Source organism: Sphaerisporangium dianthi, from assembly GCF_042654065.1.
GTDB lineage: Bacteria > Actinomycetota > Actinomycetes > Streptosporangiales > Streptosporangiaceae > Sphaerisporangium > Sphaerisporangium dianthi.
In genome coordinates this window covers 1-57013 of sequence record NZ_JBHSFP010000022.1, presented here as the reverse complement: position 1 = coordinate 57013, position 57013 = coordinate 1, and the positions used below count along the sequence as shown (strand labels likewise).

The 57013-nt window shown below is 71.8% G+C and carries 52 protein-coding genes and 1 tRNA gene (1 of these 53 cut by a window edge); 29 read left to right on the top strand and 24 right to left on the bottom strand.

All coding sequences use genetic code 11. From position 1 onward, the window contains the following. Positions 1–544, bottom strand: partial view of a S8 family serine peptidase gene (locus tag ACFO60_RS26775; RefSeq protein ID WP_380844927.1) — the 5' portion only. It extends 1175 nt beyond the left edge of the window; only the first 544 of its 1719 coding nucleotides appear in the window; its start codon is at positions 542–544; its stop codon lies beyond the left edge, outside the window. A gap of 170 nt (positions 545–714) precedes the next feature. Between ACFO60_RS26775 and ACFO60_RS26770 the strand changes: the two genes are divergently transcribed. Together ACFO60_RS26770 and ACFO60_RS26765 are read left to right on the top strand one after the other, a co-directional pair. Then, positions 715–1680 (top strand): tetratricopeptide repeat protein, encoded by a 966-nt coding sequence (locus ACFO60_RS26770; RefSeq protein ID WP_380844924.1) that lies wholly within the window; start codon positions 715–717, stop codon positions 1678–1680. Between the two features lie 474 nt (positions 1681–2154). Beyond that, entirely contained in the window at positions 2155–3564 is a 1410-nt protein-coding gene (locus ACFO60_RS26765) for an NAD-dependent malic enzyme (RefSeq protein WP_380844921.1), read from the top strand. Here the strand turns inward: ACFO60_RS26765 and ACFO60_RS26760 are convergent. Then, positions 3551–4285: a hypothetical protein gene (locus ACFO60_RS26760; protein ID WP_380844918.1), complete on the bottom strand. Its 735-nt coding sequence runs from the start codon at positions 4283–4285 to the stop codon at positions 3551–3553. The genes ACFO60_RS26765 and ACFO60_RS26760 overlap by 14 nt on opposite strands. Before the next feature lie 181 nt (positions 4286–4466). On the opposite strand from ACFO60_RS26760, the gene ACFO60_RS26755 reads away from it, so the two are divergent. Next, positions 4467–5045: a YqgE/AlgH family protein gene (locus ACFO60_RS26755; RefSeq protein WP_380844915.1), complete on the top strand. Its 579-nt coding sequence runs from the start codon at positions 4467–4469 to the stop codon at positions 5043–5045. On the opposite strand, the gene ACFO60_RS26750 is transcribed toward ACFO60_RS26755, so the two are convergent. After that, positions 5038–5679 (bottom strand): TetR/AcrR family transcriptional regulator, encoded by a 642-nt coding sequence (locus ACFO60_RS26750; RefSeq protein ID WP_380844912.1) that lies wholly within the window; start codon positions 5677–5679, stop codon positions 5038–5040. The two genes, ACFO60_RS26755 and ACFO60_RS26750, sit on opposite strands and share 8 nt — an antisense overlap. 136 nt (positions 5680–5815) lie before the next feature. Here ACFO60_RS26750 and ACFO60_RS26745 point away from each other — a divergent pair, with 136 nt between their 5' ends. The 5 genes from ACFO60_RS26745 to ACFO60_RS26725 all read left to right on the top strand — a co-directional run bounded on the left by ACFO60_RS26745 (position 5816) and on the right by ACFO60_RS26725 (position 11502). Further along, positions 5816–7387 (top strand): MFS transporter, encoded by a 1572-nt coding sequence (locus ACFO60_RS26745; RefSeq protein ID WP_380844909.1) that lies wholly within the window; start codon positions 5816–5818, stop codon positions 7385–7387. Positions 7388–7480: 93 nt separating this feature from the next. Further along, positions 7481–7729 (top strand): DUF3039 domain-containing protein, encoded by a 249-nt coding sequence (locus ACFO60_RS26740; protein WP_380844906.1) that lies wholly within the window; start codon positions 7481–7483, stop codon positions 7727–7729. 173 nt (positions 7730–7902) lie between these two features. After that, positions 7903–8784, top strand: a complete 882-nt coding sequence (locus ACFO60_RS26735; RefSeq protein ID WP_380844903.1) for a zinc metalloprotease — start codon at positions 7903–7905, stop codon at positions 8782–8784. An 87-nt stretch (positions 8785–8871) separates the two neighbouring features. Beyond that, positions 8872–9555, top strand: coding sequence for a hypothetical protein (locus tag ACFO60_RS26730; protein WP_380844900.1), 684 nt, complete (start codon positions 8872–8874; stop codon positions 9553–9555). A gap of 189 nt (positions 9556–9744) precedes the next feature. After that, complete coding sequence (locus ACFO60_RS26725; RefSeq protein WP_380844897.1) at positions 9745–11502, top strand: DEAD/DEAH box helicase; 1758 nt, start codon at positions 9745–9747, stop codon at positions 11500–11502. 139 nt (positions 11503–11641) lie between these two features. Here the strand turns inward: ACFO60_RS26725 and ACFO60_RS26720 are convergent, their stop codons facing one another. Further along, positions 11642–12217, bottom strand: a complete 576-nt coding sequence (locus ACFO60_RS26720; protein WP_380844894.1) for an isochorismatase family protein — start codon at positions 12215–12217, stop codon at positions 11642–11644. A gap of 128 nt (positions 12218–12345) precedes the next feature. Then, positions 12346–13632, bottom strand: a complete 1287-nt coding sequence (locus ACFO60_RS26715; protein ID WP_380844891.1) for a nicotinate phosphoribosyltransferase — start codon at positions 13630–13632, stop codon at positions 12346–12348. Between the two features lie 45 nt (positions 13633–13677). Here ACFO60_RS26715 and clpS point away from each other — a divergent pair, with 45 nt between their 5' ends. The 5 genes from clpS to ACFO60_RS26690 all read left to right on the top strand — a co-directional run bounded on the left by clpS (position 13678) and on the right by ACFO60_RS26690 (position 16367). Continuing rightward, the gene (clpS, locus tag ACFO60_RS26710) at positions 13678–13968 is read left to right on the top strand and encodes an ATP-dependent Clp protease adapter ClpS (protein ID WP_380844889.1); all 291 of its coding nucleotides are present in this window, start codon (positions 13678–13680) and stop codon (positions 13966–13968) included. Then, positions 13965–14492: a DUF2017 domain-containing protein gene (locus tag ACFO60_RS26705; protein ID WP_380844886.1), complete on the top strand. Its 528-nt coding sequence runs from the start codon at positions 13965–13967 to the stop codon at positions 14490–14492. The genes clpS and ACFO60_RS26705 overlap by 4 nt, the downstream gene beginning before the upstream one ends. Before the next feature lie 9 nt (positions 14493–14501). Beyond that, on the top strand, positions 14502–14912 hold the full coding sequence (locus ACFO60_RS26700) for a M67 family metallopeptidase (protein WP_380844883.1): 411 nt from the start codon (positions 14502–14504) through the stop codon (positions 14910–14912). A 226-nt stretch (positions 14913–15138) separates the two neighbouring features. Then, positions 15139–15417, top strand: coding sequence for a MoaD/ThiS family protein (locus ACFO60_RS26695; protein ID WP_380844880.1), 279 nt, complete (start codon positions 15139–15141; stop codon positions 15415–15417). A 2-nt stretch (positions 15418–15419) separates the two neighbouring features. Then, entirely contained in the window at positions 15420–16367 is a 948-nt protein-coding gene (locus ACFO60_RS26690; protein WP_380844878.1) for a PLP-dependent cysteine synthase family protein, read from the top strand. Between the two features lie 250 nt (positions 16368–16617). Here the strand turns inward: ACFO60_RS26690 and ACFO60_RS26685 are convergent, their stop codons facing one another. Beyond that, the gene (locus ACFO60_RS26685; protein WP_380844875.1) at positions 16618–18327 is read right to left on the bottom strand and encodes a DUF3352 domain-containing protein; all 1710 of its coding nucleotides are present in this window, start codon (positions 18325–18327) and stop codon (positions 16618–16620) included. A gap of 207 nt (positions 18328–18534) precedes the next feature. Here ACFO60_RS26685 and ACFO60_RS26680 point away from each other — a divergent pair, with 207 nt between their 5' ends. The 8 genes from ACFO60_RS26680 to ACFO60_RS26645 all read left to right on the top strand — a co-directional run bounded on the left by ACFO60_RS26680 (position 18535) and on the right by ACFO60_RS26645 (position 26988). After that, positions 18535–19326, top strand: a complete 792-nt coding sequence (locus ACFO60_RS26680) for a thioesterase family protein (protein WP_380844872.1) — start codon at positions 18535–18537, stop codon at positions 19324–19326. Between the two features lie 161 nt (positions 19327–19487). Continuing rightward, complete coding sequence (gene murI, locus ACFO60_RS26675; protein ID WP_380845165.1) at positions 19488–20336, top strand: glutamate racemase; 849 nt, start codon at positions 19488–19490, stop codon at positions 20334–20336. A 153-nt stretch (positions 20337–20489) separates the two neighbouring features. Continuing rightward, positions 20490–21242, top strand: a complete 753-nt coding sequence (locus tag ACFO60_RS26670; RefSeq protein WP_380844869.1) for an MBL fold metallo-hydrolase — start codon at positions 20490–20492, stop codon at positions 21240–21242. 4 nt (positions 21243–21246) lie between these two features. Next, a complete protein-coding gene (rph, locus tag ACFO60_RS26665) occupies positions 21247–21963 on the top strand; it encodes a ribonuclease PH (protein ID WP_380844866.1) in 717 nt (238 codons plus the stop codon). Positions 21964–22030: 67 nt separating this feature from the next. Beyond that, positions 22031–22654 (top strand): RdgB/HAM1 family non-canonical purine NTP pyrophosphatase, encoded by a 624-nt coding sequence (rdgB, locus tag ACFO60_RS26660; protein WP_380844863.1) that lies wholly within the window; start codon positions 22031–22033, stop codon positions 22652–22654. 143 nt (positions 22655–22797) lie between these two features. After that, a complete protein-coding gene (locus tag ACFO60_RS26655) occupies positions 22798–24537 on the top strand; it encodes a molybdopterin-dependent oxidoreductase (protein WP_380844860.1) in 1740 nt (579 codons plus the stop codon). 1450 nt (positions 24538–25987) lie between these two features. Then, positions 25988–26707, top strand: a complete 720-nt coding sequence (locus ACFO60_RS26650; RefSeq protein ID WP_380844857.1) for a toxin glutamine deamidase domain-containing protein — start codon at positions 25988–25990, stop codon at positions 26705–26707. Beyond that, complete coding sequence (locus ACFO60_RS26645) at positions 26704–26988, top strand: hypothetical protein (protein ID WP_380844854.1); 285 nt, start codon at positions 26704–26706, stop codon at positions 26986–26988. The genes ACFO60_RS26650 and ACFO60_RS26645 overlap by 4 nt, the downstream gene beginning before the upstream one ends. Before the next feature lie 48 nt (positions 26989–27036). Here the strand turns inward: ACFO60_RS26645 and ACFO60_RS26640 are convergent, their stop codons facing one another. The 7 genes from ACFO60_RS26640 to bcp all read right to left on the bottom strand — a co-directional run bounded on the left by ACFO60_RS26640 (position 27037) and on the right by bcp (position 34486). After that, a complete protein-coding gene (locus tag ACFO60_RS26640; RefSeq protein ID WP_380844851.1) occupies positions 27037–29553 on the bottom strand; it encodes an ABC transporter permease in 2517 nt (838 codons plus the stop codon). 1 nt (position 29554) lies between these two features. Then, positions 29555–30316 (bottom strand): ABC transporter ATP-binding protein, encoded by a 762-nt coding sequence (locus ACFO60_RS26635; RefSeq protein WP_380844848.1) that lies wholly within the window; start codon positions 30314–30316, stop codon positions 29555–29557. A gap of 220 nt (positions 30317–30536) precedes the next feature. Then, on the bottom strand, positions 30537–31226 hold the full coding sequence (locus ACFO60_RS26630) for a response regulator transcription factor (RefSeq protein ID WP_380844845.1): 690 nt from the start codon (positions 31224–31226) through the stop codon (positions 30537–30539). Further along, positions 31223–32404, bottom strand: a complete 1182-nt coding sequence (locus ACFO60_RS26625) for a sensor histidine kinase (protein WP_380844842.1) — start codon at positions 32402–32404, stop codon at positions 31223–31225. The genes ACFO60_RS26630 and ACFO60_RS26625 overlap by 4 nt, the downstream gene beginning before the upstream one ends. A 349-nt stretch (positions 32405–32753) precedes the next feature. Further along, positions 32754–33848: a hypothetical protein gene (locus tag ACFO60_RS26620; protein WP_380844839.1), complete on the bottom strand. Its 1095-nt coding sequence runs from the start codon at positions 33846–33848 to the stop codon at positions 32754–32756. Between the two features lie 37 nt (positions 33849–33885). Beyond that, positions 33886–33958: transfer RNA gene (locus tag ACFO60_RS26615), tRNA-Leu, on the bottom strand. Positions 33959–34012: 54 nt separating this feature from the next. Continuing rightward, on the bottom strand, positions 34013–34486 hold the full coding sequence (bcp, locus tag ACFO60_RS26610; protein WP_380844836.1) for a thioredoxin-dependent thiol peroxidase: 474 nt from the start codon (positions 34484–34486) through the stop codon (positions 34013–34015). Positions 34487–34609: 123 nt separating this feature from the next. Between bcp and ACFO60_RS26605 the strand changes: the two genes are divergently transcribed. Then, positions 34610–34954, top strand: a complete 345-nt coding sequence (locus tag ACFO60_RS26605; protein ID WP_380844833.1) for a DUF3618 domain-containing protein — start codon at positions 34610–34612, stop codon at positions 34952–34954. A gap of 148 nt (positions 34955–35102) precedes the next feature. Here the strand turns inward: ACFO60_RS26605 and ACFO60_RS26600 are convergent, their stop codons facing one another. From ACFO60_RS26600 to ACFO60_RS26585, 4 genes are all read right to left on the bottom strand, one after another. After that, positions 35103–36290 (bottom strand): amino acid deaminase/aldolase, encoded by a 1188-nt coding sequence (locus ACFO60_RS26600; protein WP_380844830.1) that lies wholly within the window; start codon positions 36288–36290, stop codon positions 35103–35105. 42 nt (positions 36291–36332) lie between these two features. Next, complete coding sequence (locus ACFO60_RS26595) at positions 36333–37838, bottom strand: hypothetical protein (RefSeq protein ID WP_380844827.1); 1506 nt, start codon at positions 37836–37838, stop codon at positions 36333–36335. A gap of 104 nt (positions 37839–37942) precedes the next feature. Further along, positions 37943–38710 carry an SDR family NAD(P)-dependent oxidoreductase gene (locus ACFO60_RS26590; RefSeq protein ID WP_380844824.1) on the bottom strand — a complete coding sequence of 256 codons (768 nt, stop codon included), beginning with the start codon at positions 38708–38710 and terminating at the stop codon, positions 37943–37945. Between the two features lie 143 nt (positions 38711–38853). Then, entirely contained in the window at positions 38854–40278 is a 1425-nt protein-coding gene (locus tag ACFO60_RS26585) for an RNA polymerase subunit sigma-70 (protein ID WP_380844821.1), read from the bottom strand. 383 nt (positions 40279–40661) lie between these two features. On the opposite strand from ACFO60_RS26585, the gene ACFO60_RS26580 reads away from it, so the two are divergent. Next, positions 40662–42212 (top strand): alpha/beta fold hydrolase, encoded by a 1551-nt coding sequence (locus ACFO60_RS26580; protein WP_380844818.1) that lies wholly within the window; start codon positions 40662–40664, stop codon positions 42210–42212. A gap of 292 nt (positions 42213–42504) precedes the next feature. Here the strand turns inward: ACFO60_RS26580 and ACFO60_RS26575 are convergent, their stop codons facing one another. The 3 genes from ACFO60_RS26575 to ACFO60_RS26565 form a co-directional block, all read right to left on the bottom strand. After that, entirely contained in the window at positions 42505–43233 is a 729-nt protein-coding gene (locus ACFO60_RS26575; RefSeq protein ID WP_380844815.1) for a VOC family protein, read from the bottom strand. 77 nt (positions 43234–43310) lie between these two features. Then, positions 43311–45911, bottom strand: a complete 2601-nt coding sequence (locus tag ACFO60_RS26570) for a M48 family metallopeptidase (RefSeq protein ID WP_380844812.1) — start codon at positions 45909–45911, stop codon at positions 43311–43313. Beyond that, positions 45908–46366: a hypothetical protein gene (locus ACFO60_RS26565; protein WP_380844809.1), complete on the bottom strand. Its 459-nt coding sequence runs from the start codon at positions 46364–46366 to the stop codon at positions 45908–45910. The genes ACFO60_RS26570 and ACFO60_RS26565 overlap by 4 nt, the downstream gene beginning before the upstream one ends. 294 nt (positions 46367–46660) lie before the next feature. Between ACFO60_RS26565 and ACFO60_RS26560 the strand changes: the two genes are divergently transcribed. Continuing rightward, positions 46661–49738, top strand: coding sequence for an ATP-binding protein (locus ACFO60_RS26560; RefSeq protein ID WP_380844806.1), 3078 nt, complete (start codon positions 46661–46663; stop codon positions 49736–49738). Between the two features lie 226 nt (positions 49739–49964). Beyond that, complete coding sequence (locus ACFO60_RS26555; RefSeq protein WP_380844803.1) at positions 49965–51206, top strand: S1 family peptidase; 1242 nt, start codon at positions 49965–49967, stop codon at positions 51204–51206. A gap of 217 nt (positions 51207–51423) precedes the next feature. Here the strand turns inward: ACFO60_RS26555 and ACFO60_RS26550 are convergent, their stop codons facing one another. After that, on the bottom strand, positions 51424–51630 hold the full coding sequence (locus ACFO60_RS26550; RefSeq protein WP_380844800.1) for a hypothetical protein: 207 nt from the start codon (positions 51628–51630) through the stop codon (positions 51424–51426). 186 nt (positions 51631–51816) lie between these two features. Here ACFO60_RS26550 and ACFO60_RS26545 point away from each other — a divergent pair, with 186 nt between their 5' ends. Then, a complete protein-coding gene (locus tag ACFO60_RS26545) occupies positions 51817–52335 on the top strand; it encodes an RNA polymerase sigma factor (protein ID WP_380844797.1) in 519 nt (172 codons plus the stop codon). Next, complete coding sequence (locus tag ACFO60_RS26540; RefSeq protein ID WP_380844794.1) at positions 52332–52814, top strand: hypothetical protein; 483 nt, start codon at positions 52332–52334, stop codon at positions 52812–52814. Before ACFO60_RS26545 ends, ACFO60_RS26540 begins: the two co-directional genes overlap by 4 nt. 105 nt (positions 52815–52919) lie before the next feature. On the opposite strand, the gene ACFO60_RS26535 is transcribed toward ACFO60_RS26540, so the two are convergent. Next, positions 52920–53750 carry an alpha/beta fold hydrolase gene (locus ACFO60_RS26535; RefSeq protein WP_380844791.1) on the bottom strand — a complete coding sequence of 277 codons (831 nt, stop codon included), beginning with the start codon at positions 53748–53750 and terminating at the stop codon, positions 52920–52922. Positions 53751–53845: 95 nt separating this feature from the next. Here ACFO60_RS26535 and ACFO60_RS26530 point away from each other — a divergent pair, with 95 nt between their 5' ends. Continuing rightward, complete coding sequence (locus ACFO60_RS26530; protein WP_380844788.1) at positions 53846–54577, top strand: TetR/AcrR family transcriptional regulator C-terminal domain-containing protein; 732 nt, start codon at positions 53846–53848, stop codon at positions 54575–54577. Here ACFO60_RS26530 and ACFO60_RS26525 read toward each other — a convergent pair. Further along, on the bottom strand, positions 54528–55457 hold the full coding sequence (locus ACFO60_RS26525; protein ID WP_380844785.1) for a LysR family transcriptional regulator: 930 nt from the start codon (positions 55455–55457) through the stop codon (positions 54528–54530). The two genes, ACFO60_RS26530 and ACFO60_RS26525, sit on opposite strands and share 50 nt — an antisense overlap. 70 nt (positions 55458–55527) lie before the next feature. Here ACFO60_RS26525 and ACFO60_RS26520 point away from each other — a divergent pair, with 70 nt between their 5' ends. Continuing rightward, positions 55528–56322: an SDR family oxidoreductase gene (locus ACFO60_RS26520; protein ID WP_380844783.1), complete on the top strand. Its 795-nt coding sequence runs from the start codon at positions 55528–55530 to the stop codon at positions 56320–56322. Between the two features lie 118 nt (positions 56323–56440). Here ACFO60_RS26520 and ACFO60_RS26515 read toward each other — a convergent pair. Further along, on the bottom strand, positions 56441–57013 hold a 573-nt coding region (locus ACFO60_RS26515), incomplete at its 5' end, for a cellulose binding domain-containing protein (protein WP_380844780.1).

Sequence of the window (57013 nt, the reverse complement as noted above, 5' to 3'; positions counted from 1 at the left end):
GGTGGGAGCCGTCGATCCCGGTGTCCAGCACGCCGACCAGGACCTTGGGGTCGCCCTGCTCGTATTTGTGCGCTTCCGCGGCGTGGATCTGCTTCATGTCCCACTGAAGGTCCGAGAGCGGCTCGGCCTTCACCGTGCGGCCGCGGTGGACGCCGCCGCGCTCACGGCCCTCCCTCTCGACGGCCTTGGTGTCCTTGGCCACCCCTCCGGTCCGGGCCGTCCTCGCCGTGCTCTTGGGGACGCTGCCGATCACCCGGTCGCGGGCCACGCCCTCGATGGCGGCGGATCCCTTCACCGCGGAGATGAAATCGGCGTTGGTGGTCGTGACGGTGGCCACTCCGACGGCCGCGTTCACCTTGACCACGCTGCCGCCCGCGGCCTCGATGGCCGTCTGGGCCGCCGCCGGTGCGACGCCTTCCTTGTACAGGACGACGTACTGGGTCGCCGTCGCGGGTTCGGCCGTCGTGCGGACGGCCTGAGCCGGGAGCGCCACAGTCGCGGCGATCACGGCGGCTGCGGCGGAAACGACGATGACGCGTCTCACACCCACCTCCAAGTGAGCTGACTTCATGCCGAGAGCCATCGTTCGTGATATCCGCGCTATATGACAGATCCGTGGGAATTTGCGATGAAGGCGTGACATAAGGGAGTCGCGCGTTGACGGAGCATGCCCGGCGACCATGAGCACGCCCCGGATGCGGCAGGATTGGACGTATGAGCCCAGCGGACTTCACTCGACCGGCATCCTTGCAGGGGGCCGTGGATCTCGGCGCGCGCAAGCAGGCGCTCGAAGCCCAGGCCCGTCGCGAGGCGGCGGCGCAGCAGGCCGCCGCGGGAGGCGCCCCCGCGGCGCCCGCGGCCGGCACGGTCATCGACGTCACCGACGAGACCTTCGCCACCGAGGTGATCGAGCGCTCCATGCGCGTCCCGGTCATCCTCGACCTGTGGGCCACCTGGTGCGAGCCGTGCAAGCAGCTCAGCCCCATCCTTGAGAAGCTGGCGGCCGAGGCCGCCGGCCGGTGGGTGCTCGCCAAGGTCGACGTCGACGCGAGCCCTCAGATCAGCGGCGCGCTGCAGGTGCAGAGCATCCCGACCGTGCTGGCCGTCTTCCAGGGCCAGGCGGTGACCGGGTTCCAGGGCGCGCTGCCCGAGGCGCAGGTGCGTCAGTGGCTCGACCAGCTCATGCAGGCGCTCGCCCAGTACCTCCCGCCCGCGCCGGAGGGTCCGCAGGACGAGCCGGAGGAGGCGGCGGCGCCCCAGCCGCAGGCCGACCCCGACCTGCTCGCGGCCGAGAACGCCATCGAAGAGGGTGATCTCGACGCCGCGGCGGCGGCCTACGAGCGGCTGCTCGCCCGCTCCCCGGCCGACCCCGACGCCAAGATCGGCCTCGCGGGGGTGGGCCTGGTCCGCCGCACGCAGGACCTCGACGCCGGCGCGGTCCTGCGCCGGGCCGCCGAGAGCCCGGCCGACGCCGACCTCCAGACCCAGGCGGCCGACATCGAGATGCTCGGCGGCAGGGTGGACGAGGCGTTCGAGCGGCTCGTCCAGGCCGTGCGCCGCACCTCCGGAGACGACCGCGACCGCGTCCGCCGCCACCTGCTCAGCCTGTTCGACGCCCTCCCCGCCGGCGACCCCTCCGTAGCCAAGGCCCGCCGCAACCTCGCCAGCGCCCTCTTCTGACCCACCCGTCACTCCCCCCACCGCTGCCCCCGCCTCAAGGGCGCCCTGAGCCCGCCGAGCGGAGCGAGGCCAAGCCAACGCCGCTCGGGGCGCGGCGGTGTCCTGAGGAGCAGGAGGATGGCTCGGGGCGCGGCGGTGTCCTGAGGAGGAGAGAGCGAGTGCGAGGAACGAGCGCTCGTGAACGACGACGAAGGGCGCCGCCTCAAAGGCGCCCCGAGCCCGCCGAGCGGAGCGAGGCAAAGCAAACACAGAACGAGCGCTCGTGAACGACGACGAAGGGCGCCCGCCTCAAAGGCGCCCCGAGCCGCCGAGCGAAGCGAGGCAAAGAAGCACAGCAATACGTGAGGCTTGAGCAGGCGGTGCCGTCTGGCACGATGGATGTCCCGGAAGGGAAGCAGCGAGCCGGGATGCGCGACAGCGAGACGACGCACCCGAGCGAGCGCGACCACCACACCCGCAAAGGAGCGGATCGACGTGGCCACCGTGCCGAGCGTGTCGTACTCCATCACCGTCCGTCTTGAGGTGCCGGCGGGCGGCAAGGCCGTCAGCCAGCTCACTCACGCCGTAGAGAACGCCGGCGGCGTGGTGACCGCCCTGGACGTGACCAACGCCGGTCACGAGAAGCTGCGCATCGACGTCACCTGTGCCGCGAAGGACACCGACCACGCGCAGGCCATCGTCGACAGCCTCGACGCCCTCGAGAGCGTCGTCATCCACAAGGTGAGCGACCGCACGTTCCTCATGCACCTCGGCGGCAAGATCGAGATGCAGTCGAAGGTGCCGCTGCGCAACCGTGACGAGCTGTCGATGGCCTACACGCCCGGGGTGGCCCGGGTGTCGCTGGCCATCGCCCGCAACCCTGAGGACGCCCGCCGTCTGACCATCAAGCGCAACACCGTCGCGGTGGTCACCGACGGGTCCGCGGTGCTCGGCCTGGGCAACATCGGCCCCGCGGCGGCGCTGCCGGTCATGGAGGGCAAGGCGGCCCTGTTCAAGCGGTTCGCGGGCATCGACGCCTGGCCCATCTGCCTGGACACCCAGGACGTCGACACGATCGTCGAGGTCGTCCGGGCCATCGCGCCCGGCTTCGGCGGCATCAATCTGGAGGACATCTCCGCGCCGCGCTGCTTCGAGATCGAGCGGAGGCTGCGCGACCTGCTGGACATCCCGGTCTTCCACGACGACCAGCACGGCACCGCCATCTGCGTGCTCGCCGCGCTCACCAACGCGCTGCGCGTCGTCGGCAAGTCGCTGCCCGAGGTGAAGATCGCGATGGCGGGGGCGGGGGCGGCGGGCACCGCGGTGCTGCGCCTGCTGCTCGCGGCCGGTGCGCGCAACGTCGTCGTCTGCGACTATCTCGGCGCCGTGCACAACGGCCGTGACGACCTCGACACGTCGCTGAAGTGGATCGCCGACAACACCAACGCCGAGGGCTACAGCGGCGACCTGCGCGGTGCGGTCAAGGGCGCCGACGTCTTCATCGGCGTCTCGGCCCCCGGCATCCTGAACGGCGACGACATCGCCGCCATGGCCGACCGCGCCGTGGTGTTCGCGCTGGCCAACCCCGAGCCCGAGGTCTCACCCGACGACGCCCGCGAGCACGCGGCGGTCGTGGCCACCGGCCGCTCGGACTACCCCAACCAGATCAACAACGTGCTCGCCTTCCCCGGGGTCTTCCGCGGCCTGCTGGACGCGCAGTCGCGCATGGTCACCCAAACCATGCTGCTGGCGGCGGCCAACGCGCTGGCGAACGTGGTGGCGGTCGAGGAGCTCGGCCCGAACTACATCATCCCGAGCGTCTTCCACCCTGACGTCGCCACCGCGGTGGCGGCGGCGGTCCGTGAGTCCGCCGGCGGCCGCGCGCGCGGCTTCACCGAGGCGTGACGGGGCGGCGGCCGGGGGCGTAGGCGGGGCGGGGGCGCATCATGGGCCCCGCGGGGGTGCGGCGGGGCCAGATCATGGCGATCCACCACAGCATGCCGCCGAAGATCACCATGCCGGCGGCGGTGGCCATCTTGCCGTACAGGTCGGGGGGCGGCCCGGTGTAGGGCAGGCGGTCGGCGCCCTGCCTGCGCAGCAGCGGGTTGTAGCGGTGCTCCCGCAGGCTGTTGACGTGCCGCACGCGGTGCCCGCCGCCGGAGGCGGCGTGGTGGTCGCTCTCGCTGTCGCTGTAGACGCTCTCGCGGTATTCGCCGTAGGACTCCTGCGAGTCGCGCGCGGCCGGTGAGGCGTCGCCCTCGCACCCGGAGTAGACCCGGAAGGTCGTGGTGCTCTGCCCCTGGATGGTGACGGAGACGCGTTCGGTCGTGCGCGGCTCGATGTAGACGGGGACGCTGCGCTGGACGCCCGGCCACAGCACGCCGTTGCGCACGAGCGAGCGGCCTTGGTGGACGGAATACTCGACGATGTCGCGGTCGCGGGGCGCGGTCATGACGACATCGGCTCGCCCCGCCGGGCACTCGACCTCGGAGACGGTCACCTCGACGCGCCCGTCGCCGGGGACGCGCGCCTCGCGCCCTGTCACCCCGGCGTAGGAGGACCCTGCGGCCGGGACCCCGACGGACACGCCCGCCGCTACGAGGGCCACCATGATGAGGCGGTTCATCGGGCTCCTTCCTTGCCTTCGCCGCGCGGTGTCCGCGAACCGGTCGCCAGTTCCTCCAGAAGATCGATCCTACATACCGACAGTGCCCACAAGAACGCGTTGAGTAACATATGGCGAGGTGACGGCCCTCTGTGGCCGGGGGCGGGCGCGCGTTCGTCAAATCACGCGTCATGATGGATGCATGGCGGAGGCGATCTACGTCGGCGGGCTGCTCGTGGCGACGCCACTGCTGGACGACCCGAACTTCCGGCGCGGCGTCGTGTTGATCCTCGAGCACGATGAGGACGGCGGCACTCTCGGCGTCATGCTGAACCGGCCGAGCGAGGTCACCGTGACGCAGGTGCTCCCTTCCTGGGACGCTTTGGTGTCCGGCCCCCCGGTGCTCTTCGAGGGGGGCCCGGTCCAGACCGACAGCGCGCTGGCCCTGGCCTCGGTGCCGAGTGGTCAGGAGCCGCTGGGCTGGCGCAGGCTGCACGCCGGTTCGTCGGCGGTGTCCAAGCTCGGCACGGTCGACCTGGACGCGCCTCCGGAGATCCTCGCCGGTGAGATCACGCAGATGCGCATCTTCGCCGGGTACGCCGGCTGGACGGCGGGCCAGCTCGAGAGCGAGATCCGCGAGGGCTCGTGGTACGTCGTGGAGGCCGAGCCGGGCGACACGTTCGACTCGCGGCCGACGAACCTGTGGCGGTCGGTGCTGCGGCGTCAGCCGGGGGAGCTGGCGTTCGTGGCGACCTGCCCGGACGACCCCAAGCTCAACTGAGCGCCTCCGGTGACGGCGTGCCCGGCCGATCCCACCCTGGGCGCAGTGCCTCCTCGGCGAGGTTCAGCGCGTTCTCCACGTTGGCGACCAGGCTGTCGAGGTAGCTGTCGCCGTCCACCGAGCACTCCATCCCGACGCGGACCGCGGAGGTGACGAAGGCGACGAGGAGTTTCGGGCGCGGGTCGGTGGCCGGGTCGGTGCCCTGGCGTCTGGCGATCTCGACGGTGAGCTTCTTCTCGATGTCGGCCATGCGCGCGAAACTGGTGCAGAACAGGGCGGGGTTGGCGTCGATGACGCGGCGGTGCCGCAGGAAGCGCTCGGCGTCCTCGGCGGCGTCGTTCTCCATCCCGTGGATGAACTCGCGGAAGGCGTGGGCGAGGGCGGTGAACGGCGGCTCGTCCTGTGGGCGGGCGGCCAGCGCGGTCATGATGCGCTCGTCGTACTCGACGGTGAAGTCGAGGGCGAGATCTTCCTTGCTGCCGAAGTAGCGGAAGAAGGTGCGCGGCGAGACCTCCACCGCGGCGGCGATCTGGTCGACGGTCGTGGCCTCGTACCCCCGGGCGAGGAACAGCTTGAAGCCGGCGTCGACCAGCGCCAGGCGGGTCTGGCGCTTCTTGCGCTCTCGTAGACCCATGCCGGTCACCTCCTTGAAACCCTCACTTCACATTGTGCCACAAGTCATGATCTGTCGTATAAAATCGTTTGTCATGTGTCATGGTCTGCCATAAATTACTTAGGTCGACCAGTCTTTCGAAACGGGGGATCTTTCCATGGCACAAGCGCTGACCGCGCCGGCGGACACGCCGGTCCGACGCGGTCACGGGCATCCGTGGCTCACATTGCTCGCGGTCGCGCTCGGCGTGATCATGGTCATGCTGGACGGCACGGTGGTGTCCATCGCCAACCCGGTGATCGGCAAAGATCTCGGAGCATCCCTCTCGGACCTCCAGTGGATCACCAGCGGCTACCTGCTCGCCCTGGCCGTCTTCCTCATCACCGCCGGCAAGCTGGGCGACCTGTTCGGCCACAAGCGGGTCTTCCTGGTCGGCATCGCCGGCTTCGCCCTCACCTCGCTCGCCATCGGCCTGTCCTCCTCCATCGGCGTCCTGATCGCCTTCCGGGTGCTGCAGGGCCTGTTCGGGGCGCTGCTGCAGCCCGCCGCCCTCGCACTGCTGCGCGCGGCCTTCCCCGCCGAGCGGCTCAACATGGCGATCGGCATCTGGGGCGCGGCGATCGGCGTCTCCAGCGCCGCGGGCCCGATCATCGGCGGCCTGCTGGTGGAGAACGTGAGCTGGCAGTCGGTCTTCTTCATCAACGTGCCGGTCGGCGTGGTCGCGCTGCTGGTCGGGCTGTGGGTCGTCAAGGAGAGCAGGTCGGAATCGCTGTCCAAGGTCGACATTCCGGGCGTGGTGCTGCTGTCCGGTGCGATGTTCTGCCTGGTGTGGGCCATCATCAAGGCCCCGGGGTACGGCTGGGGCGACGCAAGGACGATCGGGTTCTTCGCCGGGGCGGTCGTGCTGGGCGCCGCCTTCGTCTTCTGGCAGGCCAGGGCGGCCGAGCCGTTGCTGCCGCTCACCCTGTTCCGCAACGCCTCGGTCTCCATCGGCACCGTCCTGATGGTGCTCATGGCCTTCTCGATGTTCGGCGCCATGTTCTTCCTGACCTTCTACTTCCAGGGCGTGCACGGGCTCTCCCCGCTGGAGTCGGGCATGCGCATGCTCCCGATGAGCGCCGGCATGATCGTCGCCTCGCCGCTGGCAGGCGCGGCGCTGAGCAGGTTCGGGCCCAAGGTGCCGATCGCCGTGGGCATGCTCATCACCGCGATCTCGATGTTCCTGCTGTCCCGCCTGGGGCTCTCGGCCGGCTACCTCGACACCGCGATCCCGTTCGCGTTGCTCGCGTTCGGCCTGTCGCCCGTCATGGTCGGAGCGACCGAGGTCATCGTCGGCAACTCGCCCGAGGAGCACAGCGGCGTCGCCGGAGGCATGCAGCAGTCCGCCATGCAGGTGGGCGGCTCGCTGGGCACCGCGGTACTCGGCGCGCTGATCACCGCGCGGGTGGGCGACGTCCTGCCCGGGCACCTCGCCGCCGCGCACATCCCGGCGACGCCCGCGCAGGTCGAGGCGATGAAGAACCTCGTCGCCATCGGCGTCGCGCCCGTGCAGCCCGGCACGCCCAAGCCGATCGCCGACGCGCTGACGCAGGCCGCGCACTCGTCGTTCCTGGAAGGCATGCACTTCGGCTTCACCGTCAGCGTCGCGGTCGCCGTCCTGGCCGCGATCCTCGCCCTGTTCGTCCGGGCAGGCCGCAAGACCTACGACGCCGCCGTCCACGTGGGCTGACACGATGGCGGCGGCGCCGCGACGACCGGATGTGCCGCCCGGGGCCGGGTTCGCCCGCCGGACCGCCCCCGGGCGCACGTAGACTCGGATGTCGTGAGCACGAAGATCCTTCCCGAGAGCGAAGTACGGCCGAACCTCTCGCACGGCGACGAGGGGGACCACGAGCGCTTCTCGCATTACGCGGACAAGAACAAGATCACCGAGAGCCTGGTGACGGGCACCCCGATCCGCGCGCTTTGCGGCAAGGTGTGGGTCCCCAGCCGGGATCCGAAGAAATACCCGGTGTGCCCCGAGTGCAAGGAGATCTACGAGGGTCTGCCGAAGGGCGCGTCCGGCGAGTGACGCCGCCGCGGGCCGCACCGTCCGCGCCCGTGCTGGGCAAGGTGTGGTGCGAGCCCGTGACCTGCGAGGTCACGGCGGGCGACCGTGTGTTGCTCCCGGCCGTTCGACGCCGCGGCGGCTAGCGTCAGCACTCTGACCTGACACAACCGGGGGAGTGCATGGTGCGGCGGACGATGGCCGTCTCTCTGGCGTGCCTGTTCACGATCGCCGGTGTGCCCGGTGTGCCCGCCCGTGCCGCGTCCGCGGGTCCGTGCGGGCACGCCGGGCCGCTGCGCACGCAGACCCGCGGCCCCGAGCCGTACACGCCGAGCCGCCGCGACGCCGCGCGCATGCTGTCGGAGATGCGGCGCCGGCTGGTCGCTTCGGGCCCCGGGCCCCGCGCCGGCACGGTCACCGTGCCCCTGTGGGTCCATGTGATCACCGACGGCCAGTCGGGCGCTCCGGAGGCCGCGGTCGCCGCCCAGGTCGAGACGCTGAACGCCGCCTACGGCGGGCGGCCGAAGGGCGCCGACACCGGAGTCCGGTTCGTCCTTCGCGGCGTCACGCGCACCGACAACAAGCTGTGGTTCCACCAGCCGCTGGCCAACGAGGCGGCGATGAAGCAGCGGCTGCGCAAGGGCGGAGCCGAGACGCTGAACCTCTACGTCGCGCAGTTCGGCGAGCTGGTGCTGGGCTACGCCACCTACCCGCACTGGTACCAGAACCACCCGAGCCTCGACGGCGTCGTGGTCGACTGGCGCAGCCTGCCCGGAGGGGCCCTGCGCGATTTCGGCAAGGGGTACACCGCCGTGCACGAGATCGGTCACTGGCTCGGGCTGCTGCACACCTTCGAGAACGGCTGCGGCGCGCCGGGCGACTCGGTCGACGACACCCCGCCGGAGGCGTCCGCCACGCAAGGCTGCCCGGACCGCAAGGACACCTGCCCCGATCTCGGCGACGACCCCGTGCACAACTTCATGGACTACGGCCACGACCGCTGCATGTCGGAGTTCACCGCCGGTCAGGCCGCCCGCATGCGCGACATGTGGACCGCCTACCGCACTCCCGCCACCTGAACCTGCGGCCTCCTGCGGACTATTCATCGCCATTCCGTTGACGCGGAGGCCGTTCCGGTGCGGATACTCGGTCACGGAGGAGGTGGCGTGGACGAGCACCGCACCGGGCGGCGGCCGTACGGTGAGCCCGTGTGGCCTCCGCCCGAGAAGGAAGGGCTGCCACCGTCGGCGCGGCTGTACGGCGCTCCGGCCGCCCCCTCGCGGGTCAGGGTGCCCTCCTGGGTCAGGCGGGCGGCCCTGTTCGCCGTGGTGCTGGCCGCGGGCACGGCGCTGGTGGCCGGGGTGGCCGCCTTCGTCGCGAGCCGCCTGAACGCCGGTCCCGGTCCCGTCGCGGTGGAGGACGGCGTCGCCGGGGTCGGTTACACGGTGCCGCCGGGATGGGCGGCCGGAACGGTCCCGCCGGTCACCGGGTTCACCTCCGTCGCCACCGCGGACGGCTCCGCGCTCGTCATGGCCCGGCCCGCGGGTCCGGTCTCCGCCTCGGCGCCGAGGGCCGCGACGCTCGACCTCGCCGACCTGTACGGGCGGCTGCTGCTGCACGGCGACACCGTCGAGGTGGTCGACGACCGCCCGGTCACGGTGAACGGGTCGACCGGCCATTCCCGCGCCCTCCGCGCGACCTACAGCGACGTGGTGAACCAGCCGGCCTACCTGCGTGTGATGCTTCTCACCAAGGACGGAGAGAGCGTCGTCCTGCTCGCTCTCGCCCAGCCCGACACCCCACGGCGCCGCGCCGAGATCGACGCCGTCTTCCGCGGCGTCACCTGGTGAACGGGCCGCGCGGCGGGCGGAGGCACGGCGGCGGTGTGATGGCGGACATCCTCGAGGGTCGGCACGTCTTGTCGGTGTCCCCCGCTATCGTGGCTTCACTGTGAGGGAGCGAAACGAGCGCGACGACAAGATCATCAGTGTTGGCCACGGAGACGAGGTCCGCGAAGGCCCTCTGACAAGGAGGTCCGCGTGAGCTCGTTCGCCGCGTCCCATCTGTCACCTTCCTATCCCGACAGGGCCGCGTGGGGCACCGCGCCCAAGTTGCGCGCCTGGCAGCACGAGGCGTTCGATCTCTACTTCCGGCGCGAGCCGCGCGACTTCCTGACCGTCGCGACCCCCGGCGCGGGCAAGACGACGTACGCGCTGCGCATCGCCAGCGAGCTGCTGAGCCGCGGCGTCGTGCGGGCGGTGACCATCGTCTGCCCCACCGAGCACCTCAAGCGCCAGTGGGCCGACGCGGCGGGCCGCGTCGGCATCGCGATCGACCCCGAGTTCAAGAACAGCCAGGGCGCCACCTCGCGCGACTACACCGGTGTCGCGGTGACCTACGCCCAGGTGTCGATGCACCCCGCGCTCCACCGGGCGCGCACCGAGGCCCGCAAGACCTTGGTGATCTTCGATGAGATCCACCACGCCGGTGACGCCAAATCCTGGGGCGACGGCGTGCGCGAGGCGTTCGAGCCGGCCGCGCGGCGGCTCGCCCTCACCGGCACCCCGTTCCGTTCCGACACCAACCCCATCCCGTTCGTCACCTACGCCGAGGACGGCGAAGGCGTGCGGCGCAGCGTCTCCGACTACTCCTACGGCTACGGTCCCGCGCTCGCCGACGGCGTCGTCCGTCCAGTGATCTTCCTGGCGTACGCCGGCGAGATGCGCTGGCGCACCCGCGCGGGCGACGAGATCACCGCCACGCTCGGCACGCCGCTCACCAAGGACCAGCTCGGTCAGGCGTGGCGGGCCGCGCTCGACCCGAAGGGCGACTGGATCCGCCAGGTCCTGCTGGCCGCCGACAAGCGGCTCACCGAGGTGCGCCGGCACGTGCCCGACGCCGGCGCGATGGTGATCGCCACCGACCACGAGACGGCCCGCGCCTACTCCCGCCACCTGCGCGCGATCACCGGCGAGGGCGCCACGGTCGTGCTGTCGGACGACCCCGGCGCCTCAGACAAGATCAAGCAGTTCAGCGCCTCCGAAGGGCGCTGGCTGGTCGCCGTCCGCATGGTCTCCGAGGGCGTCGACATCCCGCGCCTCGCCGTCGGCGTGTACGCCACCAGCGTCTCGACGCCGCTGTTCTTCGCCCAGGCGGTGGGGCGCTTCGTCCGCGCGCGCAGGCGCGGAGAGACCGCCTCGGTGTTCCTGCCCTCGGTGCCCACCCTCATGGGCCTGGCGGGCGAGATGGAGGCCGAGCGCGACCACGTCCTCGACCGCAAGCTCCCTGAGGAGGGGCTGGACGACTTCCTCGTCGATGAGGCCCGCCAGCGGAAGGACTCTCCGGACGTCGTCGGCGACGAGCTGCCGTTCGAGACCGTCGAGGCCTCGGCGACGTTCGACCGGGTGCTGTTCGACGGCGGCGAGTTCGGCACGCCCGCCGAGACGGGCTCCGCCGAGGAGGAGGACTTCCTGGGCCTGCCGGGGCTGCTCGAACCCGACCAGGTGGCGGTGCTGCTGCGCAAGCACCAGGCCGATCAGCAGGCGGCGCGGCGGCGCAAGGCCACCGAGCCCCCGGCTCCGGTGGCGCTCGCCCCGCACGAAGAGATGGCGGCCCTGCGCAAAGAGCTGAACGGCCTGGTGGGCGCGTGGAACCACCGCACGGGCCAGCCGCACGGCGTCATCCACGCCGAGCTGCGCCGGGCCTGCGGCGGCCCCGCCATCGCCCAGGCGTCCGCCGATCAGATCCGCTCGCGCATCGACACCATCCGCAAGTGGGCCACCCAGCGCTCCCGCTGACCCCGCGAGACGCCGGCCGCCTCCGGCCCGCAAGGCGGGCGCGGCCGGCGGCGGGTGGTGCGGGCGTCAGGGGCCTTCATGACGGGGGCGCCGGTGAGCGCCACGGACCGGGATCTCGTCGGCCCGTACCACCGGGGCGTCAGGGTGCCCGCAAGATGGGGGCGCCGGTGAGCTCGACGCCGGCGGAGGCGAGCTCGGCCAGGGCGGCCTCGGTGGTGGCGGGGGCCACGCCGGCGGTCAGCCCGAGCGGCACGCGCACCGCGAAGCCGTTCGCGGCGGCGTCGAGCGCCGTGGCGCGCACGCAGTGATCGGTGGCGATGCCGACCACGTCCACCCGCTCGACGCCGCGCGCGGCCAGCCACTCGGCCAGGCCCGTGCCCTCGCCGCTCGCTCCCTCGAACCCGCTGTAGGCCGCGCTGTTCCGGCCCTTGCTGAACACCTCCTCCACGGCGGAGGTGTCGAGCGCCGGGTGGAAGTCGGCGCCGGTGGTGCCCACCACGCAGTGGGCGGGCCAGGTGCGCACGTAGTCGGGGTGGTCGGCGAAGTGGTCGCCCGGGTCCACGTGGAAGTCGCGGGTCGCCACGATGTGGTCGTAGCCGCCCGCGGCGGCGTGCGGTCCGACGGCCGCGGCGACCTCGGCGCCGCCGCCCACCGCGAGGCTGCCGCCCTCGCAGAAGTCGTTCTGCACATCGACGATGACGAGCGCGGTCTTCATGGCCGGTCTCCTTTGCTGCGCTGAGGCCGATCGTCACCGAGCGGACACCGGTGACGATCACTCAGGGGGGCGGATGGGGCGCGGGCCGCGCGGGGGTGGAGTGCGGTTCGCGCGGGGCGGGGATGGAGTCAGGAGAAGAGGGTCGGGATGACGGGGTCGCCCTGGGAGAGCTGGTGGGCCGGGACGGGCAGTTCGGCGACGGAGGCGCGGTGACGGTCGCGGGCGGCGGCGAGCGGCTCGCGTCCGACGATCTCGCCGCCGCGCACCAGCGCGTGCAGCAGCGGCCGCGCGCCCGGCCGGGCAGGGCCGCCTGGCGTGGTGGTGACCAGCTCGGCGGCCGCCACGCCGTCCTCCACCGCGCGGAAGGCGTCCTTCCTGCCGCCCCTGCTCGGCTTGCCGACCGACTTCTTGGCCACCGGCCGCAGGACGCCTTCGCCGTCCTGCCGGGCGACGAGCTTGTAGACCATGGCCGCGGTGGGGGCGCCCGACCCGGTGACGACCGAGGTGCCGACGCCGTACCCGTCGACGGGGGCGGCGGCGAGCGCGGCGATGGCGTACTCGTCCAGGTCGCTGGTGACGACGATGCGGGTCTTGGTGGCGCCGAGCCCGTCGAGCAGCCGGCGCACCTCGGAGGCGGCCACCGCGAGGTCGCCGGAGTCGATGCGCACCGCGCCGAGTTCGGGCCCGGCGAGCTCCACCGCCGTGCGCACGGCCTTGGCGACGTCGTAGGTGTCGACGAGCAGCGTGGTGCCGTGCCCGAGGGAGTCGATCTGGGCCTGGAAGGCGTCGTACTCGCTGCCGTGCAGCAGGGTGAAGGCGTGCGCGCTGGTGCCGGCCGTCGGCACGCCGTACATGCTGCCGGCCATCAGGTTGGAGGTGGAGGAGAAGCCCGCGACGTAGGCCGCCCGCGCGGCGGCGACCGCCGCGAGCTCGTGCGTGCGGCGCGAGCCCATCTCGATGATCGGGCGCGTGCCGGCCGCGTGCACCATGCGGGACGCCGCCGAGGCGACGGCCGAGTCGTGGTTGAGTATCGAAAGGATCACCGTCTCCAGCAGGACCGCCTCGGCGAACGTGCCGTCCACCACCATGATCGGCGAGCCGGGGAAGTAGCACTCGCCCTCGCGGTAGCCGTGCACGTCGCCGGAGAACCGGTAGGAGGCGAGGAAGTCCAGCGTCCGCCGGTTCACCACGCGGTGCTCGCGCAGGAACGCCAGCTCGGCGTCGCCGAAGCGGAACTCCGCGAGGGCGTCCAGCACCCGCCCCGTGCCCGCGACCACGCCGTACCGGCGGCCGTGGGGCAGGTGGCGTGCGAAGACCTCGAACACTGCTCGGTGATGCGCTGCCCCGCTGTCCAATGCCGCCTGGAGCATCGTCAGCTCATAGTGATCGGTGAGCAACGCGCTGCTCATGGCCATCTTCACAAGTCGAAGACTACGACCGGGGTAGGGCAGGATGGGAACGTGGGTAGTACCGCTCCAGCCGAGGTCGAGCGTCCGTCGACGGACGTCCGCCCTGATCTCCCGTGGCTGACGATCGTGTGGAATGACCCGGTCAACCTCATGTCCTATGTGACTTATGTCCTGCAAACGGTCTTCGGTTACCCAAAGGCCAAGGCCGAGAAGCTGATGCTCGACGTGCACCACAAGGGCAGGGCCGTCGTCGCCAGTGGCACCCGTGAGGAGATGGAACGCGACGTGCAGATCCTGCACTCCTACGGCTTGTGGGCCACCGTCCAGAGAGATTCGGCGTGAGCACCGGTTTCAGCGCCACGCGCGGCGGCGGGGTCACGATCCAGCTCGACGCGGGAGAGGCCTCGATCCTGCGCTCGCTGGTGTCGCAGGTGCTCGGGCTGGTGGAGCCCGGGGCGACCGGGGACGACCCGCTCGAGCGCGCGCTCGGCATCGGCGCGGCGGAGGTCCCCTCCGACCCGGTGCTGGCCAGGCTGTTCCCCTCGGCGTACGCCGACGACGACGAGGCGGCGGCCGACTTCCGCCGCTACACCGAGGCCACCTTGCGCGAGGGCAAGCGGGCCGACGCCGAGACCCTGCTGGAGACCGCCGGGCAGGGCAAGGTCCACCTGACCGCCGAGCAGGCGCAGGCGTGGCTGCGCGCGCTCAACGACGTGCGGCTCGCGCTCGGGGTGCGCCTCGAGGTCACGGAGGAAGTGCACGACGAACTGGCCGAGATGGCCGAGGACGACCCGCGCTACCCCGCCTACGTGACCTACGACTGGCTCACCTACCTCCAGGACACGCTGGTCCGCGCCCTTTGGTAACTTCCAGGCATGCTGACGATCTCACGGGAACTGGTCGACAAGATCATCGCCCACGCCTGGGCCGATCACCCGGACGAGGCTTGCGGGGTGATCGCCGGTCCCGCGGGCTCCGACCGGCCTGAGCGCTTCATCCCCATGGAGAACGCCGAGCGGTCGCCGACGTTCTACCGGTTCGACTCGATGGAGCAGTTCCGGGTGTGGCGCGAGATGGACGACAGGGACGAGGAGCCGGTGGTCGTCTACCACTCCCACACCTCGACCGAGGCCTATCCGTCGCGCACGGACATCAGCTACGCCTCAGAGCCGAACGCCCACTATGTGCTGGTCTCCACGGCCGACGCGGACGACGTGCAGTTCCGCTCGTTCCGGGTGCTGGACGGGGTCGTGACCGAGGAGCAGGTCGAGATCCTCCCCTCGTGACGCCCGCCGCGGAAGCTGTAGAGTTGGACGCATGGTGACGATCGACCCGGTATCACAGTGCGCCCGTGTGCGCCCTGGGCACTCGTCGCCTGTGCAGAACCACCTTTTCGCGCACACTCCCTTCACCGTCGTCTACGACTGTTCCTGACCACAGGAATCCCCGCCCCGCCCCACGTGTTCGGACGTTGGGCGCCACGTGACGACCACTGACCAAGGAGACAACGCGATGGCCATCGAGGTCCGCATCCCGACCATCCTCCGCACCTACACCGACGGAGCCAAGTCGGTGAGCGCCGCGGGTACGACCCTGTCCGACCTGCTCGGCGATCTTGAGTCCCGCCACCCGGGCCTCAAAGAGCGCATCGTCGACGACGCCGGCCTGCGCCGGTTCGTCAACGTCTACCTCAACGACGAGGACGTCCGCTTCCTCGGCGGCCTGGACACCCCCGTCGCCGACGGCGACACCGTGACCGTGCTGCCCGCGGTCGCCGGGGGCATGCGCTAGTCATGCGCTTCGACTCGCTGATCGATTCGGTGGGGAACACCCCTCTGGTGGGCCTGCCGCGCCTGTCCCCGTCCGAGGACGTCCGCGTCTGGGCCAAGCTGGAGGACCGCAACCCGACCGGCTCGGTCAAGGACCGCCCGGCGCTGTGGATGATCGAGCAGGCCGAGAAAGAGGGCCTGCTCACCCCCGGCTGCACGATCCTCGAGCCCACCTCCGGCAACACCGGCATCTCGCTGGCGATGTCGGCCAGGCTCAAGGGCTACAAGCTGATCTGCGTGATGCCCGAGAACACCTCCGAGGAGCGCCGCCAGCTCCTGCGCATGTGGGGCGCCCAGATCATCTCGTCGCCGGCGGCCGGCGGCTCCAACGAGGCCGTGCGGGTGGCCAAGCGGCTCGCCGCCGAGAACCCGTCCTGGGTCATGCTCTACCAGTACGGCAACCCGGCGAACTGGCGATCCCACTACGAGTCGACGGGCCCCGAGATCCTGCGGGACCTTCCCTCGATCACCCACTTCGTCGCCGGCCTCGGCACCACGGGCACCCTCATGGGCATCGGGCGCTACCTGCGCGAGCACGTGCCCGACGTGCAGATCGTGGCCGCCGAGCCGCGTTACGGCGAGCTGGTGTACGGCCTGCGCAACGTGGACGAGGGGTTCATCCCCGAGATCTACGACGCCGACGTGCTCACCACGCGCTTCTCGGTGACGTCGGCGGACGCGCTGCGACGCACGCGCGAACTGCTGGGCGCCGAGGGCATCTTCGCCGGCATCTCCACCGGTTGCGCCCTGCACGCGGCGCTCGGCATGGCCGCCAAGGCGGTCAAGGCCGGGCAGCATGCCGACATCGCGTTCATCGTGGCCGACGGCGGCTGGAAGTACCTTTCCACCGGGGCCTACGAGGGCACGGTCGACGAGGCGGAAGAACGCCTCGAAGGCCAGCTCTGGGCCTGATCCGGCATCCGCCGGGGGTGTGGCTCTCCATCCAGTGGGGCGCCGCAGGTGGTCGGCTCCAGGTCGGCGGGTCGTGGTCACGGCGCCGCCGTACGGCGCCCGGCCCTCGCGAACGGTCGTTCGGCGCGCGCCTAGGCGTACGGATGCGGGCCTCCTCTCCGTGGAGAGGAGGCCCGCATGTCCATCCCGTTCTGCCGGTTCGTCCCGCCTGTGCCGTCCAGGCTTGCTCGGTTGAGCCGTCCAGGCTTGTTCAGTTGAACAGCACGCGCAGGCTGAATGACGTGACATCGCCGGAGCGCCTGGCGCTCAGGCCGATCGCGCGCAGCGCCTGGGCGTTCGCCCGCTCCTCACCCCGCAGGCCGTTCAGGTAGTACTTCTCGATCTTGTCGAGGTCGACGTACAGCGCGGCCGTCGCGGAGTCCGCGTCCGGGATCGCGGTGGTGAAGGTCTCGCTGCCGCCGAGGGTGCCGTCGGCGGCCAGTTCGTCCGCGTACTGCTGTGAGGCGGCGATGATCAGCCGCCCGTCGGCCGCCACCTTGGTGAGCTGCGGGGCGCCCGCCCCGGAGTCCGCGACGAACTTCTCGATCTTGGTGACGATCTCCTGCGCCTTCGCGGGGTCGGTGCTGAGGACGGCGCCGGCGTTCGGCACGGCGCCGTCGAGGCCCCGCTCGTCCACCGCCAGCGTGATGTTGCCGCCCAGCAGGGTCACCAGGTCCTCGGGCAGGGACAGGCCGTAGGACTGCCGCGCCAGGTCGACGAAGTCGGAGAACGACCGGCCGCCCATCGTGCCGTCGGCCGCCGCGGTGATCTGCGGCCACTGGTCGGCCAGCAGCCCGCCCAGGCCCGACACCGACAGGGCGCCCACGGTCGTGGCCGGCAGCCGCGACAGCCGCGCGCCCTCGGCGCCGGCGGCCGCCTGCACGGCCCCGCCGCGGGAGATGCCGGTCAGCTCGGCGTACTCGCCGTCGAAGCGCAGGGCCCCGGCGAACCGCACACCCTTCACCATGTCGAGCGTGCCCGCCTCGGCGGCCGAGGTCGCGCCGGCGGCCTGCGCGGCCTTGGCGATCTTCCCGGCGTCGCCCCAGAACGACAGCACACCCGGCTCGCCCACGGCCTTCAGGTCGGCGGCGAAGTCGGCGTCACGCGACAGCGGCTCGGCCTTGGCGTACGCGTCGGCCTCGGCCTGGGTCTCGGCGAGGATCGCGTAGTCCTCGCGGAACGCCAGGCCCTTCAGCTCGCCGTCCGCGTCGAGTTTGCGCACCCCGGCGCGCGCCTGCTCCTGGTCGGTGACCTGGACGGCCGCGACCACCCGGGGAGTGCTCGACCCGGCCTTCGGCGCCAGCACGCCGAGCCCGACGCGGTCGCCGAGCCACGGCGCCACGTCGCGGGCGTAGTCGATCTTGGCCAGGTCGCCGTCCCCCTGGCGCAGCAGCTCGAACAGCGCCTTGCGCGGGTCGTCGCCGGTGAACGCGCCGCGGGTGGCGGAGAACTTGCGCGCGAGCTGGAACAGCGCCACCTTCTGGTTCGCGGCGGGGTCGAGGTCGAGCCGTACGTACGCCATGGTGCCGGAGGGCAGGACGTCCTCCGGCTGGGCGCCGCCGCCGCTGAGCATGGTCATCGCGTACACGCCGCCGCCGCCGATCAGGGCGACGATCACGGCCGCGACGATCGCGGTCAGCCAGCCCCGACCCCGCTTGCGGGCCGGCGGCTGAGGGGCGCCTATCTGCACCTGCTGCCAGGAGGGCTGCCCGGTGTAGGGCTGCTGGGCGTACTGCTGCTCGGCGTAGGGCTGCTGGGCGTAGGGCTGCGCCGCGGGGGATTGCGCCACGGGGGGTTGCGCGGCGTAGGTGTAGGGCTGGGTTCCGGGACCGGGGACGGAACCGGGCGAGGGCTGCCGGTAGGACACGGTCCGGTCGGGGTCCTGATTGAACGGATACGGGGGGAGGGGTTGGCCTGCCATGGCTCCGCTTTCGATGGCTAGAGGGGGAACGACCCGGCTGGGAAGGGATCCGCCGCGAGGTTAGATCGCTCCGGTAGAGAGGCGCTTGCAGGCCGCTTTCCTGCCCGCTTGCAATCCGCCCCGCTGAGCGCGGGCAGGCTGGCGTCGGTAGGGTGTGGGGGCTAGAACGAAATTCCGTTCGTTTCGCGGAGCGAGGCAAAGGCGCAGATGACCAAGTTCGACGAGGCGACGCAGGCGATCAGGGTCGACGAGACCACCTACGACGTCTGTCTCGATCCCGGTTACTCGATCGCCGGGATGCTCAACGGCGGATACCTCATGGCCGTGATGCTGCGGGCCGTCGTGGACGCCTCGCCCTACGACCACCCGGTGTCCACCGCCGCGCAGTTCCTGCGCTCACCTCGCCCCGGGCCGGCCCGCGTCCGGCTGGAGCGGCTCAAGACCGGCAGGACCGTCGCCATGACCCGGGCGACCCTGATGCAGGACGACACCGCCTACATCGAGACGCTGGTGACCACCGCCACGCTCGCGGGCGGCCCGAGCGAGTGGACCGGAGAGCCGGCCGTCGCCATGCCTCCCGTCGAAGAGTGCGTCGCGCTGCCGGAGCCCAAGCCCGAGTCGGGCATGACGTTCAACGCCCAGGTGGAGAACCTCTTCGACCCGCCCACCATCGGCTGGTTCACCGGGTCGCCGAGCGGCCGGATGGAGTCGCGGGCGTACTTCCGCATGGTGGAGCCGCAGGACCCCGACCCCTTCATCCTGGCGATGGCCGTGGACGCGCTGCCACCCGTCGTGTTCTCGGCGGGCGCCAGAGGGTGGTCTCCGACGGTCGAGCTGACCTGGCACCTGAGGGCGCTGCCCGCCCCCGGCCGGCTCAAGGTCTACGGCCACGGGCGCCTGATGAGGGACGGGTGGTTCGACGAGGACGTGGAGGTCTGGGACTCTGAGGGCAACCTGGTCGCGCAGTCGCGCCAGCTCGCCCGGCTGGGCCGCGGCTGAGCGGCGGGGGCGCGACGGGGCCTCCCGAGAGCTGCCTGCCCAGGGATTACTTCGATGTGAGCATTCTTACCGAGAGCGATTGTGTACGGTCCCCTAATGTTGAGATCATGGTGGATATCGGGAGCGTCGCCCACGCGCCATGGGTCAGCATGATCGACGCCATGGAAGAGCAGAGCGGCCGGCACGGCCCCGCGATCGGCATCTTCGACAGCGGCGTCGGGGGTCTCACGGTCGCCCGGGCGATCATCGACCAGCTCCCGAACGAGTCGATCCTGTACGTCGCCGACACCGCGCGCCAGCCGTACGGGCCCAAGCGCATCGCCGAGGTGCGCGCCTACGCCCTCGAGGTCATGGACCACCTCGTCGAGCACGACGTCAAGATGCTGGTGATCGCCTGCAACAGCGCCAGCGCCGCCGTGCTGCGCGACGCCCGCGAGCGGTACGACGTCCCGGTGGTGGAGGTCATCCAGCCCGCGGCGCGGCGGGCCGTCCGCGCCACCAGGAACGGCCGGGTCGGCGTGATCGCGACCCGCGCGACGATCGAGTCCATGGCCTACCACGACGCCTTCGCGGCGGCCCCCGACGTCCGGCTGACCGGCGTCGCGGCCCCGAGGTTCGTGGAGTTCGTCGAGCGGGGCGAGACGATGAGCGACGAGCTGATCGAGGTCGCCCGCGAGTACCTCCAGCCGGTGATCGACGACGGCTGCGACACGCTGATCCTCGGCTGCACCCACTACCCGCTGCTGACCGGCGCGATCTCCTACGTCGTCGGCAACGGCGTCACGCTGGTGTCCAGCGCCGACGAGACGGCCAAGGACGTCTACCGCGTCCTGCACGACCGCGGCCTGGCCGTCCAGAGCGGGACGGTCCGCCACAGGTTCCGCGCGACGGGCGACGGCGACCTGTTCGCGCACCTCGGGCGGCGGTTCCTCGGACCCGAGATCGGCGCGGTCGAACGGGCGCCGATGGGCGGCATCTCAGGCGAAGAGGCGCTCGCCGCGCCGAATTAGAAGGACACGCGCCTCGATGGGACGGAGACGCGTATGAACGGGTGGGGGGGAGGAAGCCCTCACCCGGTGCTCGCCGTGCCGGGCGCGGAACGAGGTGCTGACCGGGTCGGGTCAGTGTGAGAGGGCGCTGTCGCGCCGGGTAGGGAGGCCGCCGTGAAATTGACGATCGTGGGCTGCTCAGGGAGTTTTCCCGGGCCTGACAGTCCCGCGTCCTGTTATCTGCTGGAGGCCGAGGGGTTCCGCCTTCTCCTGGACTTCGGCAACGGCTCACTGGGAGCCCTGCAACGGCACATCGGCCTGTACGACGTGGACGCCATCTGCCTGTCGCACCTGCACGCCGACCACTGCCTGGACCTGTGCTCCTACCATGTGGTGCGCACCTACTCGCCGCGGAGCCCGCTGCCGCGCGTCCCCGTCCACGCCCCGAGGGACGCCCCGCGCCGCCTCGATGCCGCCTACGGGATGGACGACGAGCCGCCGCTGGAGACCGCGTTCGAATTCTCGGCGCTGACGCCGGGCACGTTCTCGGTGGGGCCGTTCGAGATCGCGGCCGCGCGGATGAACCACCCCGTCGAGACCTACGGCTTCCGCGTCTCGCACGGCGGCCACTCGGTGGCCTACTCCGCCGACACCGGAGAGTCCGCCGAGCTGGTGAAGCTCGCCGCGGGGGCCGACGTGCTGCTGTGCGAGGCGTCCTTCCTCGACCGGCCCGGCAACCCGGCCGACCTGCACATGAACGGCCGCGAGGCCGCCGAGCACGCCGCCCGCGCCGGCGTCGGGACGCTCGTGCTCACCCATCTCGTGCCCTGGTACGACCCGCAGCGGGTCCTGGAAGACGCCTCACACGGGGGGTTCGGGGGCCGTGTGGAACTCGCTCGGAGCGGGGCCGAATATGACCTAAGGTGAGCCCATGGCACGTGATGATGGACGCAGCCCCGACCAGCTCAGGCCGGTCACGATCACCCGCGACTGGCTCACCCACGCCGAGGGCTCGGTCCTGGTGGAGTTCGGCGGCACCCGAGTGCTGTGCGCCGCCTCGGTGCAAGACAGCGTGCCCAGGTGGCGCAGGGGGAGCGGCCTCGGCTGGATCACCGCCGAGTACGCCATGCTGCCCCGTTCCACCAACACCCGCAGCGACCGCGAGTCGGTCCGCGGCAAGATCGGCGGGCGCACCCACGAGATCTCCCGGCTGATCGGGCGGTCGCTGCGCGCCTGCGTCGACTACAAGGCGCTCGGCGAGAACTCCGTCGTCCTCGACTGCGACGTGCTGCAGGCCGACGGCGGCACGCGCACGGCCGCCATCACCGGGGCGTACGTCGCCCTCGCCGACGCCATCGCCTGGATGCGCAAACGCAAGATGTGCCCCGGCGACCCGCTGGTCAACTCCGTCGCCGCCGTCTCGGTCGGCATCGTCGGCGCGACCCCGCTGCTCGACCTCTGCTACACCGAGGACGTCGCCGCCGAGACCGACATGAACGTCGTCATGACCGGGTCGGGGGAGTTCGTCGAGGTGCAGGGCACCGCCGAGGGCATCCCGTTCGACCGGTCGACCCTCGACTCCCTGCTCGACCTGGCCGCCGCCGGCTGCGCCGAGCTGACCGTCCGCCAGCGAGAGGCCCTCTCGTGACCGCCCGGCGGCCCGGGCGCCCGGCCGGCGCGGCGGCACAGGGTCTGCCGATCAAGGGGGGCCGGTCATGAGCGCCGTCCGCAAGGTGGTGCTCGCCACCCGCAACGAGGGCAAGATCGTCGAACTGCGGCGCATCCTGGCCGAGGCCGACCAGGAGATCGAGCTGGTCGGTCTTGACGCCTTCCCCCACATCGGCGAGATCGCCGAGACCGGCATCACCTTCGCCGAGAACGCCCTGCTCAAGGCGCACGGTGTCGCCTCGGCCAGCGGGCTGCCCGCGATCGCCGACGACTCCGGACTCTGCGTGGACGCGCTGAACGGCATGCCCGGCGTCTTCTCCGCCCGCTGGTCGGGCTCCCACGGCGACGACGCCGCCAACCTGTGGCTGCTGCTCGCCCAGGTGTCCGACGTGCCCGACGGCCGCAGGGGCGCCCACTTCGCCTGCACGGCGGCGCTGGCCCTGCCCGGCGGGGACGAGCGCATCGTCGAGGGCGCGCTCGCCGGGGCGCTGATCCGCGGTCCGCGCGGGCCCAACGGGTTCGGGTACGACCCGATCTTCGTGCCCGAGGGCGAGAGCCGCACGACCGCCGAGATGTCCCCGGCCGAGAAGGACGCCATCAGCCACCGGGGCCGTGCCTTCCGCGCCCTGGTCCCCGTCATGCGCGACCTCCTCGCCGCCAAGACCACCTGAGGACGCCCGCACCACTCGCGGGAGTTTCCTCAACGGGTCGTACCGCTCGCGTGAGGTTCCTGGGCGGGGTTGTGCCGCTCGGGGAAGGCTCCGTAACCGGGGCGTAAGATCCGGGCGCACGATTCGGGCGTAGCGTTCGTCCTGTGAACGTATTCCAGACGCGCCCACGCGGGCACGCATGGGCGGCGGCGCTCATCGGCCTGGTGGCAGGGGCGGTCGCTCTCGGCATCGGCCAGCTCGCCGCCGGGCTGGTCGACCCGAAGGCGTCTCCGGTGATCGCGGTCGGCGACGCGGCCGTCGACCGCACCCCGGCCGCGCTGAAGGAATGGGCCATCCGCACCTTCGGCGCCAACGACAAGCCGGTGCTCATCTCGGGCATCGTCGTGGTGCTCGCGCTCATCGCCATGGGCCTCGGCCTGCTCGCCCGCCGCCGCATGGGGTATGCCACGGCCGGCCTGTTCGCCTTCGGCGTCATCGGCGCGGCGGCCGCCGTGACCCGGCCCGACGGTGGCGTGCTCGACGTGCTGCCCTCCGCGGTAGGCGCGGCCGCCGGTGTATGGGCGCTGCGCATCCTGGCCCGCCGCACCTGGCCCGGCGCCGAACCCGGGTACGGCTCCTATGGCGACCTGCGGGCTCCCTCGGCCGCCGCTCCGTCGCGAGAGGAGGACCCGCAGGACCTGTACGGAGGCGAGGATCTGCGCGGAGCCTCCACCGGCGACGCCCATGGGGACGGCGCGTCCGGCACGTCCGGCGTGGCCGGCAGAGAGGCGGCCGGTCGTCCCGCCGTCATGCGGGCGACCGCGGAGGCGCCCGCGTTCGACCGGCGCGCGCTGCTGAGCGGGGTGGCCGCGGGCGTCGTCGTCGCCGGGGCCGGCGGGCTGGCCGGCCGCGCTCTCGGCGGGCGGCTGGACGTCTCCACCGAACGCGCCCAGGTCGCGCTGCCCAGGCCGGCGGTGCCCGCCAAGCCGCTCCCCGCAGGAGTGGACTTCCGCCTGAAGGGCCTGTCCCCCTTCTCGACCCCCAACCGCGACTTCTACCGCGTCGACACGGCGCTGGTCGTCCCGCAAGTGGACCCGAAGACCTGGACGCTCAAGATCCACGGCATGGTGGACCGGCCGATCGAGATCACCTACGCCGACCTGCTCAAGCGGCCGCTCATCGAAGCCGACGTCACCCTGACCTGCGTGTCCAACGACGTCGGTGACAACTACGTGGGCAACGCGCGCTGGCTCGGCGCCCGCCTGGCCGACGTCCTGCGCGAGGCCGGCATCCGCTCGGGCGCCGACATGCTGCTGTCCACCTCCTCCGACGGCTGGACCTGCGGCACACCGGTGGACATCGTGATGGACGGCCGCGACGCGCTGCTCGCCATCGCGATGAACGGCGAGGTGCTTCCCGTCTCGCACGGCTTCCCGGTACGCCAGGTCGTCCCCGGGCTGTACGGCTACGTGTCGGCCACCAAGTGGGTCACCGACATCAAGGTGACCCGCTATGACCAGGACGAGGCGTACTGGACGCCGCGAGGCTGGGCCGCCAAGGGCCCGATCAAGACCGAGTCCCGCATCGACCTGCCGCGCGGCGGCACCACGATCCCCGTCGGCCGCACGGCCATCGCCGGGGTGGCCTGGGCTCAGCACCGGGGCATAGACGCGGTCGAGGTGCGCGTCGACAAGGGTCCCTGGCGGCAGGCGCGCCTGGCCGCCGTCCCCGGGCCGGACACCTGGCGGCAGTGGGTCGTCGACGACTGGGACGCCACCCCGGGCGAGCACACCATCGAAGTGCGCGCCACGGACGCCACGGGCCGGACCCAGACCTCCGAATACGCCCCGCCCGCCCCCGACGGAGCCACCGGCTGGCACTCCGTCCTCGTCGTCGCCAAGTGAGCCCGCGCCGCGCGTGTGGTTCCAGGTGAATGCCGGAATCGGCCCGCCGGGCCGGTGTCGCGCCCCTACGATCGGCCTCTGACCGGGTCGGTGCGGAACTTGGGGGAGCACAATGTCCGGAGTCGGTTACGGGGATCCGTCGCGCGCGGGGGCGACGCGGCACGACCCTTCAGAGGGCCTGCGGCCCTTGGAAGGCCTCGGAGGCTGGGGGGGCCTCGGGGGCCTGGGGGGTCTGGAAGGACTGGAGGGCTTGGGGGGCGGCGGTCGTTCGGCGGGCCGGGTGGCTCCTGCAGTGCGGGGCTTCCCCAGCGTGCGGGGCGTCTCGCGAGTGGGGTACAACCCCGTCGTGACCTCCGACGGGGTCCGATGGCGTGACTACGAGCTCGCGGCGGAGATGCCCGCCGTGGTACACGGTCAGAGAGCCACGGCACGGGAGCAAGTCGCCGCACTGGCGCTGGAGGACGCCGCGCTCGGGCAGGAGCGCACGGTCCCCGGCGAGAGCACGGCGCTCAGATCTGATGGTGCGGCGCTCGGAGCGAACAGGACCGCCCTCGGTCCTGAGGGAGCGGCCTCCGGGTCTATGAGCGCAGGGCTCAGGGCAGACAGGGCCGCGCTCGGATCCGAGAGCGCGACCTTCGGGTCTGGAAGTGCGGGGCTCGGCTCTCGGGGTGCGGTCCCTGGGGCCGGGGGTGCGGGGCTTGGGGCGGAAGGCGCTGGACGGGGCGAGGAGGCGCCGTCGGTTCGCCGGCGGCACGGCAGGGCACCCTTGCCCGGGCAGGTCCAGGTCGCGAGCGTGGCTCGCGACCTGGCACTCGAAAGCCACGCGCCCCTCGATACGAACGGGTTCCGATGGCAGCCGCGAGATACCGGGCGAGCCGGGGAGAGCAGCGTCGCTCCCTGGCAGGACGGGTTCCGCCTCCCGCGATACGGGGGCGCCTCGCCGACGCGGCATAGGTCGCCGTCCGGCAGGCACCAATTCATCCCTGGGCAGCCTGAGGCCGTCCCCAGGTATGAGTCCGTCCAGGAGCAGGAGTCCATCGTGGATCGGTGGGAGTTCGTGTCCGGACTCCGGGAGTCCGGCTTTGGGCAGCGGGATTCTGTGTCCGGACTCCGCGATTCCGGCTTTGGGGAGCGGGAGTCCGGCTCCGGGCTCCGCGAGTCTGTGTCCGGACTCCGGGATTCCGGCTTTGGACAGCGCGCTTCCGGCCTGGGACGGCGGGAGTCCGCCCCAGGGCCGCGAGAGTCTGTCCTGGAGCGTCAGGAGTCGGTTCCCGGGCGGCACGAGTCCGGCTCTGGGCGGCGCGAGTCGGTCTCCGGGGGGCGCGATTCTGGCTCTGGGCGGCGTGAGTCCGGCGCTGGGGGGCGCGGTTCCGGCTCTGGGGGGCGTGAGTCGGTTCGCGGGCGGCATGAGTCCGTCTCTGGGCGGCGCGGGCCCGCGGCGGGGTGGCCGGTGACGCCGGGTGAGGCGGCCGGGTCTCCGGCCGGGCGGCGGCACGAGCGGGCTGCCGAGCGGCGAGAGACCACCGCATCGGCGTGGCCGGGACTGGCGGGAGACTGGTTCGACGATCCCGGACGGCCGCCCCGGCTCGACGTCACGCGGACGTACGGAACGCCGGGCGGGCTGGCGTGGCCGGACCCGCAACTTCAGCGTGACCTGTGCCAGGCGGTTCCGGGCGGAGCGCGCTTTCCCGACCCGCGCGGCACCTGGATCCGCCTGATCAACGGCGAGGGCCCGTCCGAGGACCCTTTCCGGGCGACCAACTCGCTCGACTGCGCGCTCGCGGTGATCTCCACCTGGCACGGCGAGCCGGTGGTGTCCGCGCCGCGGCAGCCCGAGTACGACCGCCTGGGCCGCCCTTCGCTCACCGGCGAGACCGGGGGCGTGGCACGCGCGGAACGCTGGCTCGGGCACCGCTTCGAGTACGTCGGCCAGGGGCGGCGCGTGTACGGCGCCGTCGCGCAGCGGCTCCGGGCCGGTGGTCATGGCTCGGCGGCCGTTCTCATCACCCGCTGGCCGTCCGGTGGAAACCATGCGTGGAACGCCGTCAACGCCGCGGGCGAGGTGGTCTGGATCGACGCCCAGCGCGGCCACACGTCGGTGGACCCGCCCCCCGGCCCGGTGACCGGGGTCTTCTGCGTCGCGCTCGACCGGCAGGGGAGGCGGCTGTGAGCGGGCGGGCGGTGTCGGCGGAGCAGGCCCGGGTGCTGGCCGAGGAGTACTTCAACGGCCCGCTGCCGGCCGAGCGGGCCACGGAGGTCGGGCTCTACGCCTTCGACGAGGGGTACGTCGCCTGGGCCAGGCCGCCCGAGCCGGAGGATCCGAGCACGCTGCCCGAGACCGTCGGCGGCGGGTGCGTGGTCGTCGACCGGATCACCGGCGAGATCTCCATCCGTCCCCTGCTCACCCCCGAGGCCGTCGCCGAGCAGTGGTCGGGACGCCGCCCCCGCTGATGCGCCGTCCACGAAACTCCCGCCGGGCCGGCGGGTCGTGAGGATGGGCTAATCGGCGGCGAGGGAGCCGACGATGGAGGCGCGGGCGGCCTTGCGGCCCGGCAGGACCGCCGCGAGCACTCCCGCCGCGCCCGAGAGGGCGACGAACAGCAGCACCTGGGTGACGGGGACGCGGAACAGGACCTCGTCCATCAAGGTCTGGGAGGCGGCCCAGCCGTACGCGACGCCGAGCACCGCTCCGACGACGGCCCCGATGAGGCCGAGGATCAGCGCCTCGACCGACAGCATCCGCCGTAGCTGCGGCCGGGTCAGCCCGAGGGCGCGCAGCAGCGCCGACTCGCGGGTCCGCTCGTGCACCGACAGGCTGAGGGTGTTGGCGATGCCGAGCAGCGAGATGAGGATCGCCAGGCCCAGCAGCCCACCGATGATCATGAGCATCATGTCGAGCGCCTCGTCGAACTGGCCCCTGACCTCCGTGGCGCTGCGGACCTTGGCCGTCGGGTACGGCTCGGCCGCGGCCTCCACGGCGCGGCGGGAGACGTCGGCGGCCACGCCGTCCTTGGCGTTGACGATCAGACGGCTGTAGCCCATCGGGCCGAAGTACCGCTCGAACGCGCGGTCGGGAACGGTGACGGTCGGCAGCGTGGTCGACTCCGGGTCGAACACCCCGAGCACCTTCAGCCGTACGGCGCCCGCCCTGGGCGTCGTGACCGTGATCGAGCCGCCCGGTCCGGTGCCAAGTCGCTCGGCGAGGTCGTCCGCGATCACGGCCGATCCTGGCTCGAAGCCCCGCATGGAGCCCTTGACGAGCGCGGGCTGGTAGGGGCCGTCGAACGCGCCGACGTCGCCGGTGCCGTCCGTGCCGACGCGGGCCTCCGCCTGCCGGAACCCGACGGTCGAGGCCAGTTCCGGCCGGCTTCGCAGTGAGGCGGCGAGGGCGGCCGGGAGCACCGCGTCCCCGTTCGACAGCGAGGTGAGCTGCGGGGCGACCATGTAGTCGATGGGGAACTGGTCGTCGAGCTTGGCCGTGTAGGTCGCCCGCGTGGTCGCGGTGATGACCGAGATGAGGGTCATCAGCGTCACGCCGATGGTCAGCGCGACCGTCGTGGTGGCCGAGCGCTTCGGGTTGCGGTGGGAGTTGTCCAGGGCGAGTTTGCCGGGGACGCCGGACAGCTTGGCGGGCGCCCAGCCCGCGAGCGTGCTGAGCGGCCTGACCATCACCGGGCCGAGGATGAGCACGGCGAAGAAGGTCAGCACGCCGCCGCCCATGACGAGGAACAGCGCCTGCTCCCCGGGGGAGGAGGCGACGCCGAGGGCGGTGACCCCGGCGCCGGCCAGCAGGAAGAGCGCGGCGAACACCACGCGCAGGACGCCGGTCCTGAAGGTGTGCTCGTCGGCCTGGGCGCGCAGCGCCGCGACGGGGGCGACCTTGGTGGCCGAGCGCGCGGGCAGCAACGCCGCCGCGACGGTGACGACCAGGCCCACGGCGAGGGCGAGGACGATGGTCCGCGGCGCGAGCGAGACGCCGCCCGCGGGCACCTCCCGGCCCAGCGCACTGAGCCCGGCGAGCGCGCCCGCGCCGAGCCCGAGTCCGGCCAGCAGGCCGAGGGCCGACGACAGCAGTCCCACCACCGCCGACTCCAGCAGGATGGACCCGAAGACCTGGCGGCGCGTCGCCCCGATGCAGCGCAACAGTGCCATCTCCCTGGTGCGTTGAGCGACCAGGATGTTGAAGGTGTTGTAGATGACCAGGGCGGCCACGAACATCGCGACCAGGCCGAACATCAGCAGCGCCGTGCCGATCACGTCGATGTCGGCGCCGTTGTTCTGGGCGAGCCGCTGTGCCAGCTCATGGCCGGTGTAGACGCGTGCGCCGCCGGGGAGCGCGGCGGCGACGGCGCTCTTGAGGCGCTCGGGGGTGACGCCGGGCGCCGCGACGACGTCGATCTCGGCGAAGCCCTTCTCCCCGGTCATGGCCTGAGCGGTCGCCGAGGTGAAGCCCACCGCGCCCGTGACGGCGAGCTGCTGGTCGACTCCGACGTCGAACAGTCCGACCAGGTGGAAGGTGTGCGGCTCGCCGCCGCCGTCGAGCACCCTGACCGTGTCGCCGACGGCGAACCCGCGGGTCCTGGCCGTGTTCTTGTCGATGACGACCTGGTCGGGGGCGGCCGGCGCGGCGCCTGCGGTGATCTCGGTGCGGTCGAGCCTGCCGGTGACGACGGAGACGCCGCTGGTCGCGATGTCCCCGACGGCCTTGCCGTCCTTGCCGAGCAGCGCGGCGCTGCCCTTGACCAGTCCCTGGGCCTCGGCGACGCCGGCCAGGCCCTTGATCGCCGCCAGGTCGCCCGCCGCCAGCGACCGCCTCTCACCGGTGCCGGCCGTGGGGAGCACGGCCACGTCCACCTTGTCGGCCGAGGCCGCGATGCGCTGCGACAGACCCGACTGGATGGTGTCGGTCAGTATGAACGTCCCGGCGATGAAGCCCACCCCGAGCGTGATGGCGAGCGAGGTGAGCAGGAGCCGGAGCTTGTGCGCCAGCAGTCCCGCCAGAGTGGTGCGGAACACCTCAGCCCTCCAGCTTCATCAGGGTGTCGAGCACGTTCTGCGGGGTCGGGCGCGTCAGCTCGGTGACCAGCACGCCGTCCCGCAGGAAGATCACCCGATCGGCGTAGGACGCGGCGACGGGATCATGGGTGACCATGACGATGGTCTGCTCCAGCTCGCGTACCGAGGTGCGCAGGAAGGACAGCACCTCCGATCCGCTGCGCGAGTCGAGGTTGCCGGTCGGCTCGTCGGCGAAGATGACCTGGGGCTTGCTGATCAGCGCCCGGGCGACCGCGACGCGCTGCTGCTGGCCGCCGGACAGTTCGCTCGGCCGGTGCTTGAGCCGGTCGCCGAGCCCGACCGTGCGGATCACCGCGTCGAACAGCTCGGCGTCGGCCTGGCGGCCGGCGATGTCCAGCGGCAGCCGGATGTTCTGCTCGGCGGTGAGCGTCGGCAGCAGGTTGAACGCCTGGAAGATGAATCCCACGCGTTCACGTCGCAGCAGCGTCAGCCGCTTGTCGCTCAGCCGGGTGATGTCGGTGTCGCCGATGCTCACCTGGCCGTCGGTCACGGTGTCCAGACCGGCCAGGCAGTGCATCAGGGTGGACTTGCCGGAGCCGGACGGGCCCATGATCGCGGTGAAGGCGCCGGTCTCGAACCGGACGTCCACTCCGCGCAGCGCGTGCACGGCCGCGTCCCCGTGGCCGTAGACCTTCGTCACCCCTCTGGCGACGACCGCGGCGGGCGCGGTGCGGAGGACGGCTTCCTCTCCGATGGCGGTCACGTCTGACTCCTCAAGCGATAGGCGTTTGATCTGCGGATATTCCGCGAGATCAACGCTATTGCCGCTGATGTCGCCTTCCATGACCCCTGGGAACGGACTTCGGGTAGGCCAGGAGGCGCGGCCCCAAGGGCGGGTGCGACCGCTGAGGTACCCGCCCCTCCCCCTTTCGGCCGACCTCCGCCGTCCGGAGTCGACGTCCGGGACTCCGCCGTCCGGGCGGTCAGTGGTCGGAGGAGGGCTTGGCCAGGGGGGTGATCAGGCCGGTCTCGTAGGCGTACACGACCGCCTGCGCGCGGTCGCGCACGCCGAGCTTGGCGAGGACCCGGCCGAGGTGGGTCTTGACCGTGGCCTCGGCCAGGGTGAGCCGCCGCGCGATCTCGGCGTTGGACAGCCCCCTTCCGACGAGCACCAGGACCTCGCGCTCGCGGGCGGTGAGGTGCCCCAGCGGCTCGGGCACCGTCGTGCCGGGCAGGTGGACGGTGAAGCGCTCCAGCAGCCTTCTGGTCGTGCTCGGCGCCACCACCGCGTCCCCCGCGTGCACCGAGTGGATGGCGCTGAGCAGGTCGGAGGGGGGCACGTCCTTCAGCAGGAACCCCGAGGCTCCGGCCTTCAGCGCCGCGAAGGCGTATTCGTCGAGGTCGAAGGTGGTCAGGATGAGCACTTTGGGCGGCTCGGGCATGGCGCGGATGAGCCTGGTGGCCTCCACGCCGTCCACGCGGGGCATGCGCACGTCCATCAGGACGACGTCGGCGCTCACCCCGCGCAGCAGCTCCACCGCGGCGGCTCCGTCGGCGGCCTCGCCGACGATCTCGATGTCCGGCTGGGCGCCGAGGACCATGCGAAAACCGGCGCGCACGAGCTGCTGGTCGTCGACCAGCGCCACCCTGATCCGCCCGCCAGGGGTGCTCACGCGGCCCGCGCCACGGGGAGTCGTACGGTCACCTGGAATCCTCCTCCGGGGCAGGGGGAAGCGTGCACGCTGCCCTCGTACATCGCCACCCGCTCGCGCATGCCGATGAGCCCGTGCCCGTCGATGCTGCGGGGCGCGGCCGCGCCCCGCCCGTCATCGGTCACCCGCAGCCGGATCTCCCGGGGACCGTACTCCATCTCGACCCGGGCACGCGCGCCCGGTCCGCCGTGTTTGAGGGCGTTGGTCAGCGCCTCCTGGACGACGCGGTAGATCACGAGCTGGACCCCCTCAGGGAGATCGCACGCCGCGCCGGTGACGTCGTACTCCACCGGCAGGCCGGACCGCCGGGTGTGCGCCACGAGCCCGTCCAGCTCGGCCACGCCCGGCTGCGGCGCGTACTCCTCCTCGCCGGCGGTGTCCCGCCGCAGGACCCCGACCAGGCGGCGCATCTCGGCGAGTGCCTGCCGCCCGGTGCTGGAGATCGTCCGCATGGCTCGCCTGGCCTGTTCGGGGTCGCCGTCGATGGCGTACCCGGCTCCGTCCGCTTGGACGATCATGACGCTCACGTTGTGCGCCACCACATCATGGAGTTCGCGGGCGATGCGGGCCCGTTCGGCCGCGGTGGCGATGCGCGCCTGCTGGTCGCGTTCGCGTTCGGCGCGTTCGGCGCGCTCTTCCAGGCCCTCCAGGTACCGCCGCCGGGTGCTGGCGTAGATGCCGGCGATCCAGGTGGCGACCATGAACGCCGAGCCGGAGGCCAGGAGGAACGGGGTCATCGTGCCGTAGCGGAGCAGCAGCAGGACGATGCCCAGCTCGACGATCGCGCCCGCCGCGACGGCCCACCGGAGCGCGCAGGCCGAGACGACGCAGTACAGCGCCACCAGGACGGCGATGTTGGCGGGCAGGGGCTGGATGGCGGCCAGCCACTGGAAGAAGGAGACGAGCGCGATGACCGCGAACGCGTGGACGGGGTGGCTGCGGCGCCACAGCAACGGCACGAGCAGCGCCGCGCACATCGCGGCGTAGCCGGCGTAGCCGAGGGCGGGCGAGCCGGGCGGGTGGGGGCCTCCGGCGATGTTGCCGGCGGCGGTCAGGCAGAGCAGCGCGAACGGCGCCATGAACAGGACGTCGATCAGCCTGCCCTTGCCGGAACGAAAGGCGCGCACTCTGCCGAACACGTAATCAACCATACGTTCGCGCAGTTCACCGCCCTTCCGTCTTACGAGGGATCTGAACCTACGACCCAGGTCGTACAGGCCGGATGGCTTACACCGGTCTTACGGGGAGTGCGGCATAGTTCTTCTTGGGAGCACCCCTTCGGGTGAGTAAAGGGAGAAGATGTCGGCGTCGAAAGACGACGGGTCGCGTGGCTGGGGGGACTGTCACGCGACCCCGACGGCACCGGCCTTCTTTCTTACCCACGCTTGACGCCCTCTGCCCAGCGGGCTGACGCGGAAAGAGCCGCCTCCACGACGTGGAGGCGGCTCTCGTTTTCGCCCGCCGCCTCACCGGCCCGCGACGGCCGCGTCAGCGGACGCGCTTGGCGGCCTCGACGGTGGCCGCCTCGGCGTAGGCCCAGTTGCCCGCCACGGTGCGCAGCGCGGGCAGCCAGGTGCCGGGCTGGTCACGGCCCGCCATGAGATGACGCACCGCTCCGTCGCGCATCGCGACGCAGACGAAGGCCAGGTGCACGCCCGCGCCGCCGAAGCCCGGCACTCCCACATCGTTGCCGCGCGCCAGCTCGCACGCCTTGTCCAGCGTCTTGGACGCGCCGGCGTCGAGCTCTCTGCCCAGGGCCTCGATGGACCGCGGATGGATGCGCTTGAGGTCGCGGAGCTGGGCCGCGGACGACCCGCGGAACCCGTCGGGCGGGGAGCCGCCGTCGTCGACGTGCGCCGGCCACAGCACCGGCCGCACGCTCTCGCGCATGCTCGGCGCGGCGCGGAAGATCGTCTGATAGCCGCCCAGGCCACCGGCCGTCACCGCGGTCACCCCGGCGCTCACTCCGGTGAGCGCCCCCTGCGAGACCCCGAGCGCGGTGGCGAGCCCGGACAGCACCGAGGCGACCGCGCCGTTGACCTTCGCCATGCCGGCCACCATCGTGCGGACGACGACGCCGGCCTCGACCATGGCGGTGTTCGCCACATAGGTGGCCGTGGCTCCGACGCCGGGCACCACGGCGGCCGCGAGATAGGGCGCCACGAAGCTGAGCAGCGACGAACCGATGATCGCCGACGACAGGCCCAGCCCGGTGTAGGCGACCGCGCTCGCCTTCAGCGTGCCGTCCATGTCGTCGTACATGCCGGCGGCCTGGCCGAGCGCCACCTGGTAGGGCCGCAGGCGGTTGGCCATGAACGCCTCGCGCCCCTGCTCGGACCAGTCGTCCGAGCCCGCGCGCCGCACCACGGCGTCCGTCATCTGGTCGCCGGCCTGGCGGACCAGCTTGGCGACCTCGGCGTACCGGTCGCCGGCGTGCCAGATCTGGGCCGGGTCGGACACCAGCGCGAGCAGCGTCAGCGCGACGGGCCAGCCGAGGGGGAACACCATCGCGGCGCTGGTGGCGTTGGCCGCGCCCCACACGCTCGGCGCGGAGGTGACGACGTCTCCGAAGGTGGCGCCCATGATGATCGCTCTCTCGGGGAGATGACGAACGACGGAGTGGGGTCGGTGGGATTCGAACCCACACTGTCAGGTACCTAAAACCTGTGCCTCTGCCATTGGGCTACGACCCCGTGCCAACGCGGCTTGCGCCATCCTAATTGAGCACGCGGCTCCTGCCGTACCGATCAGGCGAGCCCGAGATCTTTGCGCAGGCGCGCGACGTGCCCGGTGGCCTTCACGTTGTACAGCGCCTTCTCGACCTTGCCGTCGGCGTCGATGACGAAGGTCGAACGCAGCACGCCGACCGTCGTCCTGCCGTACATGGTCTTCTCGCCGTAGGCCCCGTACGCCTGGTGGACGCCGAGCTCGGGGTCGGAGAGCAGCGGGAAGGTCAGCGCGTCGCGCTCGACGAACTTCGCGAGCTTCTGCGGGGAGTCCTTCGAGACGCCGAGGACGACGAAGCCCGCGGCCGTCAGCGAGGCGAGACTGTCGCGGAAGTCGCACGCCTGCTTGGTGCACCCGGGCGTCATCGCCGCAGGGTAGAAGTAAAGGATGACCCGCTTGCCGTGGAAGGACGAAAGGCTGGTGGCCTTGCCCTCAGAGTCGGGCAGGGTGAAGTCGGGTGCGGCGTCGCCGGGCTCGAGTCTCGTCTGCGTCACGGCAACAACCTACCGGCATGCCCACCGTGCCGCGTGGTCACCCGACCTGACAGACTGATCGCTGCAACGTAGCGGCGAGCCGGGCGAGGGCGGCTCGCCCGGGAGACAGAGAAGGGGATCGTCATGGCGGACACCGATCCCGAGGCGCTCGAGAAAGAGATCGAGCGCACCCGGGCGGAGCTTGCTTTCACCGTTGACGCCATCGTCGACCGCGTCAGCCCCAAACGCGTCGCCGAGCGCGGCGTCGCCCGGGTCAAGGCCAACGCCGGGCAGCTGGTCGCGACGGCTCGCGACATGATCGGCGTCGGCGCCCATCCGCGAGAGTCGGCACAGTACGGCGCCTACGGCGAAGACGACGGCTGGCAGGAGGAGTCCCCGGCGCGCAACCTCCCGCCGATCTTGATCGGCGTGGGCGCGGTCGTGGTGGTGGGCGCAGCCTTCGCCCTCTGGCGCCGCCGGCGCCGCTGAACGGTCCCGGCGAGCCCGCCCTGTCCTGACCCGCCACGCCGGCCCGAGCCCGACGATCTCATGCCACCGGTAGGTCCGCCGTCGTGGCCTCGGGTGGTACGTCCGTGTTCCCCGTGCCCCTCGCCGTCACGGACGGCGAACGCGCGGATCAAAGGAAGGTCTTGCCTTCGCCCCGGTAGGTCGGGACGGTCTCGACCATCTGGTCTCCCTCGATGAGGTGCAGCGCGTCGAAGCGCTCGCACAGCTCGCCCGCCTTGGCGTGGCGGAACCACACGCGGTCGCCGATGCGCAGCTCATGGGCCGCGCGGCCGAGCAGCGGGGTCTGCACCTCGCCCGCCCCCTCGCGCTCGTCATAGCGCAGCCCGGCCGGCAGGTACGGCTGGGGCAGGCGCGACGCGCCGGGGGAGCCGGAGGCGTGGTAGCCGCCGCCGAGCACGGTGACGACCTCCGGAGCGGGCCTGCGCACGACGGGCAGGGCGAACAGCGCGGCGGGGCGGCCGGTGAAGCCGCGGTAGAAGTCGAACAGGCGCGGGTGGTAGAAGCCGGACCCGGCGGCGATCTCGGTGACCGCCTTCTCCCGGGTGGTCTTCTCCAGCGAGCCGGTGCCGCCGCCGTTGACGAACTCCAGGTCGGCGACCTGCCGCACGGCCTCGACGATGCGCCCCCTGCGGACGATCAGCTCACGCTGCGACCGCGCCTGCATCCAGCGCACGGCCCTGCCGTAGGGGCCCGGCACGCGGTCTCCCACGCCGGCGATCTGCGCCTCGTACGCCATCAGGCCGACCAGCCGGAACCCGGGGCGCTTGGCGACCACGGCGGCCAGATCGGCGGCCTGGTGCGGATCGCGGACCGGAGAGCGCAGCACTCCGGCCCGCATCCGGCCGGCAAGCGCCACGAAAGCCGCGTCTATGTCGAGACATATGCGGATCTCGTGGCGGGACGGCACGCCGGCGGTCGCCTCGTCGATCAGGTCGAGATGCTCGGAGCAGTCGGCCATCACCGTGATCTCCCGTGCCGCGCGGGCGTCGCCCGCGAGCCGGGCCAGCGCCTGCCGGTCCGCCGTCGGGTAGGCCACCAGGATGTCGGTGAACCCATCGGCGGCCAGCCACAGGGCCTCGGGAAGCGTGAACGCCATGACGCCGGCGAAGCCGTCCATCCGCAACACGCTGCGCAGGACGGCCCGGGAGCGCACGGACTTGCTGGCCACTCTGATCGCCTTGCCCCCCGCGCGCCGGGCCATCGACGCGGCGTTGTCCCTCAGCGCGGCGAGGTCGAGGATCGCGAAGGGCGGGTCGAGTTCGGCGGTGGCGCGGTCGTAACGCTGGCGCTCGTCCATGCCGGAAGCATAAGTCCGCGGCGGAGATGAGCCTAAGTCACGTTATGACCTTGTATCCGCCGGCGAAGCGCACCGCGTCCGACGGTCGCCGAGGCGACGGCGAAGGCCCTCGAAGGCCGGCCCTGCGGCCAGGCACGCGACCGGTATGACCGGAACGACGTACCGGTGGTCGAACGCCGCGATCAGCGGCGGCAGCAGGAGCAGCGTCATGGCCACCGCCCACGGCAGCAGCGCAGGACCGCCCAGCCGCCGCCACCGCGCCAGCACCCCGAACAGGCCGATCAGCAGGATGACCGCCAGGAACGGGCCGCGCAGGAAGCCCTGCGACTGGTAGGCCCGCAGCAGCCCGGCGTAGGGCTCGACGAGCCGGGTGTCGGCCCTGCGGCCCTGGTAGGCGGCCGTGAGCTGCGGGGCGCTGCGGCCCGCGGAGGCGATCTTGCCGGTGAACGGTTTCGCCGAGTCGGGGAACACATAGGCGCTCTGCGGGCCGGGGGTGGGGTAGACCCTGCGGGTCCATTCGAAACTCCACAGCGCGTCTCTGAGGCCGGTCAACAGGAAGTCCACCGGCTGGGCCATGATGGCCTCCTTGGCGAACGCGCCGGTCAGCCGCTCGCGGTCGGCGTCCTTCTTCACTGCGGCGAGCGGTGAGGCGGCCTCCCAGATGTAGGACGGAGGAGCAGGACGCCGTTCGGGAGGATCGGCCGGGCACAGGAGCCGCTCTTCGCCGGCCGGCTGAATCCGGGCGCAGTCGGCGAAGCTCATCGTGCGCGCCCACAACCAGACGTTGCTCTCGCCCAGGCCGTAGACCCCGTGCTCGCTGTGGTGCCAGACGGCGTAACCGCCGATGCCGACGACCGCGGCGAGCGCGCAGGACACCAGAGGGCGCCGGCCGGCCCGGCCCAGCACCATGCAGACGAGCACGACGATCAGCACGGGGAGCCCGACGGTGCGGGTGAGGGTGGCGGCCATGAGCAGCAGCCCCGCGACGACGGCCGTCAACACCGTGGGCCGTTCACGCCACAGCAGCGCCGTCACCGCCGCCGTCACCAGGAAGGTGAACAGCAGGTCGGCCATGACGAGATGCTCGAGCTGGAGCATGTGCGCGTCCAGCAGCACCGGGACGGTGGCCAGCGCCGCACCCCAGCCCGGCAGCCGCGTACGGCGCCGCAGCACGGCGTACACGCAGACCGCCATGGCGAGCCCGAGGAGGTGCTGGACGGCGATCACGGCGGTGAAACTGTGCAGGGGGCGCAGCGCCCACAGGAACAACGAGTAGCCGGCCGGCCGCGACTCCAGCGGCTGCGGGTCGATCGCCGCGTTCACGTAGACGAAGGAATCGGCCCAGAACCACAGCGCCGGGCGATAGCCCAGCATGGCCATCAGCCGCAGTACGGCCCCGGCCGCCAGGACGATCAGGAAGACCCAGTGCGCCCGCGCGGCGAGAAGCGCCCGGCGCGTGCCCGTGACCCCTTCCACGTGCCCCGGACGACCGTCGGAAGTCTGCGCGGCCGTGGACCCGACCGCGCTCGAAGCCATGCCTGGCAGCACCGGCACCTCCTCAGACGGACAACGGGTTTCTCATGCTAGGCCGCCCCTGGAACCCCCTCGTCCGGTTGTCCACAGCCTCCCGGCGTTCCGCGACCAGCCTGTCATCAGCTGGGGAACATGCCCGCGGTCGCGTTGACCCAGGTGCCCGTGATGGCGCGACCGGCGTCGGAGGCGAGAAACGTCGCCAGTGCGGCGATGTCGGCGACCTGTGGCGAGCGCCTGGTCATCCGCAGGCCGTCGAGGTGTCCGCGGATGCCCTGCACAGCGGCCTCGTCCATGAGCGGGGCGCCCGCGGCGGCCAGCTTCTCCGGCGTGAGGGTGTCGGTGACGCCGGCCGTCCAGATGCCGCAGACGCGCACGCCGGCCGGACCCGCCTCCTGGGCGAGCTGACGGACCAGCGCGTCGATCGCGCCGTCGGCCGCGCCGGTGCCGCCCATCATCGGACTGCCGTTGCCGGAAGCGCTGTTCAGGGACAGGATCACCCCCGACCCTTGAGCCGTCATCAGCCGAGCCGCGGTGCGGGCGGTGATGAACTGGCAGGTGATGCCCCGCACGACGGGCCGCGTGTAGTCCTCCACCGACATCTCGGTGAGCGGCACGCCCTGGAAGTCCCCGCGCGGAACGAGGTTGACAGAGACATCGAGGCGACCCGCCCGCTCGACCACCGACGCCGCGTGGGACTCGACGGCGGCCTCGTCACACGCGTCGAGCACGTCGTACTCGGAGCCTGTGCCGGCGGCGACCTTCCGCAGCGTGGCCTCCGTGCGGCCGGCCAGGAACACCCGTGCCCCCGCCCGCGTGTACGCCTCCGCGATGCCCGCGCCCAGCGAACCCGCCCCGCCGTAGATCACCGCGACCTTGTCGTTCAGCATGATCGGCCTGTCCATTCGTTCAAGGGCGCCGCGTGCGCCCGACATCTCATAGGACGTGGCTCGCGCGAAGAATCATCGGTCGCGGCCACCCGCGCGCGAGAAATCGCCGGTCCTGCCCATCGGCGCTCCAGAACGGCAGAGAATCACGCGCCTCCTAAGGTCATCGGCAGCCCGAACGCGGCGAACAGATGCGGTTCGAACGAGGTGATCTCGGCGATCCGGCCGTCCTCGACGCGCAGCACGTCGATCACCTGCGCACGGAAGACGCTGGTGCCGGGTCTTCGCAGGTAGCCGGCGACCGCCGGCTGACCGTTCGCGCGCAGCGGCAGGTGCCGCCAGTGCCCGGCGAACGACGGCGACGCCGGATCCAGGTTCGGCCGGACGAACGCCAGAAGCGCGTCGCGAGTGGTGAACCAGAACGGGTTCGGCGGCATGGTGAGCACCGCGTCCGCGCGTACGAGGTCCACCATGGCATCCACGTCGGCCCGGGCGGCCGCGTCCATGTAGCGGTGCAGCAAGGCCAGGTCCTCGGCGCTCGGCTCGCTCGCCGACCAGTCCTCGCGCCGCCCCGGCAGCGCCTCCCTCAGGGCGTGCCTGCCTCGTTGGAGCGCGCTGTTCACCGAGGTCAGGCTGCTGTCCAGCAGGTCGGCCGTCTCCCGTGCCGACCATCCGGCGACATCGCGCAGGATCACCGCCGCTCTCTGCCGCGGGGGCAGATGCTGGATCGCGGCCAGGAAGACCAGTTCGAGGGTCTCTCCTGCCACGGCCTCCGCGTCCGGTTCGTGGTGGACCGCGGGGGTCTCGGGCAACTGGTCGTCGGGAAACGGCTGGAGCCAGGGCAGCCGTGGCGGTGGCGGACCGTCCCCTGAGTCGATGCCCGGCACCGGCCCATAGACGGCCGGGCGCCGGTGGTGCTTGCGCAGGAAGTCGAGGCACACATTGGTGGCGATCTTGTACAGCCAGGCCCGCGGGTTGTCTACGCCCCGCAGCGTCTCCCGGGCCCGCCACGCCCGCAGGAAAGCCTCCTGAGTGAGGTCCTCCGCCTCGTCGTACGAGCCGAGCAGCCGGTAGCAGTGCACCCGCAGTTCGGCTCGGTGCCCCTCAATGAGGTCCGTGAAGGCGTACTCCAGGCTTTTCGTCACGCCATCGGAGGTGACGCTTCCCGAGCCCTCGGTGACGCCCCCCGTGACGTCGTCCCGCTGGTCCGTGACGACCGCCGTGACATTCTCACCGTTGTCCGTGAGGACCGCCGTGACGTTGTCCATGTTGTCAGTGGCGGCCGGGAGCGTGGTGGAGTCCTGGCGCGCCTGCCGGGCCAGGCGCCGCAACTGCCCGAACCGAGCCGACAGTGCTTCGACGTCGGCGTGGAACACGAGCGGCGGTTCCGGTCGTACCCGTCGCAACCGGTCCACGAGGTCGGCGATCAGCTCTATGAGAGGGGTGTCGGCCGACTGCCGCCGCTCCCGGTAGGCGCGCTGCCGGCACGCCTGGGAGCAGTACGACGCCGTCCGTCCCGGCCCGCCGCCGCTCACGATCGGACGGCCGCACGCCTGGCACTTCCCTGTCATGCCCCCACACGCTATAGCGCCCCGGCCCCCGCGCCGGACGTCGCGGGTGGGTAGTCCCGCACCCCTGCCCAGTTCGTTGATGGCGCCCGCCTCTGGTAACCCGAGCTCACGCGATGAGTTGCTACGGATGCCGGCCGGATCTTGGAGTATTTCTTCAGTCTGTCCGGATATTCCGTGATAGGACGTACAACACGAATTTGTAGCTCGGCTGGATGGATTGCGCCGGATCTCACCTACGGTGACCGCGCTTCCTGTCACCGCCGGCGTCGGGGCACTCGACGGGGTTGATCAGAGTCGGCCGCGCGCCGTGCGGGCCGGCCGACGACGATCGGAGCAACGTGCGACAGAAATACCCCCTTCTCGCCGCCGTCTTGATAGCGGTGGTGACGCTGTTACCCGTCTTCCCCGCCTCAGGCGCGGTATCCCCGGACCGAGCCGCGGCGACCGTCGCGAAGGGTCGCATAGCCTGGGCACCCTGCGAAGAGGAGCTGGAGGCCGAGTGCGGGACGCTGGCCGTCCCCATCGACTGGTCCCGGCCGTACGGGCCCACCATCGACCTCGCCCTCGCCCGCCGCAAGGCCACCGACCCCGGCGCCCGAGTCGGATCGATGCTGATAAACCCGGGCGGTCCAGGCGGATCAGGCGTCGAATTCGCCTACAGTGCTCCCGGCTTCTTCACCGAGGAGATCCAGCGGCGGTTCGACCTCGTGGGCTTCGACCCTCGGGGCGTGGGCCGCAGCCACCCGGTCATCTGCTCGGCGTCGGTGTACAACCAGATGCCGTACGCGGTCATGACCAGCCAGGCCGACTTCGACAGGTGGACGGCCTACGCCAAGAGGCTGCGCCAGGACTGCCGGGCCCGCACCGGTCCGCTGTACGACCATGTCGACTCGGTCAACGTCGCGCGCGATATGGACGCGATCCGCGCCGCGCTCGGCGAGGAGAAGCTCACCTACTACGGAGTCTCCTACGGCACGCTGATCGGGCAGATGTACGCAGAGCTGTTCCCGCACCGGATCCGGGCTCTGGCCCTGGACAGCAACATGGACCACAGCCTCGACGTCAAGGCGTTTCTCGACACCGAGGCGGCCGGCGTGGAGGACTCCTTCGACGAGTTCGTCGCCTGGTGTGAGCACGAGTCCGGCTGCGCCCTGCACGGGCAAGACGTCCGGGCGCTGTGGGAGAGGCTGCTGGCCAAGGCGCGCAGCGGCCGGTTGTACTACCCGGGCGTCACGGATCGCCCGATGACCGAGGTGCAGGTGCTCTGGCAGGGAGTGCTGGGAACCGAAGGGCCCGCCTGGCAGATGCTGAGCGAGGTGCTGCTCGCCCTGGACGGCGGGCCGGTGCCGCCGTGGATGCCTCCGCTGCCCGGACGGCAGCCCGTGACCGGGGACGTCGCCCAGCTCCCGACCGCGATCCTCTGCGAGGACTACGACCTTCGGGTGCGCGACTACAAGGAGTACGCGGCGCTGCTGCGGAGTTCCGCCCGCGTCGCTCCCGACATGCGCTTGAACCCGATGCCGATCGAGGACCTGCCCATCTGCCTCGGCCACCCCACCACCAACCCGCAGCACCGTCTGCGCTACACGGGAAGCGCTCCGCTGCTACTGGGCACCTCGATCCACGATCCCTCCACGCCGTACGCGTGGACGGCCAACGTGGCGCGCCAGCTCGGTCCCAAGGCGGGGCTGCTCACCTATGAGGGCTGGGGCCACCGCATCTACGGCAAGGACGAGTGCAGCACGGTGCCCGTCGACGACTACCTGATCTCACTGGTCGTGCCCCCGAACGGCTTCCGCTGTCCCGTGGGCGGCAGAGTCGAGACCAAGGTCAAGCGGCAGTCCGAGGCGTGGCCGACGGACCGGTTCCCCTGGGCCGGCCCGGTCGCGGCCCCGTCCTTCTCCCGGCCGAGCCCGTCGGGAACGTCTGGCTGAACCGAACCCGTCTGATCACCCATGATGGCGCCCATGGCCGGTACCAGGCCATGGGCGCCATCATGGGTGACCCCTGTCGCGGATCTGGAACTCGGGCATTCGGCTCCCGGCCTCCCTGCGGCGTCTTCGCCCAGCTGATCTACGGCGCCCCAGGGCGCCGTCGCCGCCCCTGCGAGTGGTGACCGACCGCCTGTCGACGCCGCCGCAAGTACTCGGCCGGAGTGGTTGAAGGGCGCCATGGACAGCACGGTGTGGTTCATGGTGCCGGGTCGGCTGCACAAGCTCGGGGTCTTCAGGGAAGCCACTCCTGAAGTCCAGGCAGATGCCCGAGTTCCGACTCGATGCGCTGCCTGTCGCCGGAGGTGAGGTTCAGGCCACGCAAATCGGCGGTCCACGGATCGGTGGGCTCGCCGAGGACCGTGGCCAGATCGATGAGGTGGCACAGGGCGATGGCCCGCTCGACCACCGGGGCGTCCGCGCCATGCTTGCGCACCGCGGATTTGAGCGCGCGGAAGGCCTGCAGGTCGTCATTCTTGAACTCGCGCAGAATCCGGGCGTTGTCGAGCGCCCTGGCCAGGCCTGTCAGCTTCTTCGAGCCGCCGTACTCCACTTCGGCCGGCTCGTCACGCTGGATGAAGACGATCGAGTTACCGGACGGATCGATCAGCGTGAACCGGGACGCGCCTGGCCGGTAGCGGGTGATCCGCGGCACGCCGGAACTCAGCACCTTGCCGTGGACCCGGCGCATCGCCGCGACGAACGCCGCGTGATACGGCGCCACGGCGTCGACCAGGACCAGGCATGCTCCGGACTCCCCGCGGGCCGGATCCAGCTCTTTGGGCGCCGGACCGAAGTGCAGTTGGAACCCGCTCCATCGCAGCGCCAGATAGACATAGGGTTTGCTCTGCTTGTAGGCCACCTCGAACCCCAGCGAATCGTAGAACGCCAAGGTCTCCTCCACCGACGCGCACGGCATCAACGGCACCGTCGTCTCGTTCGGCCGAACCGCGATCTCGCTCACGTCATTCCACCTTCCACGTCGTCCGACGATGCTCGCACCCTGCGGCGAACCTCGCACATGGACCGTTCCTGTGCGGTTCAGCGAACGGCGCTTCCGCAGTACAGGTCGACGGCGGCCATGGAATTCCGGAAGGTGAACCGAGCGTCGCGAGCGAGCGCATAATCCGCCCTGCCTATGGTGACGAGGAACGGCCGGTCGCTTTCCGCGAGGCGTGCGAACGCCGTGGCCCATGCGACGTGAAAGTTGTCGCCCAGCGGGGGTGTCATGCCGGCGAGGTGGGCCTGCGCGCAGGCGTCGCGGGCCGTGCCGCTTCCGGGCGGGCCGGGGGGAGGCACGGCCGAGGCGCTGCTCGCCTGGCGGGACGGCGGTCTCGCCGGGCTCGCGTATCCCCAGGTCACCGCCCAGACCGGTGCCATCACCGCGAACCATGCCGCGATGGCCACGGTGGTGACCAGCGCCAGGGGTCCGCGTACCCAGAGGCTTCCAGGCCGGACGTCGTGACGGCGCGAACCTGATCGTTTCCGTGTCAGGTCGGCCAGGGCGCGAATGCCACCGACGAGCCCGGCCCCGGCCAGGGTGACCAGGAGTCCCACCGCGAGTATCGCCAGAAGCAGATTCCCGATGCCGTCCCTCAGCATCCTGACATCGCACCACGCGGGGTCGTACAGGCAGAAGGCGGTCAGGGGACGCCCGAAGAGAAGCGCGGTGGCGACGGCGCCGGTGGTGACCGCCGCCAGCACCGCGTGCGAGGGGCCGAGGCCCGCTCGGCCGCCGTCCGCGATCGCGGCCACGGCCGTCCCGGCGAGAAGCTGGAGCACCACGAAGATCAGGACCAGTGTGGCGGTCTGCGCCAGCAGGACGTTGAGCGGATCGCCGGCCGGGCGCACGCCGAGCGCGTGGAGGAGCGTGATGAGTATGCCGTCCGGCGTCAGGATCTCGCCCGCCACGCCCAAGACCAGGAACAGTGCGGCGGGAGCGAGGGCGAGTAATGGCCGTACCCGCACCGGCGGCAGCATGACGGGGGAGGGCGCGTCCAGATGCACCTCACGGCCGCGACCGGGCCATTGTTGCCGGAACCATGAGGCCAGAGGGTAGAGCGCCGCCACCAGCAGAACCGTCAGCAGCGCCGCGTCGAAGGGCGCCGCGAACAGGACGTAGACCCCGAGAGCGATGTTCCCGGCGTGCAGTGCGACCATCGCGGCCTCGGACCAGGCGTGCATGCCGACGCCGAGCAGAAGGGCGGCCGGTGCGAGCGCGCCCAGGTAGGACGGGAGCAGGGTGCGACCGCGGGCGGCCGGCAGCCAGGCGGTCGCCACCGTCGTCAGCCACCGGCACAGGATCAGGCACAGCGATAACAGGACCAGCGCCATGACGGCGGCGATGACCGGAGAGTCCCCCATCTCCGCCATCCACGACCCGGTGTTGCGAGCCGGTGAGGCGATCAGGCCGAGCACGATTCCCGTCGCGAGCCCGGCTCCGGCAGCGGTTCCGCGCGGAGCCCGCCGCCCGGCGGCGAGCGCGAGCAAGGTCGATCGGTACGCCCCGGCCAGGACGATCGCCATCGCCGGGATCGCGTACACGAGCGAGGAGACCACGAAGGCGGGACGATCGGAGGCGGGGAGGAGCAGGCGCAGCACGACGCCCAGATGTGTCGTGCCCAGTGCGGCGGCGATGCCGGCGCCCAGCGCTTCGCCGGGGACCCATCGCATCAGCAGCCCCGGATCGCGGACCACGCGCATCCTGCGGTCGTCGTGAGGATGCAGCGGCAGCAGTGCGCGCAGCCAGGGGAGTGGCGGCGACCCCAGGTCCGGCAGCCGGCCGCCCGCGACGGCCGCCCGCACGTCCGCGTAATGCTCCCGCGAGCGGAGGACGGCGGCGGCCAGCACGGCCACGAGCACGCTCGCCGCCAGCGTGCGCGTCCCGACGTCGAGGAGGTTCGCCGGGGTGCGCAGCGCCGTGTAGACCACGACGGGCACGCCGACCAGCCCGGCGAACACCCACACGGCGGCCTGGGTCAGGCCGGTGAGGTCGACGTCCCGGTTGCGCAGGTGGGCCAACTCGTGCAGGACGACCGCCTCGACCACCCCCTCGCCGCCCCGCTCCCTGCCGCGATGGAGCGTTCCGATGTTGAGCCTCAGGTAGTAGCGGGGGTAATGCCCGAAGGCGCGGCCACCGGGAGCCCGCCGGTTGGTGTCCAGCAGGATCCGCGGCACCCGCCGCAGCCCTTCGCGCCCGGCCAGCCTCCGCACGGTCTCGTACAGGTCGGCGTGCGTCCGCGGGTCGGCGGGCACCAGGTGCTGCCGTCTGATGGTGATCCGTGGCCGCAGGACGTGGACGGCCGCGATGACCAGGGCCGTCAGTGCCATCGCGCCGAACCCGGCCATCGCCCGCCGCACCCCGAGCTCGTTGAGACAGGACAGGTACCCCTGGACGAGGGCGTCGGCGTGGGCCCGCGCGGCGGCCGCGTCGGCCGCGCCGTCACACCTCGCGTAGGCCGTCCGCCACGAGGAGGAGCCGCCCGCGACGAGGTCGAAGGAGGATCCCGCCGCGGACAGCGTGATCGTGATCAGCAGGATGAAACGGGAGGCGGTCGCCGCCGGTAGCAGGAACGGGTTGACCGCCCGGCCCGCCTCCACCGGTCGGTCCGCCCCCACCGAGCCTCCCGCGAGGGCGGTCATGCGGGCGGGGTCCAGTCGCGCCGGGCCCAGCGGTCCACCGTGCGGTCGGCCGCCAGGTCCGGGTGCGGGAAGTGCGCCCGCTTGAGCGCGTCCGCCATCCGCGCGTGGACCAGGGCCGCATGCTCCGGCGGGAGATCGGGCAGCGGGTCGTCGGGACCCGCAGCGGGCTTCTTCCGCCGCCGCCTCCACCAGGAGCGCCCGTTGCGGACGCCGATGAGCAGGCCTTCCGCCGTCAACCCGCCGATCACGTTCCACAGCAGGTTGGTGAGCGTCGGATCGCCGAGATCGACGCCGAGGGCGCCGGCCTCGTCCCTGGGCCGCCTCGCTCGCCGCGCGGCGCCGGGAGCGGCGAAGTAGGCGTCGGTCATCAGGTCGAACTCGGGAAGCTCCTCGGGCGCGAACTCCGCCACGACGGCACGGACCAGTGCGCGCCGGTCCCCGGCGGACCCCGTCATCCGCGCCCCTGTCTTTGGTCGCCGCCGCCGCATGCGGAAAGTCGGTCGAGATCGAATCGCACAGCCCCACCCCTGTCATCCGGCCCCCTGAAGGACCGTGGCTCCCGTGTTCCTCTCGCTCGGTAGATAGGACGCGTTCCGCTGCGAACGGATTACATAAAACGGTCCGGCACAATGCGACATCGCTGAAATGCCGCCTCTGGTCATGCCGATTGCGAAAAAACACCTCTTTGCAGGGCGTTTGGTCGTTGTAGCCTGTCCCGGGCGGCGCGTTCAAGGAACGTGAGGAGCGGAATGGCTCATCCGGACTCCGACGACCATCTTCGACGGCAGTTGCGCACCTTACAGCGGGTCGTGGGCGCACCCACCGACGCGACGCTCGCCCGTCGCAGCGGGGTCGCGGCGGCCACCTTCTCCGAGGCGATGGGCGGCAAGCGGCGGCTGCGGGACGAATTCGTCGCGAAGGTCATCGCCGGTTGCGTGGCCTGTGCCCGCGCCGCGGGAAGGGTCGCGCTCGATGAGCGGCATGTTCTGCAGGCGCTGCGCCTGCCCGGTCACACCGCCGCCGACAATGGCATCTTCGAACGCGACGACGATCTGAATTCCTGTTCGTCGATTCTCGACGGCGTCCGCGGAAGGGCGGGGGCCACGATCGTGGTCGAGGGCCCCGCGGGGATCGGCAAGTCGGAACTGCTGGCGCGGGTGTGCGCGGAAAGCGCCGTGCGCGGGATCACGCCCCTGGTGGTGCGCGGCAACCCACTCGATCAGACGATGGCCTTCTGCGGCGTCCGGACGCTGCTGGGCCGCTGGGTGGCCGGTCACAGCGGCCAGGACAGGCAGCGCCTGTTCGCCGGCGCCGCCGCGTTCGCGCGGGTGCCGCTCGGCCTGCCGCATACCCGGCGAGGCTCCGAGATCGGCCTGACCGAGGCGCTGTACTGGCTGCTGGTCAACGCCACCGACCCCGCCAGAGGGGACGGCGCGCTAATGCTGGCCGTCGACGACGCGCACTGGCTGGACGAGGAGTCGCTGAACTGGCTGGAGTTCCTCAGCCACAGGCTGGCCGGGCTGCCTGTCGTGCTGTTGCTCGCCTGCCGGCCGGACGAGCCCACGCCGCCACCCGCGCTCACCCGCGTCACCCTGCGCGCGACCTCGGTCATCCGGCCCCGGCCGCTGAGCGGGGACGCCGTGCGCGCCATCGTCGGCCGCAGCCTCGGTCGCCCGGGTGTCCCGCCCGACGAGACGTTCTGCTCGGCCTTCCACCGGCACAGTGGCGGCAACCCGTTCTACCTGCGGTGGATGCTCGATCTGGCCCGTGAGCGCCGGCTCACGCCGACGGCCGGCTCCGCCGCGAGCGTCGTCCGCCTCACGCCTCGGCAGGTCGTGGTGCACCTCAACGAGCGGCTGAGCATGCTCGGGCCGCCGGCGGAGCGGCTGGCCCGGACGATCGCCGTGCTCGGCCCCGGCATCCCGCTCGACCAGGCCATCGACCTCGCCGGACTGACGTCCGAGGAGGGCAGGCGCGAGTACGACCTGCTCTGCAGGGCCGCGATCCTGGCCGACCAGGCCAGTCTGGACTTCCGGCACCCGATCATCCGAAGCGCGGTCTACGACGCCATCGACCCCTCGCGGCGCAGCGACCTCCATCTCGCGGCGGCACGGCTGCTGCACCAGAGCGGGGCCGACCTGCAGGCGGTGGCCGCCCACCTGCTGCGGGTCACCACCGCGGGCGACCCCTGGGTGGTCGACCGGCTGGCCGCCGCGGCCGCCGCGGCGATGAGCTCCGGCCTGGCGGGCACGGCGGCCCGCTACCTGGGGCGTGCGGTCGCCGAGCCGCCCCCGCCCGAACGCCGTTGCCAGGTGCGAATGCGTCACGGGCAGGCGTTGGTGCTGGGCGAGGTGGCCACGGCCATCCCCGAACTGCTCGCCGCCTGCGAGCAGGCCCCCGACGATGCCCAGGGCGTCGAGGCGGCGATCGCGCTCGCCAAGGCGTACGGCTACGCCAACCGGCTCGGCGACGCCGTCCGATCCCTCGATCGAGCGCTGGACGGTTGCCGGGACGACGGCCTGCGCGACCGCCTGCGGGCCGAGCAGCTGTTGTGGGCGACCTGGTGGGCCGACGACCCGCACCGGCCCGACCGCATGCTGCTGCTCGACCGGGCCGTCCCGCCGCTGCCGGGCGTCACGCATGTCGAGCGTCTGATGATCGCCCTGCACGCGTGGAGCCTGGTGCTGCGCGGTGAGCCCGGCGCCGCCGCGGCGGAGGCCATCCGGCCCGTGATCCGGGACGGCGTGTCGTTCGCCGACCTCGACCAGGGCATGGAGGTGGGCACCGTGACCGGGTTCGTCCACATGTTCTCCGACGACCTGTCGATGGCCGGCCGCCTGTTCCGCCAGGCTGTGGACGAGTTCGACCGTAACGGCTGGCGCGGCACCCACCTCACGTTCGCCCGCGTCCACACGGGCAACGTGGCTCTGCGGGAAGGCAGGATCGCCGACGCGGTCGCCGACGCGGAGATCGCCCTGCGCCTGGCCGACCGCACCGGCCCTGGAACGCCCGCCGAGCAGTTCGCCACCGGCACGCTGATCGAGGCACTGCTCGCGCGCGGCGACGTCGATCGTGCCGAGGCGGTGTGCCGCGACCGCCGGTACGGCGCGTCCACGGCCGACGCGCTGGTGTTGCCGATACCGGACGCCGTCCGCGGCGCCCTCCAGCTCGCGCGCGGTCAGACCGCCGCTGCCGTCGCCACCTTGCGCCGGGTCGGGCAGTGGCTCGAACACGCGTGCCTGCTCAACCCGTCGGTGTGCATGTGGCGTTTCGACCTGGGCCTGGCATTGCGGCTCTCCGCGCCGGACGAGGCCCGCGAGGTCGTGGCCGTCGGCATGCGGCGGGCGGAGCGGTTCGGGAGCCCGCTGGCGCGTGCCCGGGCCCTGCGCGCCCTCGCCGTGCTGCGGCCGGAGTCGGCCGTGGAACCGCTTGAGGAGGCCGTCCGAATCCTGCGCCCCACGCCGCACCGCCTGGAGCGGGCCCACGCTCTCGCCGAACTCGGCACGGCCCTGACCCGGAGCGGCCACGACGCCCGCGTCCCGCTGTCCGAGGCGCTGACGTCGGCCGACGAGTGCGGCGCCCTGTCGCTCGGTGACGCCATCGCGCGACGGCTCGCGTCCGCTCCTCGCCCCCAGCGCCGGCGGATGGACGCTCTGGATCCGTGCCGGCAACGCATCGCCCGGCTCGCCGCGGACGGGCACTCCGAATCCGAGATCGCCTACAGCATGATCCTCGACCTGGAAACGGTCAGAACGCTCCTGGGCGAGGCACACGACGTCCTTCGCGTCGGCTCCCTCGTGGAACTGCGCCGTGCGCTGACGCCGTGAGCGTCATGAGACGAGTGTGATCACCGCCCCGTGAGCCGGCACGGACCGGTCCTCGGGTGCCGAAATCGTTCGGTTGTTCGGTGGCGATGGCGGAGTCTCCGGCGCGGCCGGTGAGATGAGCCATCCGATGACCGCGCTCCGCGGACCGGAACCCCCCCGAAGGCGAGATGGGCCTCATGACGGTCCGCCCATTGTCGTCTCCACGACCAAGGAAAGTGGCCGGAAAATGACGAAGCATCGCAGCAAGTCAGGCAGCAGGCGCAGGCCGGCGGCACGGTTCGTCGGAGTCATGAGCGCGATGGTGCTGGGAATGACCGCGCTCGGTCAGGCCTCCGCGCAGGCCGACCCGGCGCAGGGTGGTGACAAGAACGCCGTCGAGGCGGTCCCGTTCGGCTACGTCCCGGCGGACATCCGGCAGAGGATGCTCGATCAGGTCCCGTTGAAGGAAGCGGCGTCGAAGATCTCCTGGGCGGTCGAGCGCGGGGGAGGCGCGAGCGGGTTCGCGGGTATCGTCCTGCGGCAGAAGTCGGTGGAGCTGTGGTGGAAGGGCAGGCTCCCCGCGTCCGTGAAGGACGCCCTGGGCAAGGCGCGCGGCGTCGCGACGGTCGACGTCAAAGCCGCGAGCCACTCCCAGGCCGAACTCAAGAAGGCCGCGTCCGGCCTGCTGGCCGACCTGAAGGAGAACCCGCAGGGGCCGATCAGTCAGGTGGCGGGCTCGCTCACCGGAGACGGGCTCGTCCTGACCGTCAAGGGCTCGGCGAAGTCGCTCGCCTCTCGCAAGACGAGCGTCGGCGGCGTTCCGGTGAGCTACGTCGAGGGGGGAGTCCCCCAGGCCGACGGCCGCTACAACGACTACGCCCCCTACTACGGCGGCGGCGCGATGTACAACGACGACAACGGCGGCCGGTGCACCGCCGGCTGGGCCGTCACCGACGGCGGCGGCCAGAGTTACCTGCTGACGGCCGGGCACTGCGGCCGGACCGGCGGCGGCTGGCACACCGGCCCCGGCCTGTGGATCGGAACCGGCGCCCAGGAGAACCCCGGCCACGACATCCTCCTCGTCACCGCGAGCTCGGCCGGGCGGATCTGGGACGGTGACTCCACCGGCACCTTCACCAAGGGCGTCGTCGGCTGGGACTGGGTCTACGCCAACGAGTGGGTCTGCCAGTCGGGCTCCACGAGCGGCGCCGTCTGCGGCATCCAGAACACGAGCAACTTCGCCTACGGCGGTTGGTACCGCGACGGGTACGACAACACCGAGTTCTGGTCCGACCTGATCGTCGCCCGCCGCACCGACGGCGGGTTGCCGAGCCAGGCGGGCGACAGCGGCGGCCCGGTCTTCTCCCTGAGCGGAGATAGCAACGTCATGGCGAAGGGAACCGTCACGGCCCACGACGGCTCGACCTTGTACTACCAGGACTTCGCGACCGCCTGGCGAGACTTCGGGATCTCCGTGAAGACCGGCTGAGCCGGCGGTCAGGCCGCCCCAGGTGACGGTGGGCGGCGCGCTGGCGGCCGTGTCCGCCGGAGACAGCGCCGCGGGCACGAGCACGCGGGGGCGGTGGCCCGCGTGGTGAGCCCGCCCGTGTCGCACGTGTGAGCAGTCTCGTGTCATACGTGTGAACAGGTAAGGCCGGCCGCGTACGTGCTGCGCCGCCGGCCCTACCTCGCACGGATCGCGCGGCCTACTTCATGCTGTCGGCCAGGTCGACGAGCGCGGTGGCGGCGCGGAAGAACTTGTTGCGCCCCAGATCGCCGACCGTCCTGATGTGGAAGGCTTCCTGCAGCAGGTGGGCGTCGTTGTCGGTGACTCCCGCCAGGGCGGATACGGGGGCTTTGACCAGTTCCGCGAGGCTCTTACTCTCGTACTCCTTGTCGAGTAGCTTCGACATTTCTGCGGTAACCGCCATGGTTCCCCCCGTTGCTGTGGCTTCCGACTGATTCGTCGGACACTCCAGACCTTCCCCTCGCGGACACCGGTCATGGTCATCTGCCGACAAGACCCGGTCAAAGTGCTCCTTCGTCAAGAAATGAACCTTCGCGGCACGAGTGCCGACTGAACAGGCGAAGGAGGGCGGATGAGTGACGAGTTGCTGGTCGTCCGTTGCCAGCTGGGCGAGCGCGAGGCGTTCGCGGAGCTGGTACGGGCCTGGCACGGTGCGATCGAGCGGTACGTCCGGCGGATGCTCGCGGGCCCCGACGACGACGTGGCGCAGGAAATCTGGCTGGCGGTGTTCAAAGGGCTGCCGGGACTCCGCAGTCCCGACCGGTTCGCGCCGTGGCTGTTCACCATCGCCCGCCGTGCCGTGACGAACCGGCTGCGGGACGCGTACGCACAGCCCGAGCCCGAGCCGATGGACGACCTGCCGGGCCCGGACGAGGCGGAGGACGTCGTGGACCGGGAGACGCTCGGCGGGGCGCTGGCGGCGCTTCCGGTACGGGAGCGGGAGGTGCTCCTGCTGTTCTACCTGGAGGATCTGCCGCTGGACGCGTGCGCGCAGATCTGCGGCGTCCCGGTCGGCACCGTCAAGTCCCGGCTCCACCGGGCGCGGAGGTCGTTGCAGGAAGAACTGGTGCGGAAGGGGTACGAAGCATGACGCCGGAGGACGTGCTCAAGCGGCTCGACGCGCCGTTGTCGCTGCGGCGCCGGGTCGGATACGTGACGCTGGCCTGCGCGGGACTCGCGGGCAGCGTCTTGGTCGGCTCGCTCTGGGCGACAGAGCCCGGGCTGCCGCCTCGGACGAAGGTCGCCTTCGCCGTCCTGATGGCGATCGGGCTCTGCTGGGCGGCGTTCGGCGCCTGGGCGGTGACCCGCAGGCTGCCGCTGTTCGCCAGGGACCGCGTCGTGGCCGGCTGGATCGGGCTGGGCGCGTGGGTGACGATGACCGTCGGCGCGCTGGTCATCACCACCCTGCGGCACAGGGCCGAGCCGTCGATGTTCGTCGCCGTGCTCGCCCTTGGAGCGCTGGCCGCCGTCAATCTGCGCGCCGCCCGCCGCGCGAGATCGGCCCTGATGCGCCGGAAGGAGGAGCTGACCTCGCGCGCCGGCGCGAGCGGCGACCACCGGGGGGGATGACCGCCCCGGCCGGACCTCGTCGCGATCTTTCGGATCGGGGCACGCGGAGACGGCGGCCACATGAAGATCGGGTACATGAGGATCGATCGCGTTGGCGGTCGGCGGTCAGCCGGAGTGGTGCAGGACCTTGTCGGCGAGGTTCTCGATGATCTGGGCGACCTCTTCAGGGTGTTTCAGGTCGGCGCCGTGGTCGCGTCCGCGCATCACGACCCGCTCGGTGTGCGGCATCACGCGCTCGATGGCGTCGAGCCGCTCGACGAGGTGCGCGGGGCTGCGGTCACCGTTGAGCAGGACGGCCGGCGTCTGGATCGTCGCGTACACGTCGAGGCGCACCCCGAGCCGGTCCAGCGCTTCCAGGGAGTCGATCTGGGCCGGGACGAGCCTGCGGTACTTCGGTGCCACTCCGATGGCCAGGCCGGCGAGAGTCGCCTGCCAGCCCGGCAACCCGACGGTGCCGCGCAGGAAGACGGCCATGGCCTTGCCGGGCCGGCCCGCCGCGAGGGCGGCCCGGGCCTGCGTGAGGATGTGCCCGTCCGCGCCGCTCAACGGCGGGCCGATCACGGCGGCGGGTTCGAAGATCACCGCACCGGCGAACGAGGCCGGAGAGGCGGCCAGGGCTTCGAGGGCGACCACGCCGCCGTCGGAATGGCCGAAAAGGACGGCGGGCGCGCCGACCGCTCGCACGACCGCCAGGGCGTCCTCGACCTCCTCGGCGATCGTGCAGGGGGCGCCGCCGAGCCGGGGGTCCGGCTTGAGGTCGAGCCGGTACTGGCGGCGGTGCGGGCGCAGGACGCGGAAGCGGGGCGCGAGGCACGCTGCCGCCTTAGCGCAGCGCGTGCCGTCGTCCAGACCCGCGCCGAGCATCACGATGGCGGGCCCGCGGCCCTCGTCGTAGGCCCGGACCTCGGTGCCGTCCGCTGATCTTGTGATGAGCACGATGTCTCCTGACGCTCTGGGAGCGGACGCTCCTTAGCAGTGCTCAATTCCACTTAGCAGCGCTAAGGTAGCTTAGCGCTGCTAAGGTGTCAACGATGCGTACGAACAGCAAGCGCCCAGGCCTGAGCCGTCAGACGTTGATCGAGACCGGGCTGCGGCTGCTCGACGAGGTGGGGCTGGAAGGGCTGACGGTGCGCCGGCTCGCCGCCGAGCTCGGCGTCCAGTCGCCGGCCCTGTACTGGCACGTCCGCACCAAGCAGGAGCTGCTGGACGAGATGGCCGACGAGATCGTCCGGGCCGCCGGCATGGGGCCGCCCCGGGACGGCGAGACATGGCAGCACTGGCTCGACCGCCGCTCCCGCGCCTACCGCGCCTCGCTGCTGGCCCACCGTGACGGCGCCCGCCTGGTCGCCACCGCGCGGACGCTGAACCCGGGCACCATCCGCCTCTTCGAACAGGAGCTGTCCGCCATGGTCGGCCTGGGCTTCACCCCGGTGCTGGCCCTGCACACGATCACGGCGCTGAGCCACTACGTCACCGGGTTCGTCCTCCAGGAACAGTCCGACCGCCGAGACCCGCAGCCTCAGGCATCCGACCGCCGAGACCCGCAGCCTCACGCGCCCGACGGCCGAGACCCGCAGCCTCAACGGCAGTCCGAGGAGTCCGCGGCGGCGTCCGGCGGGTTCCCCGACGATGTGCCGGTCACCCTCCTCGCGGCGATCCGCGAGGGCGGCGGCCCGTGCGGTGAGGGGGCCTTCGACCACGGGCTGCGCTCCCTCATCGACGGCTCCGCGGCCGCTCTGGCCCGCCACCGTCTCGACCAGTGAGAGCGACTCCGACGGCGACCGCCTGGGACGTCGGCCGCCGCTCCGCCGCGACCGCGGTGGCGATCTGGACGAACGCGGCGACCTCGCGGGAGCGGCTGTGCTCCGGCCAGGCGACCACCAGCGTGGTGCGGGGCGCGTCCACGACCGGGACACAGGTGAGGTCCTCGCGCAGGTGGCCGCGGACGGACTCGGGGAGGACGGCGATCAGCCGGTCCAGCGCGATCAGCTGCATGAGCTGCCCCGCGTCCTGCGCCACCGGCCCGTCGTCGCTGCGCCCGTCCAGCCGCCTGGGCCACCGTGGCAGGGTCTCGTCCGCGAGGTCCGCCATGGTGACCTTCGCGTGCCCGGCCAGGCGATGCCATCGCGGCACCACGACGACCTGATCCTCGACCAGCAGGTCCTCGACGGCCAGGCCGGAGAAGTCCTCGTAGGGGCCGTGGAGCAGGGCGACGTCGGCGCGGCCGTCACGCAGCATGGCCGCCCGCTCGCTGAAGTTGCACACCAGCTCGACCGGGGGCATGCCCGGCGCCGCCGCGTAGGCGGCCAGGATGCCGGGCAGCAGGGCGCCGTCGCCGCCGGGCTTCATGGCCAGGACGAGGCGCGGATCCGTCCGTCCGGCCCGGCGGGTGCGGCGCCCGGCCGCCCCGACGGCCGCGAGCGCCGCGCGCGCCTCGCGGAGCAGCACCTCCCCGGGCGGGGTGAGCGTCACGGCCCGGCCGCCGCGGTCGAGCAGTGTCACGCCGAGGTGGCGTTCGAGCTGCCTGATCGCGCGCGACAGCGGAGGCTGTGCCATGCCGAGGCGCTGCGCGGCCCTCCCGAAGTGCAACTCCTCGGCCACCGCCACGAAGTACGCGAGCTGGCGCGTCTCCAGCATGTCCATACCTTCAGGGTATTGCGGGGAACCGAACCGATCCTGGCCCGCGGCCCGCCGGTGGTGGTGGGCTGGTGCCATGACCGACACGAACGAAATGAACGACGCGTCCGGCGCCCCGGCGGGCGCCGGACACGGTGGCCCCAAGGTCGCCCTGGTCACGGGCGGGAACAAGGGCATCGGACTCGAGGTCGCCCGGCAGCTCGCCTCGCTCGGCATGACCGTGATGCTCGCCGCCCGGGACCCGCATCGCTGTGAGGAGGCGGTCGCCCTTCTCCGCAAGGAGGACCTGGACGTGCACCCGGTCATCCTGGACGTGACCGATCAAGCTTCGGTCAGCGCGGCGGCGGAGCAGGTGGCCGAGCGCCCGGGCCGCCTGGACGTGCTGGTGAACAACGCCGGCATCTCGGGCGGGCTGTTCCACCTGCCCAGCAAGGCGGACCTGGACGTCGTGCGCCAGGTGTTCGAGACCAACCTCTTCGGCGTGATCAGCGTCACCAACGCCATGCTTCCCCTGCTCAGGCGTTCGCCGGCCGGCCGCGTCGTCAACGTCACCAGCGGGACGGCCTCGCTGGCACAGATGTCCGACCCGGACCTCCCCATGGCGAACCTGCCGCCGGCGGCCGCGTACCCGGCTTCGAAGTCCGCGCTGAACATGCTGACCATCCAGTACGCCAAGGAACTGCGCCCGGAAGGCATCCTGGTCAACGCCGCCGCCCCAGGGGCCTGCGACACCGACCTCATCAAGGGCGTCCCCATGAAGATCACCCGCACCGCCGCCCAGGGCGCGGCGATCATCGTCCACCTCGCCACCCTCGGCCCCGACGGCCCGACCGGCGCCTACCTCCATGACGACGGCCCCGTCCCCTGGTGACCGGCCGGCCGCCCGGCCGCGATAGGACGTCCGGCGGCAGGACCGGCGGGGAGCGCGCTCAGGGTTCGCACGCTCCCCGCGTTTCTCGTGGCCGCGCCGTGTCGCACGGCCGTGCGGGTCAGCCGGCGGTGCAGGCCGATCCGTTGAGGCTGAAGGCCGAAGGGGTGGGATTGCTGCCGGTGTGCGTGCCCTGGAAGCCGAACGAGGCGTTGGCGCCGGGGGCCAGCGAGCCGTTGTAGGACACGTTGCGGGCGGTGACCGACGAGCCGTTCTGGCTGACGTCCGCGTTCCAGGCGCTGGTGACCTTCTGGCCGCTGGAGAAGGTCCAGGCCAGCGTCCAGCCGTTGATCGCGCTGCCTCCGGTGTTGGCGACGGTGACCTCAGCGGTGAATCCGGTGTTCCACTCGTTCTTGGTGTAGGACACGCGGCAGGCGCCGTTCCCCCCGCTGGGCGACGGCGAAGGCGAGGCCGAGGGAGAAGGAGAAGGCGAAGGGGAGGGGGAGGGGGAGGGGGAGGGGGAGGGAGAAGGCGACGGGTTGGAACCGTTCACGGTGATGTTGGAGCTGCCGCTGCTCTGGTAGCCCTCGGTGGCCAGGATCTGGTAGTCGTGGCTGCCGAGGTTCATGCCGTAGCGGGCCCAGGCGTCGAAGTGGTTGCCGGCGGTGATGGTCCCGCCGGTCTTCTTGGACTG

What these genes read in the sequence shown, in the direction of transcription:
- ACFO60_RS26715 (WP_380844891.1), bottom strand. Translation starts at nt 13,632, where the DNA reads ATGGCCATGAGCAGCGCGTTGCTCACCGATCACTATGAGCTGACGATG.
- ACFO60_RS26555 (WP_380844803.1), top strand. Translation starts at nt 49,965, where the DNA reads ATGACGAAGCATCGCAGCAAGTCAGGCAGCAGGCGCAGGCCGGCGGCA.
- ACFO60_RS26560 (WP_380844806.1), top strand. Translation starts at nt 46,661, where the DNA reads ATGGCTCATCCGGACTCCGACGACCATCTTCGACGGCAGTTGCGCACC.
- ACFO60_RS26620 (WP_380844839.1), bottom strand. Translation starts at nt 33,848, where the DNA reads ATGGGCGCCACCTTCGGAGACGTCGTCACCTCCGCGCCGAGCGTGTGG.
- ACFO60_RS26760 (WP_380844918.1), bottom strand. Translation starts at nt 4,285, where the DNA reads ATGAACCGCCTCATCATGGTGGCCCTCGTAGCGGCGGGCGTGTCCGTC.
- ACFO60_RS26520 (WP_380844783.1), top strand. Translation starts at nt 55,528, where the DNA reads ATGACCGACACGAACGAAATGAACGACGCGTCCGGCGCCCCGGCGGGC.
- ACFO60_RS26750 (WP_380844912.1), bottom strand. Translation starts at nt 5,679, where the DNA reads ATGGGTCTACGAGAGCGCAAGAAGCGCCAGACCCGCCTGGCGCTGGTC.
- ACFO60_RS26690 (WP_380844878.1), top strand. Translation starts at nt 15,420, where the DNA reads ATGCGCTTCGACTCGCTGATCGATTCGGTGGGGAACACCCCTCTGGTG.
- rdgB (WP_380844863.1), top strand. Translation starts at nt 22,031, where the DNA reads ATGAGCGCCGTCCGCAAGGTGGTGCTCGCCACCCGCAACGAGGGCAAG.
- ACFO60_RS26545 (WP_380844797.1), top strand. Translation starts at nt 51,817, where the DNA reads ATGAGTGACGAGTTGCTGGTCGTCCGTTGCCAGCTGGGCGAGCGCGAG.
- ACFO60_RS26570 (WP_380844812.1), bottom strand. Translation starts at nt 45,911, where the DNA reads ATGACCGCCCTCGCGGGAGGCTCGGTGGGGGCGGACCGACCGGTGGAG.
- murI (WP_380845165.1), top strand. Translation starts at nt 19,488, where the DNA reads ATGGAAGAGCAGAGCGGCCGGCACGGCCCCGCGATCGGCATCTTCGAC.
- ACFO60_RS26695 (WP_380844880.1), top strand. Translation starts at nt 15,139, where the DNA reads ATGGCCATCGAGGTCCGCATCCCGACCATCCTCCGCACCTACACCGAC.
- ACFO60_RS26600 (WP_380844830.1), bottom strand. Translation starts at nt 36,290, where the DNA reads ATGGACGAGCGCCAGCGTTACGACCGCGCCACCGCCGAACTCGACCCG.
- ACFO60_RS26720 (WP_380844894.1), bottom strand. Translation starts at nt 12,217, where the DNA reads ATGAAGACCGCGCTCGTCATCGTCGATGTGCAGAACGACTTCTGCGAG.
- ACFO60_RS26530 (WP_380844788.1), top strand. Translation starts at nt 53,846, where the DNA reads ATGCGTACGAACAGCAAGCGCCCAGGCCTGAGCCGTCAGACGTTGATC.
- ACFO60_RS26590 (WP_380844824.1), bottom strand. Translation starts at nt 38,710, where the DNA reads ATGCTGAACGACAAGGTCGCGGTGATCTACGGCGGGGCGGGTTCGCTG.
- rph (WP_380844866.1), top strand. Translation starts at nt 21,247, where the DNA reads ATGGCACGTGATGATGGACGCAGCCCCGACCAGCTCAGGCCGGTCACG.
- ACFO60_RS26525 (WP_380844785.1), bottom strand. Translation starts at nt 55,457, where the DNA reads ATGGACATGCTGGAGACGCGCCAGCTCGCGTACTTCGTGGCGGTGGCC.
- ACFO60_RS26685 (WP_380844875.1), bottom strand. Translation starts at nt 18,327, where the DNA reads ATGGCAGGCCAACCCCTCCCCCCGTATCCGTTCAATCAGGACCCCGAC.
- ACFO60_RS26700 (WP_380844883.1), top strand. Translation starts at nt 14,502, where the DNA reads ATGCTGACGATCTCACGGGAACTGGTCGACAAGATCATCGCCCACGCC.
- ACFO60_RS26680 (WP_380844872.1), top strand. Translation starts at nt 18,535, where the DNA reads ATGACCAAGTTCGACGAGGCGACGCAGGCGATCAGGGTCGACGAGACC.
- ACFO60_RS26585 (WP_380844821.1), bottom strand. Translation starts at nt 40,278, where the DNA reads ATGACAGGGAAGTGCCAGGCGTGCGGCCGTCCGATCGTGAGCGGCGGC.
- ACFO60_RS26565 (WP_380844809.1), bottom strand. Translation starts at nt 46,366, where the DNA reads ATGACGGGGTCCGCCGGGGACCGGCGCGCACTGGTCCGTGCCGTCGTG.
- ACFO60_RS26550 (WP_380844800.1), bottom strand. Translation starts at nt 51,630, where the DNA reads ATGTCGAAGCTACTCGACAAGGAGTACGAGAGTAAGAGCCTCGCGGAA.
- ACFO60_RS26605 (WP_380844833.1), top strand. Translation starts at nt 34,610, where the DNA reads ATGGCGGACACCGATCCCGAGGCGCTCGAGAAAGAGATCGAGCGCACC.
- ACFO60_RS26755 (WP_380844915.1), top strand. Translation starts at nt 4,467, where the DNA reads ATGGCGGAGGCGATCTACGTCGGCGGGCTGCTCGTGGCGACGCCACTG.
- ACFO60_RS26745 (WP_380844909.1), top strand. Translation starts at nt 5,816, where the DNA reads ATGGCACAAGCGCTGACCGCGCCGGCGGACACGCCGGTCCGACGCGGT.
- ACFO60_RS26735 (WP_380844903.1), top strand. Translation starts at nt 7,903, where the DNA reads ATGGCCGTCTCTCTGGCGTGCCTGTTCACGATCGCCGGTGTGCCCGGT.
- ACFO60_RS26770 (WP_380844924.1), top strand. Translation starts at nt 715, where the DNA reads ATGAGCCCAGCGGACTTCACTCGACCGGCATCCTTGCAGGGGGCCGTG.
- ACFO60_RS26540 (WP_380844794.1), top strand. Translation starts at nt 52,332, where the DNA reads ATGACGCCGGAGGACGTGCTCAAGCGGCTCGACGCGCCGTTGTCGCTG.